The organism is Burkholderia stagnalis, assembly GCF_039848545.1.
GTDB classification, from domain to species: domain Bacteria; phylum Pseudomonadota; class Gammaproteobacteria; order Burkholderiales; family Burkholderiaceae; genus Burkholderia; species Burkholderia stagnalis.
Genome location: NZ_CP156686.1, coordinates 2,790,106 through 2,846,018, shown reverse-complemented (window position 1 = coordinate 2,846,018; position 55,913 = coordinate 2,790,106). Strand labels below are relative to the sequence as shown.

General features: G+C 69.3%; 54 protein-coding genes and 1 pseudogene (2 of these 55 only partly in view). 24 read left to right on the top strand and 31 right to left on the bottom strand.

Annotation, left to right across the window (positions count from 1 at the left end):
- Positions 1–151, bottom strand: partial view of a 3-deoxy-7-phosphoheptulonate synthase gene (locus tag ABFO07_RS29460; protein WP_059801196.1) — the 5' portion only. Its footprint begins 980 nt before the window's first position; 151 of the gene's 1,131 nt are visible here — the first part of the coding sequence; it begins with the start codon at positions 149–151; its stop codon lies off the left edge, out of view.
- Between the two features lie 224 nt (positions 152–375).
- Complete coding sequence (locus ABFO07_RS29455; RefSeq protein ID WP_347469175.1) at positions 376–1,692, bottom strand: lipase family protein; 1,317 nt, start codon at positions 1,690–1,692, stop codon at positions 376–378.
- A gap of 365 nt (positions 1,693–2,057) precedes the next feature.
- On the opposite strand from ABFO07_RS29455, the gene ABFO07_RS29450 reads away from it, so the two are divergent.
- Together ABFO07_RS29450 and ABFO07_RS29445 are read left to right on the top strand one after the other, a co-directional pair.
- Positions 2,058–2,612: a hypothetical protein gene (locus tag ABFO07_RS29450; protein ID WP_347469174.1), complete on the top strand. Its 555-nt coding sequence runs from the start codon at positions 2,058–2,060 to the stop codon at positions 2,610–2,612.
- Positions 2,609–2,794, top strand: coding sequence for a hypothetical protein (locus ABFO07_RS29445; protein ID WP_059907732.1), 186 nt, complete (start codon positions 2,609–2,611; stop codon positions 2,792–2,794). Before ABFO07_RS29450 ends, ABFO07_RS29445 begins: the two co-directional genes overlap by 4 nt.
- A 77-nt stretch (positions 2,795–2,871) precedes the next feature.
- On the opposite strand, the gene ABFO07_RS29440 is transcribed toward ABFO07_RS29445, so the two are convergent.
- Positions 2,872–3,579, bottom strand: coding sequence for a YceH family protein (locus ABFO07_RS29440; RefSeq protein ID WP_059801190.1), 708 nt, complete (start codon positions 3,577–3,579; stop codon positions 2,872–2,874).
- A 473-nt stretch (positions 3,580–4,052) separates the two neighbouring features.
- Between ABFO07_RS29440 and ABFO07_RS29435 the strand changes: the two genes are divergently transcribed.
- Positions 4,053–4,910, top strand: coding sequence for a class I SAM-dependent methyltransferase (locus tag ABFO07_RS29435; RefSeq protein ID WP_059801188.1), 858 nt, complete (start codon positions 4,053–4,055; stop codon positions 4,908–4,910).
- A 203-nt stretch (positions 4,911–5,113) separates the two neighbouring features.
- The gene (locus ABFO07_RS29430) at positions 5,114–5,881 is read left to right on the top strand and encodes an SDR family oxidoreductase (protein ID WP_060148828.1); all 768 of its coding nucleotides are present in this window, start codon (positions 5,114–5,116) and stop codon (positions 5,879–5,881) included.
- Between the two features lie 18 nt (positions 5,882–5,899).
- On the opposite strand, the gene ABFO07_RS29425 is transcribed toward ABFO07_RS29430, so the two are convergent.
- From ABFO07_RS29425 to ABFO07_RS29415, 3 genes are read right to left on the bottom strand one after another with little or no spacing between them, the layout of a single operon-like run.
- Complete coding sequence (locus ABFO07_RS29425) at positions 5,900–6,604, bottom strand: MOSC domain-containing protein (RefSeq protein WP_060148827.1); 705 nt, start codon at positions 6,602–6,604, stop codon at positions 5,900–5,902.
- Positions 6,601–7,485: a dihydrodipicolinate synthase family protein gene (locus ABFO07_RS29420; protein WP_060017834.1), complete on the bottom strand. Its 885-nt coding sequence runs from the start codon at positions 7,483–7,485 to the stop codon at positions 6,601–6,603. Before ABFO07_RS29420 ends, ABFO07_RS29425 begins: the two co-directional genes overlap by 4 nt.
- Positions 7,486–7,535: 50 nt before the next feature.
- Positions 7,536–8,318 carry an aldolase gene (locus ABFO07_RS29415; protein WP_059879208.1) on the bottom strand — a complete coding sequence of 261 codons (783 nt, stop codon included), beginning with the start codon at positions 8,316–8,318 and terminating at the stop codon, positions 7,536–7,538.
- A gap of 146 nt (positions 8,319–8,464) precedes the next feature.
- Between ABFO07_RS29415 and ABFO07_RS29410 the strand changes: the two genes are divergently transcribed.
- Entirely contained in the window at positions 8,465–9,007 is a 543-nt protein-coding gene (locus tag ABFO07_RS29410) for a helix-turn-helix domain-containing protein (RefSeq protein WP_059565055.1), read from the top strand.
- A 31-nt stretch (positions 9,008–9,038) separates the two neighbouring features.
- A complete protein-coding gene (gene hutC, locus ABFO07_RS29405) occupies positions 9,039–9,776 on the top strand; it encodes a histidine utilization repressor (RefSeq protein ID WP_059996545.1) in 738 nt (245 codons plus the stop codon).
- A 97-nt stretch (positions 9,777–9,873) separates the two neighbouring features.
- Here hutC and ABFO07_RS29400 read toward each other — a convergent pair whose 3' ends face one another.
- Both ABFO07_RS29400 and ABFO07_RS29395 read right to left on the bottom strand, forming a co-directional pair.
- The gene (locus tag ABFO07_RS29400; protein ID WP_059879204.1) at positions 9,874–10,725 is read right to left on the bottom strand and encodes a phytanoyl-CoA dioxygenase family protein; all 852 of its coding nucleotides are present in this window, start codon (positions 10,723–10,725) and stop codon (positions 9,874–9,876) included.
- A 59-nt stretch (positions 10,726–10,784) separates the two neighbouring features.
- Complete coding sequence (locus tag ABFO07_RS29395) at positions 10,785–11,570, bottom strand: ABC transporter substrate-binding protein (RefSeq protein ID WP_059907737.1); 786 nt, start codon at positions 11,568–11,570, stop codon at positions 10,785–10,787.
- 316 nt (positions 11,571–11,886) lie between these two features.
- Here ABFO07_RS29395 and ABFO07_RS29390 point away from each other — a divergent pair, with 316 nt between their 5' ends.
- Entirely contained in the window at positions 11,887–12,750 is an 864-nt protein-coding gene (locus ABFO07_RS29390) for a LysR family transcriptional regulator (RefSeq protein WP_059959782.1), read from the top strand.
- Here ABFO07_RS29390 and ABFO07_RS29385 read toward each other — a convergent pair.
- Together ABFO07_RS29385 and ABFO07_RS29380 are read right to left on the bottom strand one after the other, a co-directional pair.
- Positions 12,747–12,869, bottom strand: a pseudogene (locus ABFO07_RS29385) (IS481 family transposase); the annotation flags it as partial. The gene ABFO07_RS29390 and the pseudogene ABFO07_RS29385 overlap by 4 nt on opposite strands.
- Before the next feature lie 13 nt (positions 12,870–12,882).
- Positions 12,883–13,173 (bottom strand): hypothetical protein, encoded by a 291-nt coding sequence (locus ABFO07_RS29380; protein ID WP_196482050.1) that lies wholly within the window; start codon positions 13,171–13,173, stop codon positions 12,883–12,885.
- A 257-nt stretch (positions 13,174–13,430) separates the two neighbouring features.
- Here ABFO07_RS29380 and ABFO07_RS29375 point away from each other — a divergent pair, with 257 nt between their 5' ends.
- The gene (locus tag ABFO07_RS29375; RefSeq protein ID WP_059801175.1) at positions 13,431–14,066 is read left to right on the top strand and encodes a glycine zipper 2TM domain-containing protein; all 636 of its coding nucleotides are present in this window, start codon (positions 13,431–13,433) and stop codon (positions 14,064–14,066) included.
- Between the two features lie 73 nt (positions 14,067–14,139).
- On the opposite strand, the gene ABFO07_RS29370 is transcribed toward ABFO07_RS29375, so the two are convergent.
- From ABFO07_RS29370 to ABFO07_RS29360, 3 genes are all read right to left on the bottom strand, one after another.
- A complete protein-coding gene (locus ABFO07_RS29370; protein WP_347469172.1) occupies positions 14,140–15,531 on the bottom strand; it encodes an amino acid permease in 1,392 nt (463 codons plus the stop codon).
- Between the two features lie 107 nt (positions 15,532–15,638).
- Complete coding sequence (locus ABFO07_RS29365; RefSeq protein WP_347469171.1) at positions 15,639–16,895, bottom strand: NAD(P)/FAD-dependent oxidoreductase; 1,257 nt, start codon at positions 16,893–16,895, stop codon at positions 15,639–15,641.
- Between the two features lie 91 nt (positions 16,896–16,986).
- Entirely contained in the window at positions 16,987–17,283 is a 297-nt protein-coding gene (locus ABFO07_RS29360) for a RidA family protein (RefSeq protein ID WP_347469170.1), read from the bottom strand.
- Between the two features lie 225 nt (positions 17,284–17,508).
- On the opposite strand from ABFO07_RS29360, the gene ABFO07_RS29355 reads away from it, so the two are divergent.
- Positions 17,509–18,147, top strand: a complete 639-nt coding sequence (locus ABFO07_RS29355) for a helix-turn-helix domain-containing protein (protein ID WP_059565045.1) — start codon at positions 17,509–17,511, stop codon at positions 18,145–18,147.
- 530 nt (positions 18,148–18,677) lie between these two features.
- Positions 18,678–19,184: a GNAT family N-acetyltransferase gene (locus ABFO07_RS29350; RefSeq protein WP_059565153.1), complete on the top strand. Its 507-nt coding sequence runs from the start codon at positions 18,678–18,680 to the stop codon at positions 19,182–19,184.
- 49 nt (positions 19,185–19,233) lie between these two features.
- Here ABFO07_RS29350 and ABFO07_RS29345 read toward each other — a convergent pair whose 3' ends face one another.
- A complete protein-coding gene (locus ABFO07_RS29345; RefSeq protein ID WP_430733067.1) occupies positions 19,234–21,459 on the bottom strand; it encodes a glycoside hydrolase family 28 protein in 2,226 nt (741 codons plus the stop codon).
- 322 nt (positions 21,460–21,781) lie between these two features.
- Between ABFO07_RS29345 and ABFO07_RS29340 the strand changes: the two genes are divergently transcribed.
- Both ABFO07_RS29340 and ABFO07_RS29335 read left to right on the top strand, forming a co-directional pair.
- On the top strand, positions 21,782–23,140 hold the full coding sequence (locus ABFO07_RS29340; protein ID WP_347469168.1) for an aspartate aminotransferase family protein: 1,359 nt from the start codon (positions 21,782–21,784) through the stop codon (positions 23,138–23,140).
- 82 nt (positions 23,141–23,222) lie between these two features.
- Entirely contained in the window at positions 23,223–23,615 is a 393-nt protein-coding gene (locus ABFO07_RS29335) for a hypothetical protein (protein ID WP_347469167.1), read from the top strand.
- Here ABFO07_RS29335 and ABFO07_RS29330 read toward each other — a convergent pair.
- Both ABFO07_RS29330 and ABFO07_RS29325 read right to left on the bottom strand, forming a co-directional pair.
- Positions 23,534–24,697 (bottom strand): M20 aminoacylase family protein, encoded by a 1,164-nt coding sequence (locus ABFO07_RS29330; protein ID WP_347469165.1) that lies wholly within the window; start codon positions 24,695–24,697, stop codon positions 23,534–23,536. The genes ABFO07_RS29335 and ABFO07_RS29330 overlap by 82 nt on opposite strands.
- A gap of 26 nt (positions 24,698–24,723) precedes the next feature.
- Entirely contained in the window at positions 24,724–25,962 is a 1,239-nt protein-coding gene (locus ABFO07_RS29325) for a diaminopropionate ammonia-lyase (RefSeq protein WP_347469163.1), read from the bottom strand.
- Positions 25,963–26,144: 182 nt separating this feature from the next.
- On the opposite strand from ABFO07_RS29325, the gene ABFO07_RS29320 reads away from it, so the two are divergent.
- Together ABFO07_RS29320 and ABFO07_RS29315 are read left to right on the top strand one after the other, a co-directional pair.
- Positions 26,145–26,621: an Lrp/AsnC family transcriptional regulator gene (locus ABFO07_RS29320; RefSeq protein WP_059565041.1), complete on the top strand. Its 477-nt coding sequence runs from the start codon at positions 26,145–26,147 to the stop codon at positions 26,619–26,621.
- 106 nt (positions 26,622–26,727) lie between these two features.
- Positions 26,728–26,925 (top strand): hypothetical protein, encoded by a 198-nt coding sequence (locus tag ABFO07_RS29315; RefSeq protein WP_347469162.1) that lies wholly within the window; start codon positions 26,728–26,730, stop codon positions 26,923–26,925.
- 157 nt (positions 26,926–27,082) lie between these two features.
- On the opposite strand, the gene ABFO07_RS29310 is transcribed toward ABFO07_RS29315, so the two are convergent.
- The 14 genes from ABFO07_RS29310 to ABFO07_RS29245 all read right to left on the bottom strand — a co-directional run bounded on the left by ABFO07_RS29310 (position 27,083) and on the right by ABFO07_RS29245 (position 44,729).
- Positions 27,083–28,804: a tannase/feruloyl esterase family alpha/beta hydrolase gene (locus tag ABFO07_RS29310; RefSeq protein WP_347469161.1), complete on the bottom strand. Its 1,722-nt coding sequence runs from the start codon at positions 28,802–28,804 to the stop codon at positions 27,083–27,085.
- 32 nt (positions 28,805–28,836) lie between these two features.
- Positions 28,837–29,985 carry a porin gene (locus ABFO07_RS29305; protein ID WP_347469160.1) on the bottom strand — a complete coding sequence of 383 codons (1,149 nt, stop codon included), beginning with the start codon at positions 29,983–29,985 and terminating at the stop codon, positions 28,837–28,839.
- A 64-nt stretch (positions 29,986–30,049) separates the two neighbouring features.
- Positions 30,050–31,255 carry a 3-(3-hydroxy-phenyl)propionate transporter MhpT gene (gene mhpT / locus ABFO07_RS29300; protein ID WP_059907674.1) on the bottom strand — a complete coding sequence of 402 codons (1,206 nt, stop codon included), beginning with the start codon at positions 31,253–31,255 and terminating at the stop codon, positions 30,050–30,052.
- 167 nt (positions 31,256–31,422) lie between these two features.
- Entirely contained in the window at positions 31,423–33,321 is a 1,899-nt protein-coding gene (locus ABFO07_RS29295) for a feruloyl-CoA synthase (protein ID WP_347469159.1), read from the bottom strand.
- 10 nt (positions 33,322–33,331) lie between these two features.
- Positions 33,332–34,780, bottom strand: a complete 1,449-nt coding sequence (locus ABFO07_RS29290; RefSeq protein WP_347469157.1) for an aldehyde dehydrogenase — start codon at positions 34,778–34,780, stop codon at positions 33,332–33,334.
- Between the two features lie 37 nt (positions 34,781–34,817).
- Positions 34,818–35,648 carry a p-hydroxycinnamoyl CoA hydratase/lyase gene (locus ABFO07_RS29285; protein WP_059565034.1) on the bottom strand — a complete coding sequence of 277 codons (831 nt, stop codon included), beginning with the start codon at positions 35,646–35,648 and terminating at the stop codon, positions 34,818–34,820.
- 184 nt (positions 35,649–35,832) lie between these two features.
- Positions 35,833–36,342 carry a MarR family winged helix-turn-helix transcriptional regulator gene (locus tag ABFO07_RS29280; protein ID WP_124518509.1) on the bottom strand — a complete coding sequence of 170 codons (510 nt, stop codon included), beginning with the start codon at positions 36,340–36,342 and terminating at the stop codon, positions 35,833–35,835.
- A gap of 57 nt (positions 36,343–36,399) precedes the next feature.
- A complete protein-coding gene (locus ABFO07_RS29275; RefSeq protein ID WP_347469155.1) occupies positions 36,400–37,293 on the bottom strand; it encodes an SMP-30/gluconolactonase/LRE family protein in 894 nt (297 codons plus the stop codon).
- Between the two features lie 45 nt (positions 37,294–37,338).
- Entirely contained in the window at positions 37,339–38,358 is a 1,020-nt protein-coding gene (gene araH, locus ABFO07_RS29270; RefSeq protein ID WP_059565031.1) for an L-arabinose ABC transporter permease AraH, read from the bottom strand.
- Between the two features lie 34 nt (positions 38,359–38,392).
- Positions 38,393–39,934, bottom strand: a complete 1,542-nt coding sequence (araG, locus tag ABFO07_RS29265) for an L-arabinose ABC transporter ATP-binding protein AraG (RefSeq protein WP_059907669.1) — start codon at positions 39,932–39,934, stop codon at positions 38,393–38,395.
- A gap of 20 nt (positions 39,935–39,954) precedes the next feature.
- A complete protein-coding gene (locus ABFO07_RS29260) occupies positions 39,955–40,968 on the bottom strand; it encodes an arabinose ABC transporter substrate-binding protein (RefSeq protein WP_059565029.1) in 1,014 nt (337 codons plus the stop codon).
- A 96-nt stretch (positions 40,969–41,064) separates the two neighbouring features.
- The gene (locus ABFO07_RS29255; RefSeq protein ID WP_347469153.1) at positions 41,065–41,994 is read right to left on the bottom strand and encodes a Gfo/Idh/MocA family protein; all 930 of its coding nucleotides are present in this window, start codon (positions 41,992–41,994) and stop codon (positions 41,065–41,067) included.
- A gap of 24 nt (positions 41,995–42,018) precedes the next feature.
- Positions 42,019–42,948, bottom strand: a complete 930-nt coding sequence (locus ABFO07_RS29250; RefSeq protein WP_059810801.1) for a dihydrodipicolinate synthase family protein — start codon at positions 42,946–42,948, stop codon at positions 42,019–42,021.
- A gap of 29 nt (positions 42,949–42,977) precedes the next feature.
- Entirely contained in the window at positions 42,978–44,729 is a 1,752-nt protein-coding gene (locus tag ABFO07_RS29245) for an IlvD/Edd family dehydratase (protein WP_347469152.1), read from the bottom strand.
- A gap of 116 nt (positions 44,730–44,845) precedes the next feature.
- Here ABFO07_RS29245 and ABFO07_RS29240 point away from each other — a divergent pair, with 116 nt between their 5' ends.
- From ABFO07_RS29240 to arsH, 5 genes are all read left to right on the top strand, one after another.
- Positions 44,846–45,796: a LysR substrate-binding domain-containing protein gene (locus ABFO07_RS29240; RefSeq protein WP_060351943.1), complete on the top strand. Its 951-nt coding sequence runs from the start codon at positions 44,846–44,848 to the stop codon at positions 45,794–45,796.
- 67 nt (positions 45,797–45,863) lie between these two features.
- Positions 45,864–46,205, top strand: a complete 342-nt coding sequence (locus ABFO07_RS29235; RefSeq protein ID WP_059810798.1) for an ArsR/SmtB family transcription factor — start codon at positions 45,864–45,866, stop codon at positions 46,203–46,205.
- 49 nt (positions 46,206–46,254) lie between these two features.
- Positions 46,255–46,749, top strand: coding sequence for an arsenate reductase ArsC (locus tag ABFO07_RS29230; protein WP_347469149.1), 495 nt, complete (start codon positions 46,255–46,257; stop codon positions 46,747–46,749).
- Positions 46,750–46,794: 45 nt separating this feature from the next.
- Positions 46,795–47,865, top strand: coding sequence for an ACR3 family arsenite efflux transporter (arsB, locus tag ABFO07_RS29225; RefSeq protein WP_347469147.1), 1,071 nt, complete (start codon positions 46,795–46,797; stop codon positions 47,863–47,865).
- A 20-nt stretch (positions 47,866–47,885) separates the two neighbouring features.
- Positions 47,886–48,608, top strand: a complete 723-nt coding sequence (arsH, locus tag ABFO07_RS29220) for an arsenical resistance protein ArsH (protein ID WP_347469146.1) — start codon at positions 47,886–47,888, stop codon at positions 48,606–48,608.
- Between the two features lie 66 nt (positions 48,609–48,674).
- Here arsH and glcC read toward each other — a convergent pair whose 3' ends face one another.
- The gene (glcC, locus tag ABFO07_RS29215; protein WP_347469143.1) at positions 48,675–49,445 is read right to left on the bottom strand and encodes a transcriptional regulator GlcC; all 771 of its coding nucleotides are present in this window, start codon (positions 49,443–49,445) and stop codon (positions 48,675–48,677) included.
- A 216-nt stretch (positions 49,446–49,661) separates the two neighbouring features.
- On the opposite strand from glcC, the gene glcD reads away from it, so the two are divergent.
- The 5 genes in view from glcD to ABFO07_RS29190 are tightly spaced (at most 37 nt apart) and all read left to right on the top strand, a layout consistent with a single transcriptional unit that may run on beyond the window.
- Positions 49,662–51,161: a glycolate oxidase subunit GlcD gene (gene glcD, locus ABFO07_RS29210; protein WP_059995621.1), complete on the top strand. Its 1,500-nt coding sequence runs from the start codon at positions 49,662–49,664 to the stop codon at positions 51,159–51,161.
- Positions 51,161–52,228, top strand: coding sequence for a glycolate oxidase subunit GlcE (glcE, locus tag ABFO07_RS29205; protein WP_060158823.1), 1,068 nt, complete (start codon positions 51,161–51,163; stop codon positions 52,226–52,228). Before glcD ends, glcE begins: the two co-directional genes overlap by 1 nt.
- A gap of 11 nt (positions 52,229–52,239) precedes the next feature.
- Positions 52,240–53,472, top strand: coding sequence for a glycolate oxidase subunit GlcF (glcF, locus tag ABFO07_RS29200; protein WP_347469142.1), 1,233 nt, complete (start codon positions 52,240–52,242; stop codon positions 53,470–53,472).
- A 14-nt stretch (positions 53,473–53,486) separates the two neighbouring features.
- The gene (locus ABFO07_RS29195) at positions 53,487–53,891 is read left to right on the top strand and encodes a GlcG/HbpS family heme-binding protein (protein WP_059565016.1); all 405 of its coding nucleotides are present in this window, start codon (positions 53,487–53,489) and stop codon (positions 53,889–53,891) included.
- A gap of 37 nt (positions 53,892–53,928) precedes the next feature.
- Positions 53,929–55,913, top strand: the 5' portion of a protein-coding gene (locus tag ABFO07_RS29190) for a malate synthase G (RefSeq protein ID WP_347469140.1). It continues 190 nt past the right edge of the window; 1,985 of the gene's 2,175 nt are visible here — the first part of the coding sequence; it begins with the start codon at positions 53,929–53,931; its stop codon lies beyond the right edge, outside the window.

Here is a 55,913-nt window from a genome sequence, read left to right as displayed (position 1 = left end):
CGAGCGGCACCGGCAGTTCGTCCTGCAGCAGCGCCGGGGAAATCAGCGGGCGCACGGCGCCGATGCGGACGTCGTCGATGCGCGTGGTGTCTTGCGTCGCGTCGGCGACGCCTACCTCGCGATCGTGTGAGGGATTGTCGAGGTTCTGCATGGAAATTCTCCGGGGGACGTCTTCTGGAATGGTCAGCAGCCTCGATTATGGCACTCGGGCGGGGCGGCAGCGATCGCGGGCGGGGCGGCGGAAGGGCGCAGCGCAGAGACGGCGGCGGGGGCGGAATGCGGGACGGGCGATCCACCCGGGATCGCCCGTCAGCCTGTCGAATACACAAACAAGACAGCGCGCGATGAATCACGCGTTGGCGACCATTGCCGCGCCTAGTGCTGCGTCTCCGGCGCCAGCGAATTGCTCGGCAGGAGCGCAACCAGCGCGCAGTTGCTCGGCGCGGCCTTCCCGCCGAAGCGGTCGTAGAGCCACGGCAGCATCCCGGCCACCCACGGCACGATGGCCCCGGCGTGTTCAAGCGGATACTCGGTGTACACCACCGGCACGCCGCTCGCGCAGAACTTCTGCGCCAGCGCGCGCACGTCGTAGGCCAGCATCACGCCGTCGCCCACCTGGCTGCTGAACGTGCCGTCCAGCACGCCTGCCGTTCCCTGGCCGATAAACATCGGGATCGTCGGCGACGCGGCCAGCCCGGCATTCACCTTGTTCGCATACGTCACATACGCCGGAATGCTGTTGATGTCGTTCGCGTATTGCGGCTTGAACAGCGTTCCCCAATGCAATCCCGAGTACCGCGGCAGGATGTAGGCCAGCGACTGGTTCTGAATGTCCTTGAATACGGCGACGCCGGTGTCGCTGAGATAAGGCGTCAGGTCGAAGTCGTAGCCGCGCGACAGCCCGGCGAGCGCAGCCGCGGCGACGCCGCCCCAGACGATGCTGCCGTTGACGTAGCGCAGGTTGTGGGCGGGGTCGACCAGCACGCCCCCTTCCGCCGCGCCGACGAGTTGCCGGTTGACGTCCGGCGCGTAGCTCGGCGCCAGTTGCGCGGCCCAGTTCGTCGCGATCGCGCCGCCGGAATAGCCGATCATCGCCACCTTGCTGGACGGGGCCAGCCCGGTCGACGGCGTATTGAGCGCCGCGCGAATCGAATCGAGGGTCGTCATGCCGTATTCGGGACCGGCGGCGAAATCCGCCGTCTGGCCTTCCGTATCGGGCACGATGATGTTGTAGCCGAGCAGCAGCAGCGTCGACAGCGGGATGGATTCCGCACTGTAGAGCAGTGTCCCCGCGTTGGTGACCTTCGTGATGTCCCGATCCCCGGCGATCACCCGCGACGGCTCGTCGTAAGGGTTCAACGAATCGTAGGCCGACTGGTACGAGATGGCGCGGCCGTTGCCGGCCGGGCTGCGGATGACCGACGTCACGTTGACGACGGGCTGGTTGCGCGCGTTGTTGGTGCGATACAGCAATTGCTGCGCGGTCAGCGCGGTCGGGATGCCGGCCACGTGATAGGTGACGTTTCGCGTCTTGAGCACCGTGCCCGGCGGGATCGATGCAAGCGGCGTGGTGCCGGTATAGGTGTAGAACGAATCGGGCTCGGCCGGCGCGCCGGCGCTGGCCGGCGATGCGGCAACGGCCAGCAGCATGGACACGGCGGCCGCAACAGTCATCAAACGTCTGGAGGACATCGGAGGTCGTCCTTGTGTGAGTTCGTTCGCGATGCGTCGTTTTAGTAGGAGTGCAAACCGGATGAATTGAAGCACAACAGGCGCGCGGCGGAGGGCGTTTTCGGTTGTTTGAAGGGAAACGTCTAAATACCGGGGCAATGATTCGAGTCGACAGGTCGGCGAAACGACGGCCGGCATCAAACGCCTTTTTGAAACGATCCCGGGTGTCTCACGACTCGCGAGGCCATGCGAACGCCCTGGCCGTTCGGCCGACTGCCCACGCGCGGCCGAAGTGCCGTACGATCACGGCTGCCCGGTACCGCGGCGCGCCGTCGTTCGATGCGGTCGCGCGGGTGCCGGCCCGCCGACCCATCCGACATGCCACGATGACCGTATCCGAACTGCTCCGCGCCATCCGCCAACCCTATGCCGACCTGCTCGCGAAAGCGGCCGCGCAACCGGCCGCTTACGTCGAACCGGCCTACCGGCAGGCCGACGGCACGCTTGCCACCGAAGGGCCGCTGGCGCTGCCGTGCCGGGCCGACATCATTCCGGCCGAAGGCGAATCGGCGGGCCGGCCCGGGATGATCGATTCGGTCACGCAACTGGAATTCGAGCCGTTCGCGTTCGAGCTCGATACGGCTGCCGTGTCGATCCGCCCGTTCGTGTGGGACTGGGCCGCGATCGAAGCCGACGGCCTCGACGAACGCGCGGCGATCGACGCATTCAAGGCCTGGTTCTTCGCGTGGTTCGACGCCGACGACGAAAACGCGCCGGGCGAGGACGGCCTGCACGGCATCGTCCACTACCTGTCCGAACCGGCGCGCACCGAACAGGGGTGGCGCGTCAACGCGGATCTCGGTTCGGCGCCCGAGACGGCCGTCGAGGATCTGCTGTTCCGGCTCGTCGATGCGGGCGCGACGCGGATCGTCGTCGCATGAAACTACCGGTTCCGATTGCGCTGTTGTTCGCGCTGCACGCAGGCGTCGCGGATGCCGCGCCGCGCATCGTCTACCAGGGCACGCTGCAAGGCGCTGGCGAAGTCGTGATGGAACTCGACAGCCGGCCGGCGGCGGACGGCACGATTTCGGGCCGCAGCTCGATGCGCCGTTTGCAGCGCTGACGCCGATCCTGAAACCGGGCGGATCGCGCTATCTCGTGCCGGGCGTCAAGCTGCCATGAAGCGTCGCCGGCACGGTGTCAGGAAGCGCCGCCCGGCGGATCGACTTCGATCCCCAGTTCCGCCGCCATCCGCTCGACGAGCGACTGCAACCGCGCGACTTCGTCCGCGAGGCGCTTCTGCTCGGCCTTCAGCGCCTCGAACTCGGACGGCGGCACCGAATCGGCCCCGCCCGCCTCCTGCGCCGCGAAGTCGCTCACGCTCACCTCGCCGCACATCAGGTGCGTCCAGCGGTTCTCCCGCGCGCCGGCCGCACGCGGCAGCTTCACGACGAGCGAAGGCTCGCGCGTCGCCAGCTCCTCCAGGAACGCCTCGACCGACGAGATATCCGCGAAGCCATGCAGGCGCGCGGTGTTCAGGCGCAGTTCGGCGGCCGTCTGCGGGCCGCGCAGCAGCAGGATCGTCAGCAGCGCGACGGCCTGGCTCGGAATGCCGAGCACGCGGTTCACGTTGTGTTCGAAGCGCGGCACGCGGCTGCTGCTGCCTTCCATCACGAGGCTCAGATGCTTCAGCCCGTCGATCGCGGTCGTCACCTCGGCTTCGGTCACGTTCATCACCGGTGCGCGCGCGGTCTTCTGGTTGCAGCCGGCGGTGAGCGCGTTCAGCGACAGCGGGTACGTGTCCGGCACCGTGTGCTGTTTCTCGACCAGCACGCCGAGAATGCGCGCTTCGAGCTGCGTCAGCTCGCGCAAGGGGCGGGGCGTAGGGGTATCCGGAGTGGTGTTCATGGTGGCGTCGCGGCGTGCTGCGGGTGAAAGGGAAGCGGATCGCCGCCCGGCAGCGCGCCGGGCGGGCGAGCCATATGATAGCCGGTGCCGCGCCGCCGGGGCGTGCGGTCGCATGTCGCGTTACGTCGGCGCCTCGGCGGCCGGCCGGTACCCGACGCGTAATGACCACGCGAAGCCTGCGATGCATCGCACTCGTCCCAATCGCTGCAGTCGCCCAGCCGCCGCAGTCACCGCAGTCGCAGTCGCAGTCGCAGTCGCAATCGCAATCGCAATCGCAATCGCGGCGATTATTGCGCGCATCGTGTCTTTCGCGATCCCGGCATGCGCAGGATTCGCCGCAGTCGCCGCGTTTGTTTCACCTGTCGAATTTGCCGCACCTGTCGAGCGCACAGTTCTGCCAGCTTGGAAGCGCCGCGCACGGTGACTACACTCTGTGCGCACGTTGATCATTCGCCACCTGACAGGAGAACGTTATGCCAGACAAGCAGTCCGTCGCACCGGAAAGCACCGCATTGCGCGTCGCACTGTGGCGGGCCATGCACACGGAGGTCGATGCGCCGCCGTACGTGCTCGAGGACGACATCGGCCTGCAATTGATCGCGCCGGACGACGACTGGCGCGATCGTCCCGACATGCACCCGCAGGGCACGCGCGGCTTTCGCGCATCGGTGATCGGCCGTGCGCGCTTCATCGAGGATCTGGTCGCCGAGCGCGCCGAACATGGCGTCGCGCAGTACGTGCTGCTCGGCGCGGGGCTCGACACCTTTGCGCAGCGCCGGCCGGGCCTCGCGTCGAGCCTGCGGGTGTTCGAGGTGGACCAGCCGGGCCCGCAGGCCTGGAAGCGGCAGCGCCTGATCTCGCTCGGCTTCGGCGTGCCGGATTGGCTGCATCTCGTGCCGGTCGATTTCGAGGCCAGCGATTCGTGGTTCGACAAGCTGGTGGCGGCGGGTTTCGCGACCGACCGGCCGGCGGTCGTCGCGTCCACCGGCGTGACGATGTACCTGAGCCTCGACGCGATCAAGGCGACGCTGCGGCAGATCGCGTCGCTCGCGCGCGGCACGACGCTCGCGATGACGTTCCTGCTGCCCGTCGAACTCGTCGAGCCGGAGGATCGTCCGGTGTATCAGGCCGTCATCGATCGCGCACGCGAAGCCGGCACGCCGTTCGTGAGCCTCTTCAGCCCGGAACAGTTCGTCGCGCTCGCGCGCGAAGCGGGTTTCCGCGACGCGCATTGCGTGATGCCGGCCGATCTCGAGCAGCGCTATTTCAGCGGACGAAGCGACGCGTTCCGGCCGATCGACGGCGAAGTGTTCCTCGTCGCGACCGTCTAAGCCGCGCACCGGCGCCCGCGTTTGCGCGCGGCGGGCGCCGGCGCTACGATACGGCTTCGCCGGGATCGTCACGACGCGTCGCGGCAGCCGCTTGCGGCGGCCCGCCGCCGCGATCGATCGTCCATCACGCCATCGCCGCCCGCACCGCCTTCCGCGCCGCGGCGCACCCTGCCTCGTTCAACCCCCATCCGCTTTTCATCGACATGGCCAATTCGTCCGCTTCTTCCACGACCGTTCGCGCAATCGTCACCGGCCACACGCGCGGCCTCGGCGCCGCGCTCGCCGCGCAACTGCTGCAGCGGGGCATCGCCGTGCTCGGGCTGTCGCGCAGCCGTCATCCGTCGCTCGGCTCGCCGGCCGGCGAGCGCTTCGCCGAAGTCGAACTCGACCTGTCGAACCCGGCGCAACTCGAAGCCTGGCTCGCCGGCGACGCACTGGGCCGCTTCGTCGACGGCGCGTCCACGGTGCTGCTGTTCAACAACGCGGGCACCGTCGAGCCGATCGGCCCGCTCGATGCGCAGGATCCGGCCGCAATCGCGCGCGCGGTCGGCCTGAGCGTCGCGACGCCGCTGATGCTGTCGAGCGCGCTCGCGAAGCTCGGCGCCGACACCACCGAGCGCCGCATCGTGCACCTGTCAAGCGGCGCGGCGCGCAACGCGTACGCGGGCTGGAGCATCTACTGCGCGACCAAGGCCGCGCTCGACCATCACGCGCGCGCCGTCGCGCTCGACGGCACGCGCGGGCTGCGCATCTGCAGCGTCGCGCCCGGCGTCGTGGATACGGGCATGCAGGCGACGATCCGCGCGACCGGCACGGAGCACTTCCCGATGCGCGAGAAGTTCGAGCAGCTGAAATCGACCGGCGCGCTCGCGACGCCGGAAGCGGCCGCGCGGCAGCTGATCGACTACGCGCTGAGCGATGCGTTCGGCAGCGCGCCGACGGCGGACGTGCGGGAGCTGGCGGCCGGATAAGCCGCGCGCTGCCGCCCATCACCCTTCGAGCCGCTTCGTCCAGTCTTCGACCGTTCGTTCCGTGCGGCGCCGCTCGAGCATCTTGCGCCAGCCGGGCGGCAGCGTCTCGATGCCGCCCAGCGCGTCGAGCGCCGCCGTGTCGAGCGTGCGCCGGTACAACACGTCGAGCACCGCCGACAGCGGCCATTCCGGATGGGGCCGCGCATGCAGCGCCAGCACCGCGCCCGGCTCCACCCACCCTTCCTCCAGCACACGGTAATACCATCCGGTCCGTCCGCTTTGCTGCACGAGCGCGGCCATCCGCGGATGCTCGAAACGCGCATTGAGCTTCCAGCAGGGTTGCCGGGACTGCGATAGCTGAAGCACGGCGCCGCCCAACGTGAAGACGTCGCCGATGCAGACGTCGCGCTCGGTCATGCCCGACGTCGACAGGTTCTCGCCGAATGCCCCCGGTTGCGCGAGCACGTCGCGCGCGCCGATCTGCATGGACCACCACGCATAATGGTCGAACGCGTAGTGATGGACCGCCTTGTCGGCGCCGCCATGATGCCGGCGGTCCGCCTGCTCGTCGCCCGCGAAGCCGAGCGCGCCCAGCCACAGGCGCGCCGGGGCAGGCCGCTTGGCGATCGCGCTCGCGTGGGGCGTACCGGCCAGCGGCCGGCTCGCCCCGACGAGCACGGCCCCGATGCCCGCCCCGATCGCCGGATGCACGTCGCGGCTCACGCCGGCAGCGCAGCGAGCAGGCGCGCGAGTTCGCGCGTCCTGTCCTCGCCAAGCGGCAGCAACGGCTTTCTCGGTTCGCCTGCGTCGAAGCCGCGCAGGCGCAATCCGGCCTTGACGGTAACCGGCAGGCCGCCGCTGACGACGAATTGCAGCAGCGGCAACTGCGCGTGGAAGACCTCGCGCGCCTGCGCCAGGTTGCCCGCCCGAACGGCCTCAACCAGCGCAAGCGGCAGGCGCGCGTTCAGGTTCGGCGCGGCCGTGCACCACCCGGCCGCGCCCGCCGCCAGTGCGGCGAGCGCCATCGGGTTGCTGCCGTTGTAAAACGGAATCGCCCCGTCGCTCAATTGCGCAAGTCGGTGCATCCGCATGATGTCGCCCGTGCTCTCCTTGACCATCGTGACGTTGTCGACGGTGCGGCAGATCGTGGCGATCAGCTCGGGCGACATGTCGACGCCGCTCGTCGCCGGGTTGTTGTAGAGCATGACCGGAATGCCGATTGCATCGCCGATCGCGCGATAGTGGCCGACGATCTCGTCGTTGCTCAGTTTCCAGTACGACACCGGCAGCACCATCACCGCATCGGCGCCGGCCTGCTCGGCAAAGCGGGCGCGGCGCACCGCGCCTGCGGTGGTCAGGTCGGAGATGCCGACGACCGTCGGCACACGTTTGCGAACCGCACGAATCGACGCGTCGGCGACTGCGTCCCATTCGGCGTCGGACAGGTACGCGCTCTCGCCCGTGCTGCCGAGCGGCGCGATGCCGTGAACGCCATCGGCGATCAGACGCTCGATCAGCGCTTCAAGCGCTTTCAGGTCGACGCCGCCGTCGGCGGAAAAAGGGGTAACCGGGTAGGCAATGATGCCTTGCAGAAGGATTGACACGATTTGTACTCCAGAATTAAAAACCAATGCGGATCGCTTGCGGCGACGGTTCAGGCGACGCAATCGGGATGCGTGCGAAGCGCGCGGCGGGCGTAATAGTCGAACGTCACGGCATCGCGCTTCGGCTTCGAGATCCAGTCGTGCGCTTCCCGCGCCAGCGCCGGCGGAACCGGCCGAATCGTGCCGGCCGACATCGCGAGCAATTGCAGCTTCGCGGCCCGTTCGATCAGCAACGCGAGCACGCAGGCTTCCTCGATCGTCGTGCCGACCACGAGCTGGCCGTGGTGCGACAGCAGAATCGACCGCTTGTCGCCGAGCGCCTTCGAAATGATTTCGCCTTCCTCGTTGCCGACGGGCACGCCGGGCCAGTCTTTCAGGAACGCGCAATCGTCGTAGAGCGGGCACGTATCCATGTGCGATACGACGAGCGGCTGCTCGAGCATCGACAGCGCCGCGACATGCGTCGGATGCGTATGGATGATGCAGTTCACGTCGGGGCGCTGGCGATAGATCCACGTATGAAACCGGTTGGCCGGGTTCGGAATGCCTTCGCCGTCGACGACCTCGAGATCCTCGTTCACCCGCAGCAGGTTCGCGGCCGATATCTCGTCGAAACCGAGCCCCAGCCGCTGCGTATAGTAGGTGCCGGCTTCATCCGCGCGGCAGGTGATCTGTCCGGCCAGGCCGGAATCGTGGCCCGCGTCGAACAGGATCCGGCACGTGAGCGCAAGCTTCTGCCGCACGGTCCAGCCGCTCTCGCCAATCTCGTTCTCGAGACGCCGCTCGGCGAGCGCAACGAGCGCCGCCTTCGGCAACTGCAATGTTTCTGCCATATGGCCTCCTCAATCGAAACGACGTGCGCCGTCATGCGCATCCGTTTGCGCGTTGCGTTTCGCGCATGCGCTCGGCAACACGGAGTGGATTATATGACACATTGTGTCATGCGTTACAATCGGTTTTTTAAAAGAAACCTGTGCCCATGACGATTCGCCTGAAGCTGCTGAGAAAGCAAAAGGGCTGGACGCTCGATGTGCTGGCCGATGAGACCGGCCTCACCAAGAGCTATCTGTCGAAGGTCGAGCGCGGCTTGAGCGTGCCGTCGATCGCCGTTGCGCTGAAGCTGTCGAAGGCGTTGAACGTCGATGTCGAGCAACTGTTCTCGGAACGCCACAATCGCGAGCTGATCACGGTGACGCGCGCGGACGAGCGCGCCGCGCCGGGCGGCAGGTCCGCCGGGCATGCGCACGCGTTCGAAAGCATCGCGGCCGGCGTCGCGCCGAAGAAGATGCTGCCGTTCATCGTCCGTCCGCCTCACGAATTCGCCGCGTCGACGTCCCGCGAGCATGACGGCGAGGAATTCCTGTTCGTGCACAAGGGGCGTGTCGAAATCGAGTTCCCGAACGAGACGCTGCAGCTCAAGGTGGGCGACTCGGTCTACTTCAATGCGCTGATTCCGCACCGCACGCGAAGCCTCGGCGCAACGCAGGCGGAGATTCTGGTCATCGTGAGTCACGAAGACTAGAATCGTCGCTTCTCCCGCCCAAGGACTCCCGATGGTCAAGAAGACCGCCGCGCCGTTCCAGCAAATCAAGTCGCGTGTGCGCCGGAACATTGCGTCCGGCGACTGGCATCCGGGGGATCGCATCCCGTCCGAGCTCGAACTCGCCGCGCAGTTCGGCGTCGCGCGCATGACGGTGAACCGCGCGCTGCGCGAGCTGACCGACGAAGGGGCGCTTAAGCGCATCGCGGGCGTCGGCACCTTCGTCGCCGAGGACAAGCCGCAGTCGAACCTGCTGATGATCGCGCACATCCGCGACGAGATCCGCGCACGCGGCCATGAATACCGCTGCCGCGTGCTCAGCCGCGCGCGCGAGCCCGCGTCGTTCGACGTCGCGGCCGCGTTCGGCGTGCCGGTCAACGCGCCCGTGTTCCACGTGATCTGCGTGCACGAGGAAAACGGCCGGCCGATCCAGCTCGAGGATCGCTACGTGAACCCCGCCGCCGCGCCCGGCTTCATCGACCAGGATTTCGAGCACGAGCCGCCGTCCGAGTACCTGTACAACAACGTGTCGCACTACGAACTGGAAATCGAGCATGTGGTCGACGCGTCGCTGCCGACGCAGGAACAGGCGCAGCTGCTCGACATGCGCACCGGCGAGCCGTGCCTGACGCTCACGCGCCGCACCTGGACCGACGGCCTGCCCGTCACGCTCGTGCACTTCCTGCACCCGGGCAATCGCTACCGGCTCGGCTCGCGCTTCAAGCCGGGCGCGGGGCACAAGCAGGCCTGATCGGCCTCCCCGCGCGCGCCGTTCGGCCCGTGCGACAAAACAGCGCCTGCTCCAGCTCGGAACAGGCGCCGCTGCGTTTGCGCACCGCGCCGGCGGATCAGATCGCCGCCACCTGCCCCGCGTCGCGCGACCACACCACCGGGAACAGCGGATGCGCCATCGGCGCGCCGTCCGCGAGCGTGTCCGCGAGCCCGGGGAAATCCGGCGACGTCTTCCAGCGCCGCGGCGCATGGCGGATGTCGTCGCCGATGAAGCGGATCGAGAACGCGCGCCGGCGGTTCTGCGTGCCGCCCGACGCATGCAGCGTGAGCATCCGGAAGCACACCATGTCGCCCGGCTCCAGCGCCCAGTGGCGCAGCGGGAACGCGGCGCGATCCGCTTCGATGTCGGGCAGGTCCGCGAGGCTGCCTTCCGGAAACCACTTCGCCTCCTTGTCCATGAACGTGCGCGGCATCAGCCACGGCCCGCGGTGCGAGCCGGCGACGAATTCCAGCGTCGATTCGAGCGGCACCGGGTCGACCGGAATCCACATGCTGACGTTGTCGTCGCCTTCGATGTTGTAGTACGGCTGATCCTGGTGCCACGGCGTGCGCTGCCGCGTGCCGGGCTCCTTGACGAGCAGGTGGTCGTGATGCAGCCGCACGGTGTCGCCGCCCATCAGCGCCGCCGCGACGGACGGCGCCGGCGAGCGCGCGATGAAATCGCGGTACGCGTCGTTGTGCTGCCAGTTGCAGAAATCCTCGAAGAACCAGCCGGGATCGTCGGGCCGGCTCGCGACTTTGGCGCGCGCGCTCGGGCGCGCGAGGTTGTCGTCGATGCCGGCCTTGAGCGTCGCAATCTCGTCCGGCGAAAAGATGCCCTTGATGCAAACCGCGCCGTCCGTGCGGAACGCGTCGATCAGCTCGGGCGTGACCGCGTGCGCGACGCGGTCTCGAATACTCGTGGTCATGGCTTGCCTGTCGGTCGGGTGAATCACGGATGGGTTGAAGGGGCGCATCGCGGCCGCTGTCACGGTTTCGCGCCGTAGATGTCGAAGTCGAAATACTTCGCGGCGATCTTCTGGTACGTGCCGTTCGCGCGAATCGCGACGATCGCCGCGTCGAGGCGCTGCTTCAGCTCGGCGTCGCCCTTGCGCAGCCCCATCGCGACGCCGTAGCCGGTGATGCGCACGTCCGTCACGTCGGGGCCCGCGAACGCGAAGCCCTTGCCGCGCGGCGTCTTGAGGAACGAATAGCCGGCCTGCGTCTTGTCCTGGAAGGTCGCGTCGAGGCGGCCGTTCACCAGATCCTGATACACCTGGTCCTGGTTCTGGTACGACACGATCGTCACGCCCTTCGGTGCCCATTCGGCCTTCGCATACGCCTCCTGCGTCGTGCCCTGGTCGATGCCGACCCGCTTGCCGGCGAGCGACGCCGCACTCGGCAGCAGCTTCGAGCCGGCCGGCGCGACCAGCGCGGCCGGCGACGCGTACAGCTTGCCGGTGAAATCGATCTGCTTGAGCCGCTCGTCGGTGGCCGTCATCGCGGACATGATCACGTCGAACTTGCGCGCGCGCAGCGCGGGAATGATGCCGTCGAAGCCCTGCTCGACCCACACGCATTTCGCGCGCAGCTGCTCGCAGATCGCATTGCGCAGGTCGATGTCGAAGCCGGCCAGCGAACCGTCCGGCTGCTTCGACTCGAACGGCGGATAGGTGGGATCGATGCCCCAGCGGATCGTCGCCGCGTCCTGGGCGAACGACATGAGCGGCGCGAACGCCAGCGCGGTGACGAGAAGCCTTGCGGTCCGGTTCATGGCAGATCCTCCTGAATCTCGACGCAGCGGGCGGCCGCCCGGGCGTCCGGTTGAAGCGGCGCGACGGCGGGCCGGCGCGGGGCGCGAACGACGGGGACTTCGGTGGAACTGCGATGCAGTCTAGACTGCTCAATTTTCGAGCGCAAGCGGCGAATTTACGTTCTGCTCGGCCAGTGAACGCAGCCTTGTTCACGAGATGACTCGATTGCAGCCTATACAGCAAACGACAGATGTGCAGCACCCTCTGCCCACGGCATGCTAAAAGTCGTCGCACGCATTGGAAAACGAAATACTCCACTTCACTGAAGTGCAAAAAATGAATAGACCCCTGTTCGACCTCGACCTGCTGCGGGCGATCGTGATGGTCGCCGATTGCGGCAGCTTCACGACCGCGTCCGCGCGGCTCCATTCGACGCAGTCGACGGTCAGCCAGAAGGTCCGGCGGCTGGAGGAGATCGCGGGGCACCGGCTGCTCGACCGCGGCACGCGCGACGTGCGGCCGACCGACGCTGGCGTCACGCTGCTCAGCTATGCGCGCCGGATGCTCGCGCTCAACGACGAGATGCTCGAGGCGCTGTCGGGCGCGACCGTCGCGGTGACGATCCGGCTCGGCGTGCCCGACGATTTCGCGGCGGGCCGCACGACGCATGCGCTCGCCGCGTTCAAGCGCCAGCATCCGCAGGTGAAGCTGGAAGTGACCTGCGGGCTGAGCCGCGACGTCAGCGCCGCGTACGACCGCGGCGATCTCGATCTCGTGCTGATCAAGCAGCGACGCGACAGCCGCGAAGCGGTCGTGCGCTGGCCCGAGAAACTGAAATGGATCGACAGCGCGAAGCATCCGTCGATCGACCTCGACCCGGTGCCGATCGTCACGTTTCCGCCGCGCGGGCTGTATCGCGACGACATGATCAAGGCGATCGAGGAACGCGGCCGCCGCTGGCGGATCAGCTTCTCGACGTCGAGCCTGAGCGGCATCCAGGCCGCGGTCGCCGACGGGCTCGGCATCAGCGTGCTGCCCGCGCGCGCGGTCACGGCCGAACACGTCGTGCTGACCGCGAAGCAGGGCTTCGCGCCGATCGAGAACATGGACATCGCGATCCTGCATCGGCCCACCGCCGACCCGATGGTCGTCGAGCTGACCAAGGCGCTCGCCGCGATGCTGGAGCGCGAGCGGCGCTAGGTGTGGAGAGTCAAGAGGTTGTTTCGCGGCGTGGGGATTCGGGACACGGGAGGTTGGCAGCCGATGCCGTGGTGAGGGCGGTGCCAGTTGTAGAAGTGAATCCATGCAGGCAAGGCCGCGCGAAGCGCCGCCTCATCGCGCGAACCGCAGCCCCGGCGTGAACTGCGCGCCCGCGTCGCTTTCTCCGCGCCGCACGACCCGGCGTTCCGCCGGCGCGCTCGCGTCCGCTGCTGCCGCTGCCGCTGCTGCTGCTGCCGCCGCCGCCGCCGCCACCGCCGCCGCCACCGCCACCGCCACCGCCACCGCCACCGCCGCCGCCGCTGCCGCCACCGCCGCCGCCACCGCCACCGCGTTCGGCGCGCGCAGCGCAACGAAGGTCGCGTCACAGCCCGCTGCAAGCCCGTAGCGTTCCTGGCCGATCACGCGCGGCCAATCCAATGTTGCGATGCCGCGCATCCGATTTCGCGATGCGATCGCCGCCACCCGGACATGCCCGGAAATTCTTGCCGATGTGCCGCCCCGCGCGCCGCCGGCCGTCCAGGATTTACACGGCAACAGACTTTACACGTTGTTACCCGGCGGCCCCGGACGCCCATGCGGCCATTCCTTATACTCACGCCGAGTTCGCCACCCCGTCTGACGATCCCCACGGCGAACACGTTGCCGATGCAGGAAACCTCATGAAGCGCATGCCCTCCACGAAGACCATTCTGTTCGCCTCGCTCGTCGCCGTGGCGGCGCTCCCGCTCACGGCCTGCGTCGCACCGGGCTACGGCCCGTACGGCGCGCAGGGCTATCCGCAGCAGCAGTACGCGACGCCCGGCTACGCGCAGCCGGCCTATTCGCAGCCGGGCTACGTGCAGCAGCAGCCCGCGTATCCGAACCAGGCGCCGTCGCCGTACGACTCGCAATACGGCAACCAGTACGGGAACAACCAATACGGGAACCAGAACCAGTACGGCAGCCAATACGGCACGCAGTACGGCACCATCGCGAACATCCGCCCGGTGAGCAGCGCGGTCGCGCCGGCGGGCATCGCCGGCACCGTGGTCGGTGCGCTGATCGGCGGCGTGCTCGGCAACCAGATCGGCGGTGGCCGGGGCCGCGACGCGGCAACCGTGATCGGCGCGCTCGGCGGCGCCGTCGCCGGCAACCAGATCGGCCAGCAGATGGGCGCGCAGCAGGCGCCGAGCGGCTACCGGATCGACGTGCAGGTCAACGACGGTTCGACGCGCTCGTTCGACGTGCCGACGCCGGGCGACCTGCGCCCGGGCGAGCGCGTGCGGATCGACGGCAACCAGCTGTCGCGGTATTGATCGCGCGCCGGCGCCGCGCACGGCAGCGCGTGACCGGCGCCTGCGCGCGGCATGACCGCGCGGTGCACCACCCTCACGCGCGCTCGGCCTCGAGCGCGATCTGCGTGGACTGCGCGGCCGACTGCAGGCTCACTGAACGCCGGTAGATCACCGTCAGCACGGCGATCGTCACCGCACCGACGATCAACAAGCCGCGCGTCTCCGGGTCGATGCCCAGCATCACGAACACGAACCCGACGAACCCGAGGCACACCCACGACGTGACGCGCGCATACGGCATGCGGAAGCTCGTCGTCACGCCGCGCGCGGCCATCACGCGGCGAAACCGCATGTGCGTCAGCACGATCATCGCCCACGTGACGAGCACCTCGAACGACAGCAGCGACATCAGCCAGCCGAACACGCGCGCGGGCACCACGTAGTTCAGCAGCACCCCCACCGACATGCACGCGATGGTCAGCGCGACCGCGCGCGACGGCGAGCCGCTCGCGCTCAGCCGCGCGAACGGCGCGGGCGCGAGACCGTTATCCGCGAGGCTCACGAGCATGCGCGCGGCGCTGAACACGACACAGTTGAAGCTCGACAGCGCGGCCGTCACCACCACGAAGTTGACGATGCCCGCCGCCTGCCGCAGCCCGAGCGCCTCGAAGGTCGTCACGAACGGGCTGCCGTGCGCGCCGAGCCCGGTCCACGGATAGAGCGCCATGATGATGAACATCGCGCCGACGTAGAAGATCAGGATTCGCCACAGCACCGCGTTGATCGCGCGCGGGATCACCTTCTTCGGCTCGCGCGCCTCGCCGGCGGTGAGGCCGATCATCTCGACGCCCGCGAACGAATACGCAATGATCGGCAGCGCGCTCACGAGCCCGAGCACGCCATGCGGAAACACGCCGCCGTGCCGCCACAGGTTCGACAGGCCGACCGGCACGCCCTGGTGGCCGATCCCCGTGAACACGATCAGCGCGCCGCCCGCGATCATCAGCAGGATCGTCGCGACCTTGATCAGCGCGAACCAGAACTCGAGCTCGCCGTATGCCTTCACGTTGAGCATGTTGAAGCCGGCGATCGCGGCGATCGACGACACGACCCAGATCCATTGCGGCACGTCGGGAAACCAGAAGCCCATGTAGATGCCGACCGCGGTGGTCTCCGCGACGCCCACGCCGACCATCAGCAGCCAGTAGTTCCAGCCGACCAGGTAGCCCGCGAACGGCCCGAGGTATTCGAATGCGTACGCGCCGAAGGAGCCCGCCACCGGCTGGTGCACGGCCATCTCGCCGAGCGCGCGCATGATCAGGAAAATCATCCCGCCGCCGATCAGGTAGGCCACCAGCACGCCCGGCCCGGCCGCCTTGATCGCGGACGCCGAGCCGAGGAACAGGCCGACGCCGAGCGCCATGCCGAGGGCCATGAACGAAATCTGGCGCGCGCTGAGGTCGCGCCGCATCGTGTTCTGTTGCATGTTGTCTCCAAACGTTGATCGTCACGGCCCGCCGGTTGGGTCGGCCGCTGGACAGGCGGCCCGGATCGTGTCCGGGGCGCGCCCTGCTGCATTGCGCGGCGCCGGGGTCAGCGGCCGCGCAGGAAACGCTCGACCCGGAACGGCGCCGGATCGACGAACGGGGGCGTGCCCATCATCAGGTCGGCCACCAGCCGGCCCGTCACCGGGCCGAGCGTGAAGCCGTGATGCGCATGACCGAAGGCAAACCACAAATCTCGATGGCGCGGCGCCGCGCCGATCACCGGCAGCATGTCCGGCGTGCACGGCCGGCGGCCGAGCCACGGCACGCCGTCGACGCGCGCGCCGAGCGGAAACAGCCGGCGCGCGACCGGCTCGACGGCCGCGAGCTGGGCCGGCGTCGCGGGCGTGTCGCGCAGGCCGAGTTCGGCGCCCGTCGTCAGGCGGATGCCGCGCGTCATCGGCGCGATCAGGAAACCGCTGTCCGCGTCGAGCACCGGCCGGTTCAGGCGCGCGCCCGGCTGCGCCGCGTAGTGCATGTGATAGCCGCGCTTGACCGCGAGCGGCAGCCGGTAGCCGAGCCGCTCGCACAGCAGGTCCGACCATGGGCCGAGCGCGACGACCGCCGCGTGCGCGTCGAGCGGGCCCTCGGCGGTGTCGACGCGCCAGCTGTGGCCCGGGTCGTGCGCGAGCGTCAGCGCGTCGCCGGTCACGATGCGCCCGCCGAGCCGCTCGAAGTGCCGCGCGTACGCGGTGACGAGCGCGTGCGGGTCGCGGATCGAATCGGAGCCCGTGTAGCGCAGCGCGCCGATCAGTTCCTTGCTCAGGAACGGCTCCGCGTCGCGCAGGCCCGCGGCGTCGAGCGCGTCGAAGGTCACGCCGTATTCGGCACGCCAGCGTTCGGCGTTGCGGGTTTCCGCATCGCGGGTCGCCGCGCGGCGGAACACCTTGAGCCAGCCGCCGTCGCGCAGCAGCGCGCCCGCGCCCGCCGCGTCGATCAGCGCGCGGTGTTCGGTCACGCAGTGTTCGATGAGCGGCGCGTATGCGCGCGCGATGGCGGCGTGGCGCGCGGGGTGCGAATTGCGCCAGTAGCGATACAGGAACGGCGCGAGCTTCGGCATCGCCGCGGCGTGATAACGGACGTCGGGCGAGCGGTTGCACGCGTACTTGAGCAGCGTGCCGAAGCCGCGCGGAAACGCGTACGGGTACACGCCCTCGCGCTGGATCAGCCCGGCATTGCCGAACGAGGTTTCGTTGCCGGGCGCCTTGCGGTCGACGAGCGCGACCGACAGGCCGCGCTGCTGCAGGTGGACGGCAACGGACACGCCGATCATGCCGCCGCCGAGGACGAGCGTATCGAACTTCATCGGAAGGAACTCCTCGAGGCGCGTGGCGCCGGGCTCAGGCAAGCGCGGTCACGGCGATTTCGACGTCGAGGCCCGGCTTCATCAGCAGCGCCTACACGCACGCGCGGGTCGGCGCATGGCCGGCCGGCACCCACGCGTCCCACACCGCATTGAACGCATCGAAGTGCGCGGCGTCGCTGAGCCACACGTTCGCGGTGACGACGCGCGTCTTGTCGACGCCGGCCGCCGCGAGCAGCGCGTCGATGCGCGCGAGCACTTCGCCCGCCTGCACCGCGATCGACGCGCCGGGCGAGTCGGGCACCTGGCCGGCGAGATGGACGAAGCCGTTCGCGATCACGACCTGGCTCATGCGCGCGTTGGTCTGCAGACGCTGGATTTCACTGGACATCGAGGGCACCTTCGAGAAGCCGGCCGCGGCGGGCCGGCGGGATGACGGGGCACAGGGTGGCGGCGCGCGGCACCGGTTGCCGCAGAGATTCGCGCCGCCCGATGCTAGAGTGGCCGTCACGCCCACCCCGGCGATTTCGACGAAAATTATCATATACGAGAAAATTACATCTCGCATACGATAAAACCCGTAGCTACGCTGCACGCGCATCACGCCGAGTTTCCGATGTCCAAAGCCACCGCCCCCGTTCCGCCGGCGCCCGACGCCGAACCGCCGCGCCTCGATCACCGGACGGTCGGCGCGCGGCTGCGCGACGCGCGCAAATCGCGCGGCCTGACGCTCGCGCAACTTTCCGAGCGCTCGGGCATCGCGGTATCGACGATCTCGAAGGCCGAGCGCGGCGACATCGCGCTCACCTACGACAAGTTCGCGGCGCTCACGCATGCGCTCGCGCTCGACTTCGACGCGATGTTCGGCCGCGCGGCGCCGGCCGGCGCGATGCAGCCGAGTTTCACGCCGGCCGGCCAGCAGGTGGTGTACGACACGCCGAACTACGCGTACGGGATGCTCGCGAACGACCTGACCGGCAAGCGGATGGTGCCCGTGCGCGGGCGGATTCACGCGCGCAAGCTGTCCGACTTCGCCGACTACATCCGGCACAGCGGCGAGGAGTTCGTGTTCGTGCTGAGCGGCGAGCTGGAGCTGCGCTTCGAGAACGGCCAGTCGTTCCGGCTCTCGGCCGGCGACAGCCTGTATTTCGACAGCTCGGTCGGGCACGTGTACCTGAGCCTCGGCGACACCGATGCCGAGGTGCTCGCGTGCTGCGTGGACGGCGAGGCCGAGCGGCCGCACGACGCGATCTGATGCGGGCGCGGCGTTGCGTGGTCGTCGTGTCATCGCGTGTCATCGCGTGTCATCGCGTGTCATCGCGTGTCATCGCGTGTCATCGCGTGTCATCGCGTGTCATCGCGTGTCATCGCGTGTCATCGCGTGTCATCGCCAAGTCATCGCCAAGTCATCGCCAAGTCATCGCCGAGTCGTCGCCGAGCCATCGCGAGCCATCGCGAGCCATCGCGAGCCATCGCGAGTCATCGCCGAGCCATCGCCGAGTCATCGCCGAGCCATTGCCGAGCCATCGCCAAGTCATCGCCGAGTCGTCGCCGAGTCGTCGCCGAGCCATCGCCAAGTCATCGCCAAGCCATCGCCGAGCCATCGCCAAGTCATCGCCAAGTCATCGCCGAGCCATCGCCGAGCCATCGCCGAGTCATCGCCGAGTCGTCGCCGCATCCTCGCGGCGGCTTCGATCGGCCATGCATGCGTTGCCGATTCCGTCTAGCATGGGCATGCCCTGCGGCGCGCCGCAGATTCCGACGATCCCCTGCCCCACGACCCGCATGATCACGATCCGCCTGCTCGACACCGCCGACGCCATCCTGTTCCAGTCCCTGCGCCTCCTTGCGGTCGCCACGTCGCCGACCTCGTTCCTGCCGACACGCGACGAAGAAGCCGCCCTGCCGATCGAGGAACGGGCCGCCCGCCTGCGCCCGACGCCCGCGCAGGCCGTGTTCGGCGCGTTCGACGGCGACGCGCTCGTCGGCATCACCGGCGTGCGCCGCGATGCGCGCGCGAAGGTCGCGCACAAGGCGACGATCTGGGGCGTGTTCGTCGATCCCGCCTATCGCGGGCGCGGCATCGCGCAGTCGCTGCTCGACGGTGCGACCGAACATGCGGCGCAGGCGTGGCAATGCCGCCAGCTGATGCTGTGCGTGAACGAAACCAACGCGACGGCCGAGCGGCTGTATGCGTCGCAAGGCTTCGTCCGGTTCGGCACGGAGCCGCGCTCGCTGTTCGTGGACGGCCGCTTCTACGACGAGCATCACATGGTGAAGACGCTGGCGTGATGCGTCGATACGGTCCTGCCTTCTCGCGTCGCAAGCCTCGCGAGCGCCGCTAGCGCCGGTCGGTGATCGTCGTGTTGACCGCCTGCCCGGCGATCACGACGTTCGACAGCACCATCCCGCTCACGTTGTACGCATAGACGGGCCCCGGCGACGTCGCCGTCGGCGTGCCCGACGCAACCGGCGTGCCGAAATCGCAGTCGCGGATCGTCACGCCGGCGATCGGCTGGACGGCCGGCGCGGGTGGCGCGGGTGGCGCGGGTGGCGCGGGCGGCGCGGGTGGCGCGGGTGGCGCGGGTGGCGCGGGCGGCGCGGGCGGCGTAGTCGGCGTAGTCGGCGTAGTCAGCGTAGTCGGCGTAGTCGGCGTAGTCGGCGTAGTCGGCGTAGTCGGCGTGGTCGGCGTGGTCGGCGTGGTCGGCGTGGTCGGCGTGGTCGGCGTGGTCGGCGTGGTCGGCGTGGTCGGCGCGGGCGGCGCACCGTTGTAGTCGAACGCGACCGGCCCCTGCGCGACGATCGCCTGGAAGCACGACGCACTCACGCCGTTCAGCGTCACGTTGCTCGCCTTCAGGCCCGAGATCGTCACGTTCTGCACGAGCGGCGGGCGGGTGCGCACCGCGTCGTTCGCGGGCTGGTAATCGCAATCGAACGTGACGATGCCGCCCTGCGCGGCGGACGGGTTGCCGGCCGCCGCCGTCGCGACACCGAGCGGCACGCTCGCGTTGATCGGGCTGCCCGCGAGCAGCGCGCCGCCGTAGCCGCCGCCCTTCAGGTTCACGCCGTTCGGCAGCGTCACGCCCTTCACGTGGAAGTCCTTCACGTAGCCGCCGCGGTTCATGTTGGTCTTCACGCGGATCGCGATGTTCAGCGGATTGGTCTGCCAGTTCGCGTTCAGCATCGACAGGTTGGTCGCGTAGATCTGCTCGACGCCGCCGCCCATCTCGCTGCCGAGCGTGATGCCACCGTGGCCGCTGTTCATCGTGCAGTTGCGGATCAGGTGGCGCTTCGCGGGGCCGTATTCCGTGTCGCGATCCTTGCCGGACTTGATCGCGATGCAGTCGTCGCCGGTGTTGAACGTGCAGCCCTCGCACAGCACGTCGGTGCAGGCGTCCGGATCGAAGCCGTCGTTGTTCGGGCCGATGCTGTCGGCCGTCACGCCGCGGATCACGACGTTGCGGCACGCGGCCGGATGGTGCTGCCAGAACGGCGTGTTCTGCGTCTGGTAGTTTTCCATCAGCACGTTCGTGCAGCCGATGAACTCGACCATGCACGGCCGCAGGTAATGGCCGAGCCCGAAGATGCGCTGCTCGACCGGCACGCCTGCCTCGGACAGCGCAGGCAGGTAGTTCTGGTCCTGCTGCCACGGCGTGACGGGCGACGTCAGCAGCGCGTACAGCGCATCGGGAATCGCCGGCGCGACGATGCGCAGGTCGACGTTGTTCGGGTTCGCCAGCGCCTGGCTCGGCACCGACGCGCCCGCGCCATATGCGCCCGACGAACCCTTGAAGGTCCACCAGCAGATGCTGCCGTTGCCGCTGCCGGAAAACGGCGTCATCGCCTGCCCGTTCAGCACCGACGTCGGGCCTTCGCCGGTCAGCGCGATGTTCGTCGCGTGGCGCGCGTAGACGGGCGCGCCGTAGTTCAGGCAGTCGTTCGCCTGCCAGCGGCTGTAGTACAGGCGGCCGTTCGCGCCGCAGTCGACGGGGCCGTCCTTCGCGTAGTCGGCCGGGTTCGGGCTGAAGTAGATCGTGCAGTTCGCGCCCAGGTGGAAATTCACGTCGCTCTGCAGCACGATCGGCCCCGCGCAATACCAGTTGCCGGGCGGCACGACCACGCGGCCGCCGCCTTCGCGATGGCACGCATCGATCGCCGCGAGGAATGCCGGGCGTGAATCGAATGCGCCGGATGCAACCGTCCGCTCCGAGCCGGGGCTCACCGGCGATTTCGCGGTGTTCGTGTATGGCGACGCCTGCGGGACCGTCGCGCAGGGGCGCGCGCCATAGCGCGTCACGTCGAAGTCGCGGCCGTGGAACGCAAGCCGCGACACGTGCGCGAGCGACGCGGCGATGCGCGCGGCCGCGCCGTGCTCGCCCCAGATCGGATCGACCGCCGACATGCTCGACATGCTGCCTCCGGCAAACGCCCGGGTCGCCGCGAACGGCCCGCCGAGCACCGCGCCACCGGCCATCGCGCCGGTCCAGCCGATGAACGCGCGACGCGACAACCGCGTGGACGGTTGGAACCGGGCGGATGAAGACGAACGGCGGCGGGCGGCGGCCATGGGCACTCCTCCAGTGTATTGGGCGATCGACGCGCCAGGTGACGCGTCTTATTCATATGTCGTCGTATCACATATGACAATCTAGCCGCCGCTGGAGCTTCTTCCGAATCTGTCGTTTAACCTTCTTTAATCTGGAAATCATCCGCTTATGTGTGCGCACACTCACATAGCGCGTCTGCGGCATTGACATACGTTGTCGTATGTTTATGCGCAAAAACTTTACGTCAGGCGGATACGCGGTCGAGCCCGAATCGACCACGCTCCCGGAATATGACAAGCTCGCGAAGGCGTCAATCCGACCAACCTGCCAGAGGAGTTCCAATTGCCTTCCCGCCACGGAGTCGACCTCACCCGCGCCCGCGCGTTGTTCGACCGCGAGCGCCGCGCGTTCACCGAAGCGATGCCGAAGTCCCGCGCGCTGTCCGCCGAAGCGACCGAGCATCTGCTGTTCGGCGTGCCGTTGCACTGGATGCAGGACTGGTCGACCCCGTTTTCGCTGTACGTGAAAGAGGCGCGCGGCGCGACGTTCACCGACGTCGACGGCCATCGCTACGTCGATTTCTGTCTCGGCGATACCGGCGCGATGTTCGGCCATGCGCCCGAGCCCGTCGCGCGTGCGCTCGCGCGGCAGGCGACGCGCGGCTACACGACGATGCTGCCGAGCGAGGACGCGGCGTGGGTCGCGCGCGAGCTTGCGCGCCGCTTCGCGCTGCCGGTCTGGCAGTTCGCGCTGAGCGCGAGCGACGCGAACCGCTTCGTGCTGCGCTGGGCGCGCGCGGCCACCGGCCGCAACACGATCGTCGTGTTCAACGGCTGCTATCACGGCACGGTCGACGACGTGTTCGTCGATCTCGTCGACGGCCGCCCCGTGCAGCGCGACAGCCTGCTCGGGCAGGCGCATGACCTGCTCGCGAACACGCGCGTGGTCGAGTTCAACGACCTGGCTGCGCTCGAGGCCGCGCTGCAGCAAGGCGACGTCGCGTGCGTGCTCGCCGAGCCGGCCATGACGAACATCGGCATGGTGCTGCCCGACCCCGGCTTCTGGCAGGCAGCGCGCGCGCTGACGCGCCGCTACGGCACGCTGCTCGTGATCGACGAGACGCACACGATCAGCAGCGGCCCGGGCGGCTATGCGGTCGCGCACGGGCTCGACCCCGACGCGCTGGTGGTCGGCAAGCCGATCGCCGGCGGCGTGCCATGCGCGGTCTACGGTTTCAGCGCGGCATTCGCGGAACGCGCGAAGCAGGCGAAGCTGAACGCGCCGCCCGGGCACTCGGGCATCGGCACGACGCTCACCGCGAACATGCTGGCGATGCACGCGATGCGCGCCACGCTGGAGGAAGTCGCGACCGACGCGGCGTATGCGCACATGTTCGAACTCGCCGCGCGGCTCGCGTCAGGGCTCGAACGGGCGATCGCGCAGCACCGGCTGCCGTGGTGCGTGACGCGTATCGGCGCGCGCACGGAATTCCAGTTCGCACCGGCGCCGCCGCGCAACGGCACGCTCGCCGGGCAGCAGCTCGACAGCGAGCTCGAGCACATCGTGCATCTGTACCTGCTGAATCGCGGCGTGCTGATCACGCCGTTCCACAACATGATGCTCGTATGCCCGGACACCACGGCGCAGGACGTCGACCGGCTGGTCGCGCAGTTCGATGCGTGTCTTGGCGAACTGGTGTGAGGGCGGGCGAACAGGACCGCACAAAGACGGCGCAACGACATCGGCATCGAGCCCGCCATTGCGCCGCCAACGGATATCGCCGTTGCCAAGCCGTCAATCCAGACACGGTTTGCTGTCGGGCATCCATGCGTCGCTGATGTCGAAGGTGCATCGCGCGCGCGGCGCCGCGAACGCGGACACGCTGCGCCGGGCCGAATCGCTCGGCGAGCACGAGGCGATCATGCAGGCGCTCGCCGATCCGTCGCATGCGGCGCTGCCGCAGGTGCTGCGCAACCATTCGGAGAACACCGCGCGCGAAGTGCTTGCGATTCTCGAGCGCGCGCGGCGCGGACGCAGCGGGCAAGCGGCAGCCGGCCGACGCGTGACGGCGGCGCGCCTGGCACAGATGCAGCGCTACGCCGCCGGCAACGCGAGCCGCGCGATCTCCGCGAAATACCGCGCGCCGGTCGACAGGATCTCGTCGTTGAAATCGTAGGTCGCGTTGTGCAGCGGCACGCCGCCCGGCGCCGACGCTTCGCCGTTGCCGATGAAGATGAAGTTGCCCGGCACGGCCTGCAGGAACGCGCCGAAATCCTCCGAGATCATCATCGGCTGGACGCTCGGGTCCACGCTTTCCGCTCCGGCGACGTTTGCAGCGGCCCGCACCGCGAGATCGACGTACTCCGGCGAATTCACCGTCGGCGCGAACTCGTGCGTGTACTCGAACGTGCAGTCCGCGCCGTGCGCGCGGCAGATCCCTTCGCTGATCTCGCGCATCCGCGTTTCCAGCAGCGCCTGCACGTCGCGCGCATAGCTGCGCGTGTCGCCCTTGATCGTCACCGTCGACGGAATCACGTTGCGCAGCCCGTCGGTGATGAACTCCGTGCACGAGATCACGGCCTGCAGCCCCGGGTCGAGATTGCGCGACACGATCGTCTGCAGCGCGAGCACGACCTGCGATGCGATCACGATCGGGTCGATGCCCATCTGCGGCCGCGCCGCATGCGTGCCGCGCCCGTTGATCCGGATCACGAAATTGTCCTCGCTCGCCATGATGCCGCCCGCGCGCGTCGCGAACGTGCCCGCGCGCATGCCCGGCATGTTGTGCGCGCCGAAGATCGCGTCCACCGGAAAGCGCTCGAACAGGCCGTCGGCCATCATCGCCTTCGCGCCGCGGCCGTGTTCCTCGGCCGGCTGGAAAATGAAACGCACGGTGCCGTCGAAATCCTTGCGCCCGGCCAGCAACTGCGCCGCGCCAAGCACCATCGACATGTGGCCGTCGTGCCCGCATGCGTGCATCTTGCCGGGCGTGTGCGACGCATGCGCGCGGCCCGGCGCGTGCTCGGCGATGTTCAGCGCGTCCATGTCCGCGCGCACGCCGATCGCGCGCGTGCCCGCACCGACCGTCAGGTTCGCGACGAGCCCCGTTCCGCCGATGCCGCGATGCACGTCGAGCCCGAGCGTCGTCAGGATGTTCGCGACGTAATCGGACGTCTTCACTTCCTCGAAACCCGTTTCCGGATGCTGGTGCAGGTGGTGTCGCCACGCCTTCAACTTGCCTTGCAGCGTACTTTCCATGTCGCGCTCCTCGTCGATCGGCATCGTCATTGCACGGCGTGCGCCGTGCGTTGCAGCCAGTCGCGCTGGCGGGCCAGCACCGCGTCGGCCGGCTCGCCGGCGCAGCGTTCGTAGACGGACGGCGCCGTCGCGCCCTCCGTGTTGATCGCGAGCACCCGCGCGTTCGCATCGAGCCCCGCCGCACGCGCGGCGTCGCGATCGCGCATCAGCATGGCGAGCCCCGCGACGCCGGCCGCGCCCGATTCGCCGGCCACGAGCGGCACGTCGCGTTCGCTGCCGGCCGCGAGCCGGCGCATCGCCTGCACCGCGTCGTCGTCGTCGATCAGCATGAAGTGGTCGATGCATGGCTCGAGGAAATCCCACGCGAGCGGCGACGCCTCGCCGCACGCGAGCCCCGCCATCACCGAATCGACCGAGCCGGTCGCCTTCGTCGCGCGGCCCGCGAGCGCGCTCTGGTACAGGCAATCGGCCTGGCGCGGTTCGACGACGACGAAATGCGGCCGCCGCGCGCCGTCGCGCTCCCACAGATAGCTCGCGACGCCGGCGGCCAGCCCGCCCACGCCGCCTTGCAGGAACACATGCGTGAACGGCGGCTCGCCGTCCGCGCACGCCGCCTGCGCGACGGCCTCGGCCGCGATCACGCCGTACCCCTGCATCACGTCGCGCGGAATCGCCTCGTAGCCGTCGTACGACGTATCCGACACCACATGCCAGCCGTTCGCCTGCGCGAGCGCCGCGGCATGCAGCACGGATTCGTCGTAGTTGCCCGAGATCCGCACGATCTGCGCGCCCTGCGCGGCGATCGCGCGCTCGCGTTCCACGCCGACGTGCGCGTGCAGCACGATCACGCAGCGGCAGCCGATCGCGCGTGCGGCGGCGGCGAGCGCCTTGCCGTGATTGCCGTCGGTCGCGCTGATCACGGTCAGGCCCGCGAGCAGCGCTGCGTGGCGGCCTTCGAGCAGGTCTTTCGGGTCGAGGGTGTGCGACCGCCAGAGCCGCATCACCAGACGCATCAGCGCAATCGGCGCGCCCAGCGCCTTGAAGCTGCCGAGCGGCGAGCGGCATGACTCGTCCTTCACCGCGAGCCGCGCGATGCCGAGCTGCGCGGCGGCGTCGGGCAGCTCGCGCAGCGGCGTCGGCGCGCGGCTGAGGAGGGGCCAGTGCGACAGCCACGCGCGGCTTTCGTCGGCCGATGCGATGTTCAGCACGCGCTTCAGCGCGTCGGGATAAGGGGCGCGCGATGCCCGGGGGTTGGCGATCAGCATGGGAGGTGGGCTCCGAAGGGACGGCGTCGGAAGGGGGCCGTCGGTGGGTTCGCATCGGGAAGGCGCCGCTTGCGCCCGCCCTCGATGAGCAAAATAATATTGCGCGGAGCGATCAACGAATTCTCCAAGTTGGCCGCCTCCACGCAAAAATTTCTCATTCTTTCGAGGTTCCACGCGCCAACATGACTACCCCACTCGATGCGTTCGATCGCAAGCTGCTGATGGAAGTCCAGCGCGACGCGCAAACGCCCCAGAACGAACTCGGCGCACGCGTGAACCTGTCGACCGCCGCGGTGAACCGGCGGCTGCGCCGTCTTGCCGACGACGGCGTGATCGATCGATATACGGCCGTCGTCGCGCCGGAGAAGGCCGGGTATGCGCTGACGATCGTCGTCAACGTCGAGGTGGAGAGCGAGCAGATCGATCTGCTCGATGCGATGAAGCGGACTTTCGAACAGTGTCCGCAGGTGCAGCAGTGCTATTACGTCACGGGGGAGTGGGATTTCGTGCTGATCCTCGTCGTGCGGGATATGGACCAGTACAACGCGCTCACGCGGCAGTTGTTCTTTGCGAACAACAATGTGAAGCGGTTCAAGACGCTCGTGAGCATGAGCCGGGTGAAGGTGGGGTTGGGGGTGCCGGTGGAGCTTGGCGAGTAAGGCGCGGTGAACCGCGGCGAGTGGATTTGACTGGCGGCGGTTGCTGCGCGAATTTCGATGGCGCGGCTTACAATTTCAGCCGACAACGATCCAATGGGAGCGAATCATGCCTGCTGACAAATTCGGCCGTTACTTGATCAGCGACACCTATCGGGAGCAGGTGAGCGCGGCCGTGAAGAAAGCCGTTCGCAACCTTGAAGAACACGGCATCGCACCCGTTTATGTTGCCCGTAAGCCGAAGGACGCCGAGGCAAACGCGGAATCGGGCGACGCTGCCAAGAACGTGACCGAGACCAAGCGATAAAACGCGACCGCCGCATGAGTAACCTGCGGCGGAGTTTCATGACCCGTTCGAACGACTGGGTCGCTACCCGGCAATACGCCGCCGGGTAGCGACAGGTGCCGCGATGCGATCACCCATCGGCACATCTCGTCCGCGCGAAGACCGCTCTGGCCTGACGTCAGCTACAACTAAAACTCCCCGCCGAATTCACCGCCCCCGCCCCGTTGTAACGCGCGACCTTCGGAAACGGACACAGCGGCCGCGTGCGCCCCGCGCCCCACGAAACCGGCACTTCCGCATTCGGCACCGCATTCGCCGCGTCGCGCGCGGTGGCGACCACCGCTTCAGGCGGCTGCCCCTGTTCGACCCACGCGACCAGCGGCGTCAACATATCGAACTGATCCGCCGTCGGCCCACCGGAGCAATGGTTCATCCCCGGCACCGGATAGAACCGCGCGAAATCCGACGCATTGCCGCCATTCGCCTGCGCGAGCCGCGCATACCAGTCGCGCGTATCGCTGAACGAAAACACCGGATCCCCCGTGCCGTGATAAACGAGCAGCTTCGCACCGCGCGACTTCAGCGCCGCGAGATTCGTCTCGTCGGGCGGCGTCATGAACGACCACGCGGATTCCGTGTACACGCCGTTCGTCGCGAAGATCGCCGGCGCGTCGTTGTCCATGTCGAAACCGAGCGCGAAGCCCGGCAGGTTCGCGAGCGTCGCGGCAGACTTCGGCGGCGTCATGAACGTGAACGCCATCGCGGCCGGGTCGAGCGTGATCGAATTCGACTGCTTCCAGCCGGCCCAGCCGCTGCCGGCAATGCCCGGATCGTACGGAAAGCTCGCATACAGCGCCGTGCCCGCGCTGTTGCGCGCCCCCGCGAACACGTTCGCGAGCGCCGTCTTCTGCGCGCTCGTCAAACACGCGCCGGTGCGCGCGCCGTTCGCGCAGGTCGGAATATCCGCGTCGATGCTGAAATGCGCCTGGCATGCGGCGACGTCCTGCACCATCCCGTCGGCTGCGCCATCGAGCGCATCGCACTTCTCCACGATCTTCGCGCCGACGAACCGCCGCTCCGCATCGGTGAAGCCGCTGCGAAGATCCGGCAGCCCGTTCGCGCCGGTCGCCGACGCGATCTTCGCGAACTGCTGCGCGCCGTACATCTCGCCGATCGCCGCCTTCGGCAGATGCACGCCCGGATCGCCCGCGATGATCCCGTCGTAGTCGGCCGCGTTGCGCGCCGCCGTGACCATCGCGTGCCGCCCGCCGTTCGAGCAGCCGCCGAAGTAGCTGCGGTCCGGCGCCTTGCCGTACGCGAGGCGGATCACCTGCTTCGCCATCGGCGTCAGCGCGTCGACGGCCGCGTAGCCGTAGTCGCGGCGCGCCTGCGGATCGAGACCGAACAGCGGGTTCTGCGCGGCGCTGTGCCCCGAATCCGAGCTGATCACCGCGAAGCCCTGGTTCAGCGCGTTCGTCAGCGGCCCGCCGCCGCCGATCTCGCCGGTCGCCTTCACCACGTTGCCGTCGAGCCCGCCGTTCGCCTGGTAGAAGAAGCGGCCATTCCACGCCTTCGGCAAGCGCATCTCGAAGCCGATCGCATAGGTGTTGCCGTCCACCGCGCTCACGCGCTCGTTCATCTTGCCCGCGATCACGCAATGCTCGGCAATCGGCTTGCCGGCCACCGTCAGCGCGCCCGCGGCCGCGGTCGTCACCGACGTGAACGACGTGTTCGCATACGCCAGCTTCGCGGCAAGCGCGTCGCAGGTCTGCGCCATCGCGGCGGGCGTCGCGGCAGTCATGTGAGCCGGCGACGCCGTGACCGAATCGTCGCCGCCGCAGCCGGCAAGCAACACGGCGGACAGCGGCACAATACAGAGGAATGCAGATTTTCCAGTCATGAATGATGTCTCCCGTTCGCCGAACCGGCGTGTCAGAACATGTGCTTGACGCCGACCATCGCGCCGAGCTGCCCCATGCCCGCGCCCGGCGTCGTGCCGGGGCCGCCGCCGCTCACTGCGTAGCGTGCGTGTGCGCTGTTCCACAGGTACGCGCTCTGCGCATAGACCGACGTGCGCTTGGTCAGCAGATAGGTCGCGCGCAGCGTCACCATCGTTGCGCGCGTGTCGTGCGCGCTGTTGACGATCCGGTAGCCCTCGCCGTCGACGACGACATCCGGCCTGACCGCATACGACGCGCCGACGAAGAACAGGTCGGAATGCGCGCCCGGCACGGCCGGCGAGCCGGTCGACACGCGCCGCCCGATCCAGCCTGCGCCGAGCCGCGCGCCCGCCGCCTGCGCGTACGCGCTGACGTGCACGCGCGCGTCCTTGCCCGCGCTGCTCGTGAATGCGGCCGGTGCGGCGCCGTCGAAGAAGTTCGCGGCCGCGCCGGCGCCGCCGCGCTGCTCCTCGTAGGACGCCGCCGCGCCGAAATACGCGCTGTCGTACTTGAGCATCGCCGACCAGTTGCGGCATTCGGTAGCCTTGCCGGGCACCTGCCCCGCGCACGTGCCCTGCCCCGGCGAGTTGCCGGTGCCCGCGCCGTCGCGGCCGAACGAATAAGCGGCGCCGAGCGTCACGCCGCGATAGGTGCCGATGTAGGTCACCGCGTTGTCCGCGCGGCCGTTCGGCACATACGCATCGAGCGAGCCGAGACCGTAGATATCCGGGCCGATGATGTCCGCGCCCTGCAGCGCGAGGTAGGTCATCGTGTACTGGCGGCCGAACGCGAGCGTGCCGAAGCCGCCCTTCAGCCCGACGAACGCCTGCCGTCCGAACAGCCGCCCGCCTTGCCCGAGATCGCCGCCGCGCACGTTGAAGCCGCTTTCCAGCGTGAACACCGCCTGGTAGCCGCCGCCGAGATCCTCGGCGCCGCGCAGCCCCCAGCGCGACGGCAGTTCGCCCGTCACGGCCGGCATGCGCACCACGTGATCGCCGGCGGCGTTCGCGTGCGACACGTATTCGATGCCCGTGTCGATGATGCCGTAGAGCGTCACGCTCGATTGCGCGTGCGCGCCCGGCGCGGCGAGGGCGCAGCATGCGCCGGCGGCCAGCAGGCCGCGCGTTGTCGTCGATTTCATGTTGAAGCGTCTCCAGACCTTGAGTAATCGCGCGCTCTGACGGCGCGCATGAAAAAATCGAACATCAGTCGCCCGCCCGCGGCCGCCGGATCAACAGCAGCGCGGCCGCAGCGGCCACCAGCGTGACGGGGATGCTCGCGCCGATCACGACCGGCGCGCTGCGGCCCATCGCGAGCAGCTGCGCGGCGGCGAGCGGCCCGACGACGGAGCCGAGCCGGCCGACGGCCACCGCCGTGCCGACACCGGTGCCGCGCATCGCGGTCGGGTAGTAGATCGCGGCGAGCGCGTACAGCACCGACTGGCCGCCGATCACGAACATGCCGGCCGCGAACGCGGCCGCCGCGAGCGACGCGAAGCCCGGCGCGGCCGCGAGCGCGGCGAGCGACAGCACGATCCCCGCGTACATGCCGCCGACCACGCGCTGCGCGCGCATCCGGTCCAGCGCCGCGCCGATGCCGAGCGCGCCGAGCCCGCCGCCGACGTTGAAGCAGATCTGCACGAGGCCGACATGCGCGCGGTCGAGCCCGCGCGCCGCCATCAGCGACGGCAGCCAGTTCAGCAGGAAATACAGGACGATCAGCGTGCAGAAGTAGCTGATCCACAGTGCGAGCGTGGAGAGCGTGCGGCCGCCGCCGAACAGCGTGTGCGCGACGCTCGCGCGGGCCGCGCCGGTGCCGGCGACGTCGAGATACGCGCGCGATTCGGGCAGCATGCCGATCAGCAGCGGCACGAGCAGCAGCGGCCCCGCGCCGCCGACGTAGAAGATGTGGCGCCACTCGGTGTCGCCCGCGAGCAGCACGCCGATCAGCGACGCGACCACGCCGCCGAACGGAATCCCGCAATACATCGCGGCCACCGCGCTGCTGCGCGCACGCGGCTCGACCGCCTCGGACGACAACGCGATCAGGTTCGGCATCGCGCCGCCGAGCCCGATGCCGGTCAGCACGCGCACGGCCACCAGCATCGCGAAGCTCGACACCTGCGCGGTGGCGATCGACAGCAGCCCGAACAGCACGACCGATGCGATCAGCACGCGCTTGCGGCCGAACCGGTCGGCAAGGCGCCCGCCGAGCATCGCGCCGGGCAGCAGGCCGAACGTGCCCGCGCTGAACGCGAGCCCCATCTGCGACACCGTGAGCCCGAACTCGCGCGCCATGCGCGGCGCGGCAACGCCGACCGATTGCAGGTCGAGCCCTTCGAGCAGGGCGATCGCGAAGCACAGCGCGAGCGTGGTCGCGACGGCCGGCTTCTCGGCAACATAGGTGTTCATCTCGTCTCCTCTTCCGTCGACCGGCGTTTGCGCCGATCCCGCGCGAGCGCCGCCGGCCAGTGGCGAACGAACGCGCTGTCTCCTGGTTGAACGGCAGCTTTTATCAGGCTGCCTGATTCTCTGGCCGTAAAAAAGGCCGGCCGGTATGTCTGCCGGCCGGCCGACGCTTATGCGTGGATCACGTCGGGATCGGGGCGTGCCGGATCATGGAGCGCGTCGATCGCCGCCGCGCGATGCTGCTGCACGGCCGCCTGGTTCAGCGAGCCCTTGTCGGTCACTTCGCCGAGGTCCAGCGACGGCGGCGTCTCCATCACGCGAATGTGCGCAACGAACGTCGAGCTGCCCGTCGCGCCGCGATTGAGCCGTGCGAGCCAGTCGGCGAACGCCGCCCGCACCGCCGGCGCACGCAGCACGTCCGCCGCCGGCGCGTCGCGATCGAGCCCGGCCAGCACGCGGCAGGCGTCGAGACGCGGAAACACCAGCATGCCGATGTCGTCGCGGTTGAGCCCGGTCACGACCACATCCTGCACGTACGGCGCGCCGCTCGACACCGCCTGCGCGCGCAGCGGCCCGACGCTGACGAACGTGCCGGTGCTCAGCTTGAAATCCTCGGTCAGCCGCCCGTCGAACTGCAGGCCGAATTCCGGCCGCGCCGGATCAGCGAATACCGCCGCGTCGCCGCTGCGGTAATAGCCTTCGTCGTCGAACACGTCGCGCGGGTCGACGTCCGCGTGCCAGTAGCCGCGCATCACGTTCGGCCCCTTGAAGCGCAGCTCGAGCTTGCCGCCGCACGGCGCGAGCTTCACGTCGCAGCCGGGCGCGGGCAGGCCGATGTAGCCCGAGCGCATCAGCGGGCCGGTCGTGAACAGGCATGACGGCGACGTTTCCGTCATCCCGAGGCCCGCCATGATCCGGATGCGCTCGCCGCAATGCGCTTCGGTCACGCGGTCGAGCCGGTCCCACGCGGCTTGCGAGAGCCCCGCGCCGCCGAAGAAATACAGCTTCACGCGCGAGAAGAACGTGTCGCGCAGCGCGGCGTCGCGTTCGAGCGCGGCGGTCAGTTCTTCCCAGCCCTTCGGCACGTTGAAGTAGATCGTCGGCGCGATCTCGCGCAGGTTGCGCACGGTCTCGTCGAAACGGCCCGGCACCGGGCGGCCGTCGTCGAGATACAGCGTGCCGCCGTTGTACAGCGCGATGCCGAGGTTGTGGCTGCCGCCGAACGTGTGATTCCACGGCAGCCAGTCGACCAGCACCGGCGGCTCGCGCGTCAGCTCCGGCATCGTCTGGCGCAGCATCTGCTGGTTGCTGCACAGCATCCGGTGCGTGGTCGGCACGGCCTTCGGCCGCTTCGTCGAACCGGACGTGAACAGGATCTTCGCGATATGGTCCGGGCCGATCGTCTCGTGGATCAGGTCGATCGTGCGCGGCGCGGTGCCGAGCAGGCGTTCGAACGGCACGGCGTCGCGCGTGTGCGCCGCACCGGCCGCACCGCCCTGCGCGACGATCAGCGTCGCATCGGCCGGCAGCGCCGCATCGAGCGCGCGCGCGAACGCGCCGGCATCGGCGACGAACACCGCGCCCGGCCGCAGCACGCCGAGCGTGTGGCGCAGCTTGCCGTAGTCGGTCGACACGAGCGAATACGCGGGTGAAATCGGCGCGTACGGCACGCCGGCGAGCATCGCCGCGAACATCAGCTGCAGGTGTTCGAGATCGTTGCCGGACAACACCGCGAGCGGCCGCTCGGCCGACAGCCCGAGATCGGCGAGGCCCTGCCCGAGCGCACGGGCGCGCTCGAGCATCTGCGCGTAGGTGATCTCGATCCAGCGGCCGTCTTCGCCGCGGCGCGCGGCGAGCACGCGGTCCGGATGCGCCTGTGCGCCGCGCACGAGGCAGTCGGTCAAGCAGTCGGGATAGGCGCCGAGCGCTTCCCGCGCGTGCAGCCGCCAGGTGCCGTCGGCGTCGCGGCGGATCTCGGCGTCGCCCTGCGCGACCGCCACCGCGCGATAGCGCGCGCCGCCGGCGTGGCGATCCGTGTCCGTGGCGTGCGAGGTCATCGATGCGTTCATCGTGTTCCTCTCAGATCGGGTAGTGGCGCGGCGCGGTCTGCACCGTGATCCAGCGCAGCTCGGTGAATTCGCCGATCGACGCGCGGCTGCCGAAGCGGCCGTAGCCGCTCGCCTTCACGCCGCCGAACGGCATCTGCGCCTCGTCGTGCACGGTCGGGCCGTTGATGTGGCAGATCCCCGATTCGATCCGCCGCGCCGCCGCCATCGCGCGCGCAATGTCGCGGCTGAACACGCTCGCCGCGAGGCCGAACTCGCTGTCGTTCGCGAGCGCGACGGCATCGTCGTCGCTGTCCGCGCGCAGGATCGCGACGACCGGCGCGAACGATTCCTCGCGGTACAGCCGCATGTCGGACGTCACGCCGTCGACGATCGCGGGCTGCATCACCGCGCCGTCGACCCGGCAGCCGAGCGGCAGGCGCGCGCCGTGCAGCCGCGCGTCCTCGACGAGCGACGCGGCGCGTGCGGCCGCGGCCGCGTCGACCATCGTGCCGAGTGCGTGGCCCGCGCGCGGATCGCCGGCGACGAGCGTACGCGCCTTCGCGGCAAGCCGTTCGACGAGCGCATCGGCGATCGATCGCGCGGCGATCACGCGCTCGGTCGACATGCAGATCTGCCCCTGGTTGAAGAACGCGCCGAATGCGATCGCGTCGACCGCCGCGTCGAGATCCGCATCGTCGAGCACGAGCACCGGCGCCTTGCCGCCGAGTTCGAGCAGCACCGGTTTCAGGTGCGCGGCAGCATGGCGCGCGATGATGCGCCCGACGTGCGTCGAACCGGTGAAGTTGATCCGCTTCACGTGCGGGTGCGCGATCAGCCGCTCGACGAGCACGGGTGCGTCGGCCGCCGCGTGCGTGACGACGTTGACGACGCCCGCGCCGAGCCCCGCGTCGTGCAGCACCGCGCCGATCAGCGCGTGCACGCCCGGGCATGCTTCGGACGCCTTCAGCACGACCGTGTTGCCGCACGCGAGCGGCATCGCAAGCGCGCGGGTGCCGAGGATCACCGGCGCGTTCCACGGCGCGATGCCGAGCACGACGCCGCACGGCACGCGCATCGCGAGCGCGAGATTGCCGGGCACGTCGGACGGGATGATGTCGCCGTCGATCTGCGTGGTCATCGCGGCCGCCTCGCGCAGCATGTTCGCCGCGAGGGTCACGTTGAAGCCGATCCAGCCCGGCGTCGCGCCGGTTTCCGCGACGCCCGCCGCGACGAATGCGTCGATGCGCGCGTCCATCAGGTCGGCCGCCTTCAGCAGCCGGCGGCGGCGTTCGGTCGGCGCAAGCGCGGCCCACGCGGGGAACGCGCGGTGCGCGGCGTCCACCGCCGCATCGACGTCGGCGGCGCCCGCGGCCGGCGCGCGCGACGCGAGCGCGCCCGTCGCCGGGTTGAGCCGGTCGAAGGTCCGGCCGTCGTGCGCCGCGCACCACTCGCCGCCGATCAGCATTTGTCTGTCGGTCATCGTTGTCTCCAGTCCCATGCCTCCATGGCAGTATCGGTCAGCGCTTGTAGGCCTGCAGGCCGGGCTTGATCGACTTGTCGTCGAGGAACTGCTTCAGCCCCTGTTCGCGGCCCCGCTCCGAATCGCGCAATTGCGCCTGGTCGAGCTTCGCGTACAGGTAATCCTCGCACTGTTCCCACGTCAGTTCGCGCGAGCGCTTGAAGCCGTGCTTCGCGGCGCGCAGCACGACCGGGTTCTTGTCGATCAGGCGCGCGGCGAGCGCGATCGTCGCGTCGCGCAGCTCGGCGAGCGGCACGCTGCGGTTGACCAGGCCCATCTCCGCCGCGTCGACGCCGGTGAACGTGTCGCCCGTCATGATGTAGTGCAGCGCGCGGCGATGCCCGACGGTATCCGCCATCGCCTTGCTGACGAGGTTGCCGGGCGGGATGCCCCAGTTGATCTCCGACAGGCCGAACACCGCCTCGTCGGCCGCGATCGCCAGATCGCACGCGACGAGCGGCGAGAAGCCGCCGCCGAAGCACCAGCCGTTCACCATCGCGATCGTCGGCTTGCCGTACATCCGCAGGCGCCGCCACTGCCATTCCGACGCGTCGCGCCGCACCTTTTCCTGCAGCGCGTCCGGGCCGCCGTCGATTTCCCGGAAGTATTCCTTCAGATCCATGCCGGCCGTCCACGCGGCGCCCGCGCCGGTCAGCACGAGCACCTTCGCGTCGTCGTCGAACTCGATCGCGTCGAGCACCTGCAGCATCTCCCGGTTGAGCGTCGGGCTCATCGCGTTGCGCTTCTCCGGACGGTTCAGCGTCACCCACGCGATGCCTGCTTCAACGTTGACCTCGACGGTCTGCCAGCGATTGTCGTACTTGCTCATATGTGTTCCTGTCGTTCGTTCCAGTGCCGATTCGGTGCGCAGCGCCCTTGCTGCGAACGGCTTCATTTAATATCAGGCTACCTGATATTGCAAGCGACAAAAACGCCGGTGTAAACCCGTATCGGCCGGCCTGTTACGGGCCTCCGTTTCGGGGGGACGATCGGCGGTTTGCTGGGGGGTGGCGTCAGCCGCGCAGGTTGCGGGCGAACAGTTCAAGCGCGCGCTGCACGTGCGCGGCCTCGTCGGCGGGGAGATCGCCGAGCATGCGGCTTTCGAGCGGGCGCAGCACGGCCTCGCACTCGCGCAGCATCGCCGCGCCTTCGCCGGTGAGCGTCAGCAGGATCACGCGGCCGTGCGACGGATCGGCTTCGCGCGTGACGAAGCCGCGGCTCGCCATCACGCTCATCACTTCGTTCGCCGATTGCGGCGTGATGAACGAACGCTCGGCGAGCTGCGCGTTCGACGACGCGCCGCGCGCCTCGAGCACCGACAGCGCCGTATATTGCGCGAGCGTGATGCCGAGCGGCGCGAGCGCGTCGGTCATGTGTCGGCGCAGCAGCCGGTCGAGGCTGCCGATCACGTAGGTCAGGCGCTGCGGCGAGCGGGCTTTGGGCTTGTCGCTCGCGGCGCGGGTGGCGTTCTTCGCGTTCTTCGCGCTCTTCGAAATCGCGGGCTTGGTCGGTGCGGTGCTCATAAAGCGGGCAGGAGGGAATTGCGGGCCATCTTACCAGCACGCATGCAGCACGCGTATTCAGCCGCGCACCGCCCGCCCGAATGCAAACCTCGCCGTCGGCAAGCCCGCATACCGCGTCCGCACGACGAACACGCCGCCTGCGTGCGCATCGTCGCTCAACCCGACACGCGCGCTCGTCACGTACAGCCGCCCTTCGCCATCGAGCGCCGCACAGCTCGGCTGCGCGGTCGGCACGGCGACGCGCTCCGTCTCGACGCCATCCGGCCCGTACCGCACCACCCGCCCACCGCCCCACTGCGCGTTCCACAGCCCGCCGTCACGATCGACCGTCGAGCCGTCCGGGTCGCCGTCCGCATCGGTCAGACGCGCGAACGACCGCACGTTCGCGACCTCACCGCCCGCGCGGTAATCGCACACGAAAATCTCCCGCACCAGCGAATCGCAGAAGTACATCCTCGAACCGTCCGGCGAGAACGCGATGCTGTTCGCGATCGCCGCGCGCGGCAACGCGAGCCGTTCGAGCGTGAGGTCGGCATTGAGCCGGTAAAACCCGCCCACCGCGCGCGGCGGGTCGCCGCCTTCGTCCTTCATCCCGAACACGAACGCGCCATGCGGATCGCAGCGCCCGTCGTTCAACCGGGTCGGCAGCTCGGGCTCGACATCGGCGATCCGCGTGAACGCACCGCTGCGCAGGTCGAAGAACGCGAGATGCGTCGCGAGCCCGACGAGCAGCACGCCGGGGTCGTGCGTCAGCGCGAAGCACGCCAGCCGTTCCGGCATCGGCCAGTGCGCGAGGTCCGAGCCGTCCGCGCGGCATCGCCAAAGCCGCGCGCCTTCGATGTCCGTCCAGTACAGCGCGTGCGTCGCATCGCACCAGGTCGCGCCTTCGCCGAGCGTGTTGCGGCTGTCGGCCAGCAGCGTCGCCGACGCGGCCGGATGAGTCTGTTGCATGCCGTCTCCCGATATCCGTCGTATTCGCGGGCGGCCGCGCTTTCGTCAGACCTTCATCGCGCGCCGCTGATTGCGACGATACTGGTCGAACAGCACCGCGAGCAACAGAATCCCGCCGCGTATCAGATATTGGTAAAACGTCGGCACGTTCAGCAGGCTCATCGCGTCCTGCACCGCGCCCATGATCAGCACGCCGACGAGCACGCCGGAGATCGTCGCGACGCCGCCCGTCAGCGACACGCCGCCGAGCACGCACGCGGAGATCACGCCGAGCTCGAGGCCGACCGACGTCTTCGGGTCGCCGAGGCTCATCCGCGACGCGAGCATCACGCCGGCGAAACCGGTCACGAGCCCCTGCAGCACGAACACCGTGATCTTGATGCGCATCACCGGCAGCCCCGCGAGCAGCGCCGCCTCGCCGTTGCCGCCGACGGCCAGCACGTTCTTGCCGAACACCGTCTTGCGCAGCAGGAAGCCGAACACGACGAAGCCGACGAGGTTGCTCCAGATCGGATACGAGATGCCGAGAAACGCGCCCGAGCCGAGTTCGAAGAAGCGCTCCTCGGAGATCATCACCGCGTCGCCGTTCGACGTGATGAACGCGAGCCCGCGCACGACCTCCATCATCGCGAGCGTGACGATCAGCGAATTGATCCGCCAGCGCGCGATCAGCACGCCGTTGACGAGCCCGACCGCGCCGCCCGCGAGCACGCCGGCCAGCGTGCCGAGCAGCACGCTGTGCGTCGCGGTGATCAGCGTCGACGCGACGACGCCCGAGAACGCGACGATCGACGCGACCGACAGGTCCACCTCGCCGAGCGCGAGCACGAACATCATCGTCACCGCGATCGAGCCGATCAGCGTGACCGACAGCAGCAGGCCCTGGATGTTGCGGGGCGTGAGGAAATCCGGCACGGTCAGCGACAGCGTCGCGAACAGCACGACGAACACCATCACGATGCCGGAGCGGTTGATCAGTTGCCACGCGCCGCTGCGCGCGCGGGCCGCCGGCGCGACGGCGTCCGGGGACGAGGAAGTGCGTTGAGATTGCATGGTGTCGCTCATGTCGTGTGCGTCGTTCCTGTGTCAACAGCAAGCCCTAGCGCGGCAGCGCGAGCCTGATCAGCGCATCGGGGCTCGCCTGCGCCTTCGTCATGCAGCCCGCGATCCGTCCTTCCTTCATCACGATGATCCGGTCCGCCACGCCGATCACCTCGGCGAGATCGCTCGACACGAGGATCACCGTGCGGCCCGCTTCCGCGAGTTCGTAGAACAGGTTGTAGATTTCCGCGCGCGCCCCCACGTCGATGCCGCGCGTCGGCTCGTCCATCAGGAACACGTCGATGCGTTCGGCGAGCCAGCGCGCGAGCACCACCTTCTGCTGGTTGCCGCCCGACAGCGCGCCGATCGGCGTGTCGCCGTCGCGGGTCTTGATCGCGAGCCGCTCGATGTAGCGCTGCGCGAGTTCGCGCTCGCGCCGCGGCGCGAGCAGCATCCGCGCGGGGCTGAAATGCCGGCGCGCGCTGATGTTCAGGTTGTCGGCCACCGACGCGATCGCGACGATGCCTTCCTGCTTGCGGTCCTCCGGGCACAGCGCGATGCCCGCGCGCACCGCGTCGCGCGGGCTCGCGAACGCGACGCGTCGCCCGTTCAGCTCGACGTGGCCCGCGCTCGGCCGCGCCGCGCCGTACAGCAGCTTCATCAGCTCCGAACGCCCCGCGCCGACCAGCCCGAAGAAGCCGACGATCTCGCCGCGGCACGCGCTGAACGATACGGGCTCGGACAGCCCGGGCCCGGCCAGCCCTTTCGCCTCGATCAGCACGTCGCCGGCCGCGCGCGGCCGGTAGCCGTACACGTCCGCGATCGGGCGGCCGACCATGCAGCCGATCAGCCGGTTGCGGTCGAGATCGGCGACCGTTTCGAAGGTCTCGATGCGGCGGCCGTCGCGAAACACCGTCACGCGGTCGCACAATTCGTAGACCTCCTCCATCCGGTGCGTGACGTAGATGATCGCGCGGCCATCCGCGCGCAGCGCGTGGATGATGCGGAACAGCTGCGCGGTCTCGCGCGCGGACAGCGAACTGGTCGGCTCGTCGAACGCGATCACGCGCGCGTCGCGCATCAGCGCCTTGCCGATCTCGATCATCTGCCGCTGCCCGATCGACAGGTGCTTGACCGGCGTGTCCGGGTCGAGCCGCTCGCCGAGCCGTTCGAGTTCGCGCATCGCGCGCGCCGCCAGCGTGCGCGCGTCGACCACACCGAGCCGGTTCGGCAGCTGCCCGAGCATCAGGTTTTCCGCGACCGTCAGCTCGGGCACCAGGTGCAGCTCCTGATAGATGATCGCGATGCCCGCCTCCAGCGCCGCGCGCGTCGACGCGAAGCGCTGCGCGACGCCGTTCAGCGTCAGCGTGCCGGCCTGCGGCTGGTTCACGCCGGACAGCACCTTCAGCAGCGTCGACTTGCCCGCGCCGTTCTCGCCCATCAGCCCGTGCACTTCGCCCGCGCGCACCGCCAGCGACACCGCGTCGAGCGCGCGCACGCCCGGGAAGCTCACGGTGATGCCGTCGAGCGCGAGCAGCGCGTCGGCCGCGCGCCCCGGCGCCGCGGCGGCGTCCGTCTGCATGATCGTGTCGGTCGTCATCGCACCCTCGCCGGCCGTCGTCAGATGCCCAGCTCGGCGCGCACGGCCTGCCAGTTGCCGCGCGTCATCAGCTTGCCGCTCGTCTGCGTGTCGGCGGGCGGCACCTTGCCGTTGCGGATCCAGTCGACGAGGTTCTGCGCGCTGTCCTTGCCGTGGTTCGTCGAGCTGACCGCGATCGTGCCGTAGAAGCCGGTCGGCTCCTTCTTCTGGAATTCGGCGAACGCCTCGCCCGCGCCGTTGATGCCGACGCCGATCACGTCCGCGGACGGGATGTGCAGCTGCTCGGTCGCGCGCACCGCGCCGAGCACGGTCTCCTCGTTCAGCGCGAAGATCACCCACTTCTTCACGTTCGGATGCCGCGCGAGCACCGGCGCGGCGGCGCTGAAGCCGCCTTCGTCGTCGGTCGTCTTCTGCGGCGCGTCGAAGATGTTCTCCTTGCGGAAGCCGTTCGCGAGCAGCGCCTGCGTCGCGCCGTCGGTGCGCAGCTTCGCGGTCGGCAGCTCGTAGTTGGTCACGCGCAGCGCGCCGACTTCCTCCGGCTTCCAGCCGCGCTGCTTCATCTCGTCGGCGATCGCCTGGCCGACCTGGCCGCCGATCTTGGTCGCCGACATCCCGAGGTGCGGGACGTTCGCGAGCGGCTTGCCGGACGAATCGACGAGCTGGTCGTCGACGGTCACGAACTTCATGTTGTAGCGCTTCGCGCGCGCGGCGATCGCGGGCCCGAGCCGCACGTCGGGCGCGCAGATCACGAAGCCCTGCACGCCCTGCGCGCCGAGGTTGTCGATCGCGGCGAGCGTCTTCTCGCCGTCGGGCGTGCCGATCTTCACGACCGAGAAGCCCTGCTTCTGGCCCAGCGTGCCGGCCGCGTTCTGCTCGTTGATGAACCACGCCTGCTCGGGCATCTTCACGAGAAAGCCGATCTTCAGCGGCGCATCGGCGCGGGCCGCGCCCGGCATGCCGAGCGGCGCGAGGCACAGCGCCGCGAGCGTGGCGCGCAGGGTCAGTCGGCGGATCGTGCGGGTCGTGCGGGTCATGTCGTGTCTCCTTGTGTCAGGCCGTGGTCGACCGTGGTGTGTATATGTGTGCGAACGCGTGCCGTGCTGACGGCGATGCGGCGCGGTGCGGATGCGTCAGCGGCCGAATGCGTCCGTCTCGACGCGGCGGCCGAACAGGAACGCGTCGGCGACGAGGCGCAGCGGCCGCGCGTCGACGTCGCTCTCGTGGCCGGCGATCAGTTCGTGAAAGCGCGCGTACAGCGCCGGGTACTCGCGCTGCGGCGGCAATGCGACCGGCTCGCCCGCGATCGACAGCTGCGCGCCGCCGCCGCTGATCGCCAGCACGCCGTCGGCGGTATCGACCGCGATCTCCCATTGCTCGAGCGGCCCGTGACGCCAGTCGAATTCGGCGCGCACCGGCACGCCGCCGGTATCGACGCAATCGAGCTCGGCCGCGATCGGCGTCTGCACGTCACGCGGCACGAACAGGCGCGCGGACGCGAGCACCAGTTCGCGCGGCAGGATCTGCGTGACGATCGACAGCGCGTTGATGCCCGGATCGAACACGCCGAGGCCGCCGGGCTCCCAGATCCATTGCTGGCCCGGATGCCAGCGCCGCACGTCCTCTTTCCAGCGCACCTGCACCGCGCGGATCGTGCGCGTCGCGAGCCACGCGCGCGCCGGCTCGACCGCGCTCGCATAGCGCGAATGCCAGGTCGCGAACAACGTGCAGCCGCGCGCATGCGCGAGCGCCTGCAGCGCCGCCACTTCGCCGAGCGTCGCGCCCGGCGGCTTCTCGAGCATCACGTGCTTGCCCGCTTCGAGCGCGGCGCGCGCCTGCGCGTAGCGCACCTGCGGCGGCGCGCACAGCGAGACCGCATCGAGGCCGGGCTCGGCGGCGAGCAGCGCGTCGAGGTTCGGGTAGTTCCGCACGCCGTCGAGTTCCGCATGACGGCTCGCGCACGCGGCCAGCGCGAAGCCCGGCTCGGCGGCGATCGCGGGCAGATGCTGGTCGCGGGCGATCTTGCCGATGCCGACGATGCCCAGCGAATAGACGGAATCCATCGTGCGCTCCTTGTACGTGATCGGTCAGCGCGCCCAGCGCAGCACCAGCGGATCGAGCCGGCGCGCGAGCGCGACCAGCTCGGCGCGCGTGGCCGGATGCAGTTCGGGCAGCGGATGGCGCGGCCGCTCGCACGCGATCACGCCGCCTTCGCGCATCAGCGCCTTCGCGGCGAGCAGCCCCGCCTGGCGGTTCTCGTGATTGATCAGCGGCAGCCACTGCGCGTAGCGCGCATAAGCGTCGTCGATGCGCCCTTCGCGGTGCGCGACGAGGATCGGCCGCAGGCCGTCCGGATACGCGCCGCCCGTCATCGCGCCGGTCGCGCCCGCGTTCAGGTCGGCCAGCAGCGTGATCGCCTCCTCGCCGTCCCACGGCCCCTCGACCGCGTCGCCGCCGAGCCGGATCAGCTCGCGCAGCTTGCTCGCCGCGCCCGGCGTCTCGATCTTGAAGTACGCGACCTGCTCGATCTCGCGCGCCATCCGCGCGAGGAACGGCGCGGCGAGCACGGTGCCGCTCGCCGGCGCGTCCTGGATCATGATCGGGATGTCGAGCGCGTCCGACACGCGCGCGTAGAAGTCGAAGATCTGCGGCTCGGGCACGCGGAACGTCGCGCCGTGATACGGCGGCATCACCATCACCATCGACGCGCCGAGATCCTGCGCGCGGCGGCTGCGCGCCGCGCAGACGTCCGTGCCGTAGTGCGACGTCGTCACGATCACCGGCACGCGGCCGGCGACGTGCTCGAGGATCGTGCGCGTGAGCACGTCGCGCTCGTCGTCGGCGAGCGCGAACTGCTCGGAGAAGTTCGCGAGGATGCACAGCCCGTCCGAGCCCGCGTCGATCATGAAATCGACCGCGCGCTTCTGGCTCGCGAGATCGAGCGCGCCGGTGTCGGTGAACGTCGTCGGCACGACGGGGAAAATGCCGCGATAACGCGGCGAACGGCTGGATGTCATGGTTCGGATCCTGATCGGGTCGGCGCGCGTCAATGCGAATGGCCCGGCACCGCCGCGCCGCGCTGGCCGACCAGGAAATCGAGGTCGCAGCCTTCGTCGGCCTGCAGCACGTGATCGATGTACAGGCGCGCATAGCCGCCCTTGCCGAGCTGCCCGGCGACGCCCGGTGCGGCGGCCGGATCGACGTCCGACAGGCGGCGCTGCAGCTCGTCGTCGCCGATGTCCAGGTGCAGCGTGCCCGCGTCGCAGTCGAGCTCGATCCAGTCGCCGGTGCGCACCGCCGCGAGCGGGCCGCCCGCGGCCGCCTCCGGCGCGACGTGCAGCACGACCGTGCCGTACGCGGTGCCGCTCATCCGCGCGTCGGAAATCCGCACCATGTCCTTCACGCCCTGCCGCAGCAGCTTCGGCGGCAGCCCCATGTTGCCGACCTCGGCCATCCCCGGATAACCGCGCGGCCCGCAGTTCTTCAGCACCAGCACCGAGTTCGCGTCGACGTCGAGCGCTTCGTCGTCGATCGTGGCCTTGTAGTGGTCGAAGTTCTCGAACACCACCGCGCGGCCGCGATGCTTCAGCAGTTCGGGGCTCGCCGCCGACGGCTTGAGCACCGCGCCGCGCGGCGCGAGATTGCCGCGCAGGATGCGGATCCCGCCGTCCGCGAGCAGCGGCCGGTCGAGCGGGCGGATCACCTCGTCGTCGTGGTTCGGCGCGTTGCGCACGTTCTCCCACAGCGACTTGCCGTTCACGGTCAGCGCATCCGGATGCGGCAGCAGCCCGCCTTCGCCGAGCCGGCGCAGCACCGCGGGCAGGCCGCCCGCGTAATAGAACGCCTCCATCAGGAAGCGGCCCGACGGCTGCAGGTCGACGATCGTCGGCGTGTCGCGGCCGATGCGCATCCAGTCCTCGAGCTCGAGCGGCACGCCGATGCGCCCCGCGATCGCCTTCAGGTGGATCACCGCGTTGGTCGAGCCGCCGATCGCCGCGTTCGTGCGGATCGCGTTCTCGAACGCGGCGCACGTGAGCACCTTCGATAGCGTCAAGCCTTCGAGCGCCATCTCGACGATGCGGATGCCCGACATGTGCGCGAGCACGTAGCGGCGCGAGTCGACGGCCGGAATCGCCGCGTTGTGCGGCAGCGTGACGCCGAGCGCCTCGGCGAGGCACGCCATCGTCGACGCGGTGCCCATCGTGTTGCAGGTGCCGGCCGAGCGCGACATGCCCGCTTCCGCGGACAGGAAATGATGCAGGTCGATCTCGCCGGCCTTCAGCGCCTCGTGCAGCTTCCACACCGCGGTGCCGGAGCCGATGTCCTTGCCGTCGAGCTTGCCGTTCAGCATCGGCCCGCCGGACACGACGATCGCCGGCACGTCGCAGCTCGCCGCGCCCATCAGCAGCGCGGGCGTGGTCTTGTCGCAGCCGGCGAGCAGCACGACCGCGTCGATCGGGTTGCCGCGGATCGCCTCCTCGACGTCCATCGACGCGAGATTGCGCGTCAGCATCGCCGACGGCCGCAGGTTCGATTCGCCGTTCGAGAACACCGGGAACTCGACCGGAAAGCCGCCCGCCTCGTGGATGCCGCGCTTCACGTGCTCCGCCAGCTTGCGGAAGTGCGCGTTGCACGGCGTGAGCTCCGACCACGTGTTGCAGATGCCGACGATCGGCCGGCCGTCGAATTCGTGGTCGGGGATGCCCTGGTTCTTCATCCAGCTCCGGTACATGAAGCCGTTCTTGTCCATCGTGCCGAACCATTGGGCGGAGCGCAGCCTGGGTTTTGTCGCCGACATCGCGGGGTCCTGTGAGAGACGAGATATCGGCGCAGTCTAGGAAGAATTTTGATAACTCGCTAATGACGTTTTAGGCGATTACGATATCGATTCCGATATCGATATAAACCCGTACGATGCCCGAAGCCAGCCCGTGGGGAATCCGCACCCGCCTGAAGACGCGACAGCTGCTGCTGGTCGTCGCGCTCGCCGACGAAGGCAGCATCCACCGCGCGGCGGCCGCGCTGAACATGACGCAGCCGGCTGCGTCGAAGCTGCTGCGCGAGCTCGAGGACACGATCGGCGCGGTGCTGTTCGAACGCCTGCCGCGCGGGATGCGGCCGACGCTGTACGGCGACGCGCTGATCCGCCACGCGCGCGCGGCGCTCGGCAGCCTCGACCAGGCGCGCGAGGAACTGGCCGCGCTGAAGGCCGGGCGGCTCGGGCACGTCGCGCTCGGCGCGATCACGTCGCCGGGCCTGCGCGTGGTGCCGCCGGCGGTTGCCGCCGTCAAGGGGACGCATGCGAGCGTCCACATCTCCGTCGAGATCGACACGAGCAACGTGCTGCTCGAACGGCTCGCGCAGGACAAGCTCGACATCGTGCTCGGCCGGCTGTCCGCTGAACACGACAAGCTGCACCTGCGCTACGAGCCGCTGACCGGCGAACCGGTCGCCGCGGTCGTGCGGCCCGGGCATCCGCTGCTCGCGCACGCACCGCTCGCGCTCGCCGACGTGCAGCGCGCCGCGTGGGTCGTGCCGCCGGCCGGCAGCGTGCTGCGCCACCGCTTCGAGCTGATGTTCCAGCGCGCGAGCCTCGCGCCGCCGTCGAACGTCGTCGAAACCGCCGCGCTGCTGTTCATCACGCGCGTGCTGGAGCAGAGCGACATGATCGCGGTGCTCGCGGCCGACGTCGCGCGCTACTACGCAGGGCACGGCATCGTCGCGCTGCTGCCGCTGGAGATGGATTGCCGGATGGACGACTTCGGGCTCATCACGCGCACCGACCGGCTGTATTCGCCGGCGGCGTCGGTGATGGTCGATGCGATCCGGGTGGCGGCGCGGGAGGTTTACGGCGTGGTGCTGTGACGTTTTGGTGGCGTGCGCCGCTGACGCGTGCCTTTGCATTCGCCAACATTTCAATTATTATCGAAATATGGAAACGAATTCTGTCGTCCGCGCCCTCGGCGCCCTGGCCCAGGAATCCCGGCTCGCGGTCTTTCGGCTGCTCGTGGAAGCCGGCCCCGACGGGTTGCCCGCGGGCCAGATCGCCGAACGCCTGGGCATTGCCCCGTCGTCGCTGTCCTTTCACATGAAGGAACTGACCCATGCGAACCTCGTCGCGGTCGAGCAACGCGGGCGCTACATGATCTACTCCGCCAACTACGCGGCCATGAACGACCTGCTCGGCTACCTGACCGAAAACTGCTGCGGCGGCCAACCCTGCATGCCGGCCGATGCGGGCAGTTGCAAGCCCTCGAAGGCACGCGCGTCGTGATGCACCCGCGCGCCCCCATCCCCGTCGCCCCACTGCGAAGCCGTCGCCCATGACCACCCACGTCCTGATCCTCTGCACCCACAACTCGGCGCGCAGCGTGCTCGCGGAAGGCATGCTCAACCACTGGGCCGCGAAGCTCGGCAAGGATGTGCGCGCGTACAGCGCAGGCAGCGCGCCGAGCGGGCGGCTCAATCCGTTCGCGCTGGAGGCGCTGACGCGCGCGGGCATCGACGTCGACGGTTATCGCAGCAAGTGCTGGGATGAGTTCGTCGGCGACGGCGCGCCTGAAATGCGCATCGTCATCACGGTGTGCGACAGCGCGGCGGCGGAAACCTGCCCGTACTGGCCCGGCAGCCCGGTCAAGGTGCACTGGGGCTACGTCGACCCGTCAAACGCGCCGGGTGGCGACGAAGGCAAGCGCGCCGCGTTCGAACTCACCCGCCAGGCGATCGGCTATCGGATGCTGCAACTGCTGGCGCTTCCGCTCGATCGCCTCGACAACGCCGAGCTTCAGAAGGCCCTCACCAACATTTCGGAAAGCTGATCGTCTGCATCGCGTCACGCCGATCCCTCGTCACCGAGCCGCCCCATGAACACCTCGAACGTCGCCCCGCCGGGAAACGCCGTTGCAAAGCCCGCCATCAACTTCTTCGAACGCTACCTGTCCGTCTGGGTGGCGCTGTGCATCGTCGCCGGCATCGCGCTCGGCCAGGCGCTGCCCGGCCTGTTCCAGCAGATCGGCCGGATGGAATACGCGCAGGTCAACCTCCCGGTCGGGCTGCTGATCTGGGTGATGATCATCCCGATGCTCGTGAAGGTCGATTTCGGCGCGTTGCATGAAGTGCGCCAGCACGTCAAAGGGATCGGCGTCACGCTGGTCGTGAACTGGCTCGTCAAGCCGTTCTCGATGGCGTTTCTCGGCTGGCTGTTCATCAAGCAGATCTTCGCGCCGATGCTGCCCGCCGATCAGCTCGACAGCTATATCGCGGGCCTGATCCTGCTGGCCGCCGCGCCGTGCACGGCGATGGTGTTCGTCTGGAGCCGGCTGACGGGCGGCGATCCGCTGTTCACGCTGTCGCAGGTGGCGCTGAACGACAGCATCATGGTGATCGCATTCGCGCCGCTGGTCGGCCTGCTGCTGGGCATCTCCGCGATCACGGTGCCGTGGGCGACGCTGCTCACGTCGGTGCTGCTCTATATCGTCATTCCGGTGATCCTCGCGCAGATCGGGCGCAAGCTGCTGCTCGCGAAAGGACAGGCGGCGTTCGATGCCGCGATGGCGAAGATCGGCCCCTGGTCCATCGCCGCGCTGCTCGCCACGCTCGTGCTGCTGTTCGCGTTCCAGGGCGAAGCGATCCTGAAGCAGCCGCTGGTGATCGCGCTGCTCGCGGTGCCGATCCTGATCCAGGTGTTCTTCAATTCGGCGCTCGCATACTGGCTCAACCGGGCCGTCGGCGAGAAGCACGACATCGCGTGCCCGTCGGCGCTGATCGGCGCATCCAATTTCTTCGAGCTGGCGGTCGCGGCCGCGATCAGCCTGTTCGGCTTCCATTCCGGCGCGGCGCTGGCCACCGTCGTCGGGGTGCTGATCGAGGTGCCGGTGATGCTGCTGGTGGTGCGCATCGTCAACCGGTCCAAGGGCTGGTACGAGCGGGCTTGAGCACACACGAGAACGATCCCATGACCGACCACCTGAACGACCTGCCGCAACTCGACGCCACGCTGTTTCGCGTGCCGGACGCCGGCCAATTGCGGGCGGCGTCGCCGTCCACTCATCCGCCCCGTTTCCTGCTGCTGTACGGGTCGCTGCGCGAGCGGTCGTTCAGCCGCCTGCTGATCGAGGAAGCCGCGCGCCTGCTCACGGCCATGGGCGCCGAGGTACGCGTGTTCAACCCGAGCGGCTTGCCGCTGCCCGACGACGCGCCGGAGCAGCACCCGAAGGTCGTCGAGCTTCGCGAACTCGTCCAATGGTCCGAGGGGATGGTGTGGTGCTCGCCGGAGCGGCACGGCGCGATGACCGGCATCATGAAAGCGCAGATCGACTGGATTCCGCTGTCGGTCGGCGCCGTTCGCCCGACCCAGGGGAAAACGCTCGCCGTGATGCAGGTGAGCGGCGGTTCGCAGTCGTTCAACGCGGTGAACCAGATGCGCGTGCTGGGCCGCTGGATGCGCATGCTGACCATCCCGAACCAGTCGTCGGTGGCGAAGGCCTTCACGGAATTCGACGAGGCCGGCCGGATGAAGCCGTCCGCGTATTTCGATCGCGTGGTGGACGTGATGGAGGAACTGGTCAAGTTCACGCTGCTGACCCGGGACATCGGCCCGTATCTGGTCGACCGGTACAGCGAGCGCAAGGAGAGTGCCGAAGCGCTGTCGAAGCGGGTGAATCAAGCGGCGATCTGACGCCCTGCGAAACGATGCGGGCCGGGCGTGCCGCCCGCGCCTCGAACGGCGCGCGCCATTGCCCGCTCACGTCCACCCTTCGAGCCTGAGCGTCGAGCGCACGAGCCGCTGCTCCTCCTGCTCGATCTCCCGCAGGTAATCGACACACTGGCGGATATGCTCGCTCGCCGCCTTGCGCGCCTGCTCGGGCAGCCGGCCCGTGACCGCGTTGAACAGCCGCGCATGCTGGCGGTCGATCTGCTTCTTCATCGGCTCGCGGTGGTACAGGTTGTTCACCGACGCGAACACCGAGCTGAGCAGCAGGTCGGTCAGCGACTGCAGCGTATTGACGAGCACCGGGTTGTGCGACGCCTCGCAGATCGCCAGATGAAACGCATGATCGAGCTTCGCGCGTGCGGCCGGATCGAGATCCTGCGCATCGGCCGCGACCATCTCGTCGTAGCGCCGCGTGATCAGGATGAAATCGGCCGGCGTGCCGCGCAGCGCCGCGAGCCGCGCCGCCTCGGCCTCGAGCATCCCGCGCACCTCGAACAGGTCGTACAGCGTGCGCGGCTGCGAGCCGAGCAGGTGCATCATCGGCGTGATCTCGCGCTGCGGGGTCAGGCTCGCGACGAACGAGCCCTTGCCGTGCGCCGTGTCGATGATGCCGCGCGCGGCCAACAGCTTCATCCCTTCGCGCACCGCCGTGCGCGACACGCCGAGCTTCTCGGTGAGCCGCCGCTCGGACGGCAGCGCCTGCCCGGCCTTCAGCACGCCATCGACGATCAGCTTCTCGATGCGCTCGGCGACGACGTCCGCCACGCGCCGCGCGCGGCCTTCACGATCCTGCGTTTCCATGCTGGTATGACCACTTTTCGGTGATGCGGTCGATTCTGCCATAAACCCTTGTACTGGTTAGGCTTCAAGGAAACGGCAGGCACCCCTTCACGGCCTTCGTCGAAAAACTGGTATGACCACGCCCAAGGTGTCTGGACACACACGCGCCGACCCACAAGAATCCGTCCTTCCGGCGGACCGTGCACCACGCGTCCGTCAGCATGGCGGAGACACCCGATGAGCTTCATCTACGACGAACGGATCGACGGCGCGCTGCCGACGGTCGACCCCGGCACGCTCGCCGCCGCGTTGCGCGCGGCGGCGCCCGGCCTCGACGTGCTGCATGAACGCGAGGCATTGAAGCCGTTCGAATGCGACGGCCTCGCCGCGTATCGCACGGTGCCGCTGCTGGTCGTGCTACCGGCCACCGTCGACGAGGTGCGCGCGGTGCTGCGCGTCGCGGCCGCGCACGGCGTGCCGGTCGTCGCGCGCGGCGCGGGCACGGGGCTGTCGGGCGGCGCGATGCCGCTCGAGAAAGGCATCCTGCTCGTGATGGCGAAGTTCAACCGGATCCTGTCGATCGATGCCGACGCCGGCATCGCGCGCGTGCAGCCCGGCGTGCGCAATCTCGCGATCTCGCAGGCCGCGGCACCCTACGGCCTCTACTACGCGCCCGATCCGTCGTCGCAGATCGCATGCTCGATCGGCGGCAACGTCGCGGAAAACGCGGGCGGCGTGCACTGCCTGAAATACGGGCTCACGGTGCACAACATCCTGAAGGTCGAGATCCTGACGATCGACGGCGAGCGGCTCACGCTCGGGGCCGACGCGCTCGATGCGCCGGGCTTCGACCTGCTCGCGCTGTTCACGGGCTCCGAGGGCATGCTCGGCATCGTCACCGAAGTGACCGTGAAGCTGCTGCCGAAGCCGCCGAGCGTGACGGTGCTGATGGCGAGCTTCGACGACGTCGGCCGGGCCGGCGGCGCGGTCGCGCGGATCATCGGCGCGGGCGTGATTCCCGGCGGCCTCGAGATGATGGACAACCTCGCGATCCGCGCGGCCGAGGATTTCATCCACGCGGGCTACCCGGTCGACGCGCAGGCGATCCTGCTGTGCGAACTCGACGGCGCGGCGAGCGACGTCGACGAGGATGCCGAACGCGTGGCCGCGCTGCTGCGCGACGCGGGCGCGGCGGAGATCCGCGTCGCGCGCGACGAGGCCGAGCGCCAGCGCTTGTGGGCCGGCCGCAAGAACGCGTTCCCGGCGGTCGGCCGCCTCTCGCCCGACTACTACTGCATGGACGGCACGATCCCGCGCCGCGAGCTGCCGCGCGTGCTCGAAGGAATCGCGGCGCTGTCCGCCGAATACGGGCTGCCGGTGGCGAACGTGTTCCATGCGGGCGACGGCAACATGCATCCGCTGATCCTGTTCGACGCGAACCGGCCCGGTGAGCTCGATCGCGCGGAGGCGCTGGGCGGGCGGATCCTCGAACTGTGCGTCGCGGTGGGCGGCAGCATCACCGGCGAGCACGGCGTCGGCCGCGAGAAGATCAACCAGATGTGCGTGCAGTTCAACGCCGACGAAATCACGTTCTTCCACGCGGTGAAGGCCGCGTTCGATCCGCGCGGGCTGCTGAACCCCGGCAAGAACATCCCGACGCTGCATCGCTGCGCCGAATTCGGCGCGATGCACGTGCACCACGGCCGGTTGCCGTTTCCCGAACTGGAGCGCTTCTGATGCGACGCGAAATCGAATCGATGGACGACAGCGCCGCCCTGCTCGCGCAGGTCGAAGCCGCGCTGCACGACCGGCAGCCGCTGCGGATCCGCGGCGGCGACACGAAGGCGTGCCTCGGCCGCCCGGTTGCCGCGCGCGAGATCGACACGCGCACGCATCGCGGCATCGTCGGCTACGACCCGACCGAGCTGGTGATCACCGCGCGCGCGGGCACGCCGCTCGCCGAGCTCGAAGCCGCGCTCGACGCGGCCGGCCAGATGCTGCCGTGCGAACCGCCCGCGTTCGGCGGCGCGGCGACGGTCGGCGGGATGTTCGCGGCGGCGCTGTCCGGGCCGCGCCGGCCGTGGGCCGGCGCGGTGCGCGACGTCGTGCTCGGCTGCCGCGTGATCACCGGCCACGCGAAGCACCTGCGCTTCGGCGGCGAGGTGATGAAGAACGTCGCGGGCTACGACGTGTCGCGCCTGCTCGCGGGCAGCTTCGGCTGTCTCGGCCTCGTCACCGAGGTGTCGCTGAAGGTGCTGCCGAAGCCGCGCGCGACCCGCCACCTCGCGCTTGCGCTCGACGCCGGCGACGCGCTGCAACGCGTCGCCGCGTGGCGCCGCGCGGGCCTGCCGCTCGCCGGCGCGTGCCATGCCGACGGCGTGCTGCGCGTGCGCATCGAAGGCGGCACGGGCTCCGTGAACGCGGCGCGCGCGACGATCGGCGGCGACGACACCGACGACGCGTTCTGGGCGCGGCTGCGCGCATTCGCGCTGCCGTTCTTCGACGATCCGCGCCCGCTGTGGCGCGTGTCGGTGCCGGCCGCCGCACCGCCCGGCACGCTGCCGGGCGCCGCGCTGCTCGACTGGGGCGGCGCGCAGCGCTGGCTGAAGAGCGACGCCGCTCCCGCCGACGTGCAGCGCATCGCCGCGCAATGGGGCGGGCATGCGGCCTGCTTCACGCCGGGCGTGACGCCGACGCCGTTCCAGCCGCTGCCGCCCGCGCTGCTGCGCGTACACCGCGCGCTGAAGGCCAAGCTCGATCCGCACGCGATCTTCAACCCCGGGCGCCTGTACGCCGATTTCTGACAGACACGCCGATGCAAACCAATCTCAGCGAAGCAAGCCGCGCGCATGCACGGGCCGACGAAGCGGAAGCGATCCTGCGCGCGTGCGTGCACTGCGGCTTCTGCAATGCGACCTGCCCCACCTACCAGGTGCTCGGCAACGAACTCGACGGGCCGCGCGGCCGCATCTACCTGATCAAGCAGTTGCTCGAAGGCGAGCCCTGCGGCACGCGCACGCAGCAGCATCTCGACCGCTGCCTCACCTGCCGCAACTGTGAAACGACCTGCCCGTCGGGCGTGCGCTATCACACGCTGCTCGACATCGGCCGCGCCGAGGCCGAGAAACATGCCCGGCGCCCCGCGCGCGAACGCCTGCTGCGCGCGGGCCTGCGCCACGTCGTGCCGCGCCCGGCCACCTTCGCCGCGCTGCTGAAGGCCGGGCGGGCGCTGCGCCCGCTGCTGCCCGGCACGCTGCGCGGCAAGATTCCGGCCGCGCCGCCGGCCGCCGGCACGCGCCCGCCCGCGCGCCATGCGCGGCGGGTGCTGATGCTCGAAGGCTGCGTGCAGCCCGCGCTGTCGCCGAACACCAACGCGGCGGCCGCGCGCGTGCTCGACCGGCTCGGCATCAGCGTGACGCCCGCGCCGCAGGCCGGCTGCTGCGGCGCGACCGAATACCACCTGAACGCGCAGGACGCGGGCCTTGCCCGCGCGCGGCGCAACATCGACGCGTGGTGGCCCGCGATCGAGGCCGGCGCGGAGGCGATCGTGCTGACCGCGAGCGGCTGCGGCGCGTTCGTGAAGGAGTACGGCGACCTGCTGCGGTCCGACCCTGCCTATGCGGACAAGGCGCAGCGCGTGAGCGCGCTCGCGCGCGACCTCGCCGAGGTGATCGCGGCCGAGCCGCTCGATGCGCTGAATGCACACGATGCGCCCGGCGCGCGCCGCGTCGCGTTCCATTGCCCGTGCACGCTGCAGCACGCGCAGCGCCTCGGCGGCGCGGTCGAGGGCATCCTCGCGCGGCTCGGCTTCGATCTGACGAATGTCGCCGACGCGCACCTGTGCTGCGGCTCGGCCGGCACGTATTCGCTGACGCAGCCCGAGCTCGCGGCCACGCTGCGCGACAACAAGCTCGACGCGCTCGAAGCGGCGCGGCCGGACCTGATTGTCACCGCCAACATCGGCTGCCAGACTCATCTGAACGGCGCGGGCCGCACGCCCGTGCGTCACTGGATCGAGCTGGTCGACACCCCCATGTCAACTGATTGACGGAGCAAGCTGCCATGCAAACCAAATCCGTACTCGAACGCGCCGACGCCGACCGCATGCTGGCCGCCGCCCGCGCCGAAGCCGAACGTCACGGCTGGGCCGTCACGATCGCGATCGTCGACGACGGCGGCCACCCGCTCGCGCTCGTGCGCCTCGACGGCGCCTCGGCCGCGAGCGCGTACATCGCGCAGGAAAAGGCGCGCGCCGCCGCGCTCGGCCGGCGCGAGACCAAAGCGTATGAGGATATGATCAACGGCGGCCGCACCGCCTTCCTGAGCGTGCCGGTGTCGGGGCTGCTCGAAGGCGGCGTGCCGGTGACGGTCGGCGGCCAGATTGCGGGCGCGATCGGCGTGTCTGGCGTAAAGTCCGAGCAGGACGCGCAGATCGCCCGTGCCGGCGTACAAAGCGTCGCGGCCTGATCCGCGCGCGCCACATCTTTCCCCGGGAGGAATCACGATGATCGACCATGACGGACTGCAAGTCGCGCCAGCGCTGAGCCAGTTCATCGAAAACGAAGCGCTGCCGGGCACCGGCATCGACCAGGCAGCATTCTGGCGCGGCTTCTCCGCGCTGGTGCACGAGCTGGCGCCGCGCAACCGCGAACTGCTCGCGGAACGCGACCGCCTGCAGCAGGAACTCGACACGTGGCACCGCGCGCACCCCGGCCCGGTGCGCGACCACGCCGCGTATCGCGCGTTCCTCGAACGGATCGGCTACCTGGTGCCCGCACCGTCGAACGTCGCGGCAGCCACCGCGAACGTCGACAGCGAAATCGCCCAGCAAGCCGGCCCGCAGCTCGTCGTGCCGCTGTCGAATGCGCGCTATGCGCTGAACGCGGCGAACGCGCGCTGGGGCAGCCTGTACGACGCGCTGTACGGCACCGACGCGCTGCCGGAAGACAACGGCGCCGAGCGCACCGCGGCCTACAACCCGACGCGCGGCCAGCACGTGATCGACTACGCGCGCGGCGTGCTCGACAACGCGGCGCCGCTCGCGCGCGGCTCGCACCGCGACGCGCTGCGCTATCGCGTGCAGGACGGCCAGCTCGCCGTCGATACCAACGCGGGCGTCACCACGCTCGCGCAGCCCGCGCAGTTCGCCGGCTACCAGGGCGCGGCCGACGCGCCGTCGGCGATCCTGCTGAAGCACAACGGCCTGCACGTCGAGATCCAGATCGACGCATCGACGCCGATCGGCCGCGCCGATCCCGCGAACGTGAAGGACGTCGTGCTCGAGGCGGCGGTCAGCACGATCATCGACTGCGAGGATTCGGTCGCGGCGGTCGACGCCGACGACAAGGTGCAGCTCTACCGTAACTGGCTCGGCCTGATGCAGGGCACGCTCGCCGAGGAGATGTCGAAAGGCGGCAAGACCTTCACGCGCCGCCTGAACGCCGACCGCGAATACACGACGCCCGCCGGCGGCACGCTGACGCTGCATGGCCGCTCGCTGCTGTTCATCCGCAACGTCGGCCACCTGATGACCAACGGCGCGGTGCTCGACCGCGACGGCAACGAGATCCCGGAAGGCATCCTCGACGGCGTCGTCACGACGCTGTGCGCGCTGCACGACCTGAAAGCGAAGCGCAACTCGCGCACCGGCTCGATCTACATCGTGAAGCCGAAGATGCACGGCCCGGCCGAAGTCGCGTTCGCCGACACGCTGTTCGCGCGCGTCGAGGATCTTTACGGCCTGCCGCGCCACACGCTGAAGATGGGCATCATGGACGAGGAGCGCCGCACCAGCGTGAACCTCGCCGCGTGCATCGCGGCGGCGGCCGCGCGCGTCGCGTTCATCAACACCGGCTTCCTCGACCGCACCGGCGACGAGATGCATTCGTCGATGGAAGCGGGCCCGATGATCCGCAAGGGCGACATGAAATCGTCCGCGTGGATCACCGCGTACGAGCGCAACAACGTGCTCGCCGGCCTCGCCGCGGGGCTGCGCGGCCGCGCGCAGATCGGCAAGGGCATGTGGGCGATGCCGGACCTGATGCACGCGATGCTCGAGCAGAAGATCGGCCATCCGCGCGCGGGCGCGAACACCGCGTGGGTGCCGTCGCCCACCGCGGCGACGCTGCACGCGCTGCACTATCACCTCGTCGACGTGCAGGCCGTCCAGCAGGAACTCGAGAAGATCCCGTACGCGAGCGAGCGCGACGCGCTGCTCGAAGGGCTGCTGACGATCCCGGTCGTCGAGCGCGCCGAATGGAGCGAGGACGAGATCCTGCGCGAGGTCGAGAACAATGCGCAGGGCATCCTCGGCTACGTCGTGCGCTGGGTCGAACAGGGCGTCGGCTGCTCGAAGGTGCCCGACATCAACAACGTCGGCCTGATGGAAGACCGCGCGACGCTGCGCATCTCGAGCCAGCACATCGCGAACTGGCTGCGCCACAGCGTGATCACCGAGGACTTCGTGCTCGGCGTGTTCAAGCGGATGGC

Coding starts and splice junctions, on each gene's coding strand:
- ABFO07_RS29255 (WP_347469153.1), bottom strand. CDS start 41,994: ATGGATTCCGTCTATTCGCTGGGCATCGTCGGCATCGGCAAGATCGCC.
- arsH (WP_347469146.1), top strand. CDS start 47,886: ATGACCGACCACCTGAACGACCTGCCGCAACTCGACGCCACGCTGTTT.
- glcF (WP_347469142.1), top strand. CDS start 52,240: ATGCAAACCAATCTCAGCGAAGCAAGCCGCGCGCATGCACGGGCCGAC.
- ABFO07_RS29430 (WP_060148828.1), top strand. CDS start 5,114: ATGGCCAATTCGTCCGCTTCTTCCACGACCGTTCGCGCAATCGTCACC.
- araH (WP_059565031.1), bottom strand. CDS start 38,358: ATGAGCGACACCATGCAATCTCAACGCACTTCCTCGTCCCCGGACGCC.
- ABFO07_RS29415 (WP_059879208.1), bottom strand. CDS start 8,318: ATGGCAGAAACATTGCAGTTGCCGAAGGCGGCGCTCGTTGCGCTCGCC.
- glcE (WP_060158823.1), top strand. CDS start 51,161: ATGCGACGCGAAATCGAATCGATGGACGACAGCGCCGCCCTGCTCGCG.
- arsB (WP_347469147.1), top strand. CDS start 46,795: ATGAACACCTCGAACGTCGCCCCGCCGGGAAACGCCGTTGCAAAGCCC.
- ABFO07_RS29240 (WP_060351943.1), top strand. CDS start 44,846: ATGCCCGAAGCCAGCCCGTGGGGAATCCGCACCCGCCTGAAGACGCGA.
- mhpT (WP_059907674.1), bottom strand. CDS start 31,255: ATGAACACCTATGTTGCCGAGAAGCCGGCCGTCGCGACCACGCTCGCG.
- ABFO07_RS29365 (WP_347469171.1), bottom strand. CDS start 16,895: ATGAAGTTCGATACGCTCGTCCTCGGCGGCGGCATGATCGGCGTGTCC.
- ABFO07_RS29230 (WP_347469149.1), top strand. CDS start 46,255: ATGACCACCCACGTCCTGATCCTCTGCACCCACAACTCGGCGCGCAGC.
- ABFO07_RS29435 (WP_059801188.1), top strand. CDS start 4,053: ATGCCAGACAAGCAGTCCGTCGCACCGGAAAGCACCGCATTGCGCGTC.
- ABFO07_RS29400 (WP_059879204.1), bottom strand. CDS start 10,725: ATGACCACGAGTATTCGAGACCGCGTCGCGCACGCGGTCACGCCCGAG.
- ABFO07_RS29290 (WP_347469157.1), bottom strand. CDS start 34,780: ATGACCGACAGACAAATGCTGATCGGCGGCGAGTGGTGCGCGGCGCAC.
- hutC (WP_059996545.1), top strand. CDS start 9,039: ATGGTCAAGAAGACCGCCGCGCCGTTCCAGCAAATCAAGTCGCGTGTG.
- ABFO07_RS29440 (WP_059801190.1), bottom strand. CDS start 3,579: ATGAACACCACTCCGGATACCCCTACGCCCCGCCCCTTGCGCGAGCTG.
- ABFO07_RS29245 (WP_347469152.1), bottom strand. CDS start 44,729: ATGTCGGCGACAAAACCCAGGCTGCGCTCCGCCCAATGGTTCGGCACG.
- ABFO07_RS29350 (WP_059565153.1), top strand. CDS start 18,678: ATGATCACGATCCGCCTGCTCGACACCGCCGACGCCATCCTGTTCCAG.
- ABFO07_RS29195 (WP_059565016.1), top strand. CDS start 53,487: ATGCAAACCAAATCCGTACTCGAACGCGCCGACGCCGACCGCATGCTG.
- araG (WP_059907669.1), bottom strand. CDS start 39,934: ATGACGACCGACACGATCATGCAGACGGACGCCGCCGCGGCGCCGGGG.
- glcD (WP_059995621.1), top strand. CDS start 49,662: ATGAGCTTCATCTACGACGAACGGATCGACGGCGCGCTGCCGACGGTC.
- ABFO07_RS29260 (WP_059565029.1), bottom strand. CDS start 40,968: ATGACCCGCACGACCCGCACGATCCGCCGACTGACCCTGCGCGCCACG.
- ABFO07_RS29370 (WP_347469172.1), bottom strand. CDS start 15,531: ATGCAACAGAACACGATGCGGCGCGACCTCAGCGCGCGCCAGATTTCG.
- ABFO07_RS29445 (WP_059907732.1), top strand. CDS start 2,609: ATGAAACTACCGGTTCCGATTGCGCTGTTGTTCGCGCTGCACGCAGGC.
- ABFO07_RS29390 (WP_059959782.1), top strand. CDS start 11,887: ATGAATAGACCCCTGTTCGACCTCGACCTGCTGCGGGCGATCGTGATG.
- ABFO07_RS29315 (WP_347469162.1), top strand. CDS start 26,728: ATGCCTGCTGACAAATTCGGCCGTTACTTGATCAGCGACACCTATCGG.
- ABFO07_RS29325 (WP_347469163.1), bottom strand. CDS start 25,962: ATGCTGATCGCCAACCCCCGGGCATCGCGCGCCCCTTATCCCGACGCG.
- ABFO07_RS29395 (WP_059907737.1), bottom strand. CDS start 11,570: ATGAACCGGACCGCAAGGCTTCTCGTCACCGCGCTGGCGTTCGCGCCG.
- ABFO07_RS29305 (WP_347469160.1), bottom strand. CDS start 29,985: ATGAAATCGACGACAACGCGCGGCCTGCTGGCCGCCGGCGCATGCTGC.
- ABFO07_RS29285 (WP_059565034.1), bottom strand. CDS start 35,648: ATGAGCAAGTACGACAATCGCTGGCAGACCGTCGAGGTCAACGTTGAA.
- ABFO07_RS29455 (WP_347469175.1), bottom strand. CDS start 1,692: ATGTCCTCCAGACGTTTGATGACTGTTGCGGCCGCCGTGTCCATGCTG.
- ABFO07_RS29310 (WP_347469161.1), bottom strand. CDS start 28,804: ATGACTGGAAAATCTGCATTCCTCTGTATTGTGCCGCTGTCCGCCGTG.
- ABFO07_RS29360 (WP_347469170.1), bottom strand. CDS start 17,283: ATGTCCAGTGAAATCCAGCGTCTGCAGACCAACGCGCGCATGAGCCAG.
- ABFO07_RS29320 (WP_059565041.1), top strand. CDS start 26,145: ATGACTACCCCACTCGATGCGTTCGATCGCAAGCTGCTGATGGAAGTC.
- glcC (WP_347469143.1), bottom strand. CDS start 49,445: ATGGAAACGCAGGATCGTGAAGGCCGCGCGCGGCGCGTGGCGGACGTC.
- ABFO07_RS29345 (WP_430733067.1), bottom strand. CDS start 21,459: ATGGCCGCCGCCCGCCGCCGTTCGTCTTCATCCGCCCGGTTCCAACCG.
- ABFO07_RS29275 (WP_347469155.1), bottom strand. CDS start 37,293: ATGCAACAGACTCATCCGGCCGCGTCGGCGACGCTGCTGGCCGACAGC.
- ABFO07_RS29280 (WP_124518509.1), bottom strand. CDS start 36,342: ATGAGCACCGCACCGACCAAGCCCGCGATTTCGAAGAGCGCGAAGAAC.
- ABFO07_RS29330 (WP_347469165.1), bottom strand. CDS start 24,697: ATGGAAAGTACGCTGCAAGGCAAGTTGAAGGCGTGGCGACACCACCTG.
- ABFO07_RS29235 (WP_059810798.1), top strand. CDS start 45,864: ATGGAAACGAATTCTGTCGTCCGCGCCCTCGGCGCCCTGGCCCAGGAA.
- ABFO07_RS29250 (WP_059810801.1), bottom strand. CDS start 42,948: ATGACATCCAGCCGTTCGCCGCGTTATCGCGGCATTTTCCCCGTCGTG.
- ABFO07_RS29295 (WP_347469159.1), bottom strand. CDS start 33,321: ATGAACGCATCGATGACCTCGCACGCCACGGACACGGATCGCCACGCC.
- ABFO07_RS29355 (WP_059565045.1), top strand. CDS start 17,509: ATGTCCAAAGCCACCGCCCCCGTTCCGCCGGCGCCCGACGCCGAACCG.
- ABFO07_RS29450 (WP_347469174.1), top strand. CDS start 2,058: ATGACCGTATCCGAACTGCTCCGCGCCATCCGCCAACCCTATGCCGAC.
- ABFO07_RS29375 (WP_059801175.1), top strand. CDS start 13,431: ATGAAGCGCATGCCCTCCACGAAGACCATTCTGTTCGCCTCGCTCGTC.
- ABFO07_RS29410 (WP_059565055.1), top strand. CDS start 8,465: ATGACGATTCGCCTGAAGCTGCTGAGAAAGCAAAAGGGCTGGACGCTC.